The following is a 56,577-nucleotide window of genomic DNA, read 5'->3' on the forward strand; positions in this document are numbered from 1 at the left end:
TTCATTTATTCCAGTTATTCACATTAAAGTTCAGCCAGCTCAGGAATCGCAGGCATGCCGCGCGATTCAAGAAAATTAAGCAGACGCCGGGGCGTTACGTTAAGAATTCGCTCTTCCGGAAAACCGACGGCATCAAGAATTTTTCGGCATTCGCTAAATTCACCGAGCGTAAATGCCGTATGGGAATCCGAGCCCAGCGCCACCCAGCCACCGGCATCGCGGACGGCCGCCGCAACGGCGCGGCAGTTATCTTCGCTGCCGATACGCGACGAGACAAAAGAGGAGTTATTGATTTCCAACGCCACATGGTGCTTCGCCGCGGCGGCGGCAATGGCCGGGATGTCAACGGGAAATTTAGGGTTACCCGGATGGCTAATGATATGCACCGCGCCGCTCGCTATCGTGGCGATCATCGCTTCTGTATGCGTCGCTTTGTCCTGCGGAGGGAATACCGGCTCGTGAAAACCGGCGATAATCAGGTCCAGCGAGTTGAGCATCGGGCCGGTACAGTCGATTTCGCCCTGGGTATTTTTGATATTGGCTTCGATACCGCGCAGAATGCCAACGCCATCCACCAGCCGCGGCCAGATACGCATATTAATAAAATGCCAGTAATGCGGCGCATCGGCCATATCGGGCCCGTGGTCGGTAATAGCAAAGAGTTTGATCCCCTTGCGCTTTGCTTGCTCAATATAGTCGTGCAGGGTGCTGTAAGCGTGGGTACTGGCGACGGTATGCATGTGCAGGTCAACAGGATACATCACAATCTCCTTCTCTGTTTGTGGCAAGAATAGCAGGAATCTGCGCCCATGATCAGCAAAACCCCGCTCAGACGGGGCTATCGCTTAGTATCCCAGCTGGCGATTGACCTGCCCGCTGACCGTTTCGCCCCGTTCTAACTGAGCAATGGTTTTAGCGATATAAGCGATGGCTTCCAGAGGCCGGGTGACGGCAGCAATATGCGGCGTCATCGCCACTCGCGGGTGCCGCCAAAGCGGGCTCTCTTCCGGCAGCGGTTCGCGGCTGAACACATCCAGCATCGCCCCTTTTAACTTGCCGCTATCCAGCGCGACCAGCAGATCGTCTTCCACCACATGAACCCCGCGAGCGAGATTCAGCACATAGCTATTATCCGGCAGCTGCGCCAGGCGCGCGCTATTAATAATGCCAACGGTTTCCGCCGTGTTGGGTAGCAGATTAATCAGCACTCGCGTACCGTTCAGGAAATCCCCCAGCTCGGCTTTCCCCGCAAAGCTCGTTACCTGAGGCCAGGATTTGCGGCTACGGCTCCAGACGCGTAGCGGAAAACCCCAGCTTTGCAGGCTTTCTGCCACTTTCGCGCCCAGTACTCCCGCCCCCATAATGCCGATGGTGAAGTCCTCGCGCTGATACTCCTCCAGCGGCTGCCACCGCGCCTCCTGTTTTAAGGCCTGATAGTCATCAAAACGACGGAACCAGTGCAGCACCTGGCTCACCGCATACTCTTGCATCTGCAGACCCATGCCGGTGTCTTCCAGACGGAACAGCGGCGTAGACAGCGGCAGCATTTCCGGGTTTTCCCGCAGTTTACTTAGAATTGAATCAACGCCGGCGCCAAGGGCAAAGACGGCTTTAAGTTCGCGGCCTTGCAGCATTTCAACCGGCGGATGCCAGACCAGCGCATAGTCCGCGGGTTGATTATCACCGGATTTCCATTCGCGGACTCGCGAGCCGGGGAGCTGTTTTTCCAGCTCCGCAATCCAGAAAGGGGTGTCGAACGTCGGGTGGTAAAAGATGATATCCATAAGGGCTCCTGACAGCTGACGCTATCGGCAGGTTAGGCTAGCGTCGCGTTTTACTCGTTGTTTTCTATTGGTTTGCCAGCATAGCAAATTTCGTCAGGCGAGCGTGTGAAAAAGGGAATGGCGACAAAAAAATCGATTCTCGCGCATTTAGAGAGCAAGTTGCTTGAAGTTTGGCTAAACGGGCGATTTTTTTAAAAAGTTGATTGACGGGAGATACGTATTTCCCTAAATTAGCGCCCGTTCCCGGCAGCAACGGGAAAAACAATATGGTGAGGTGTCCGAGTGGCTGAAGGAGCACGCCTGGAAAGTGTGTATACGGCAACGTATCGGGGGTTCGAATCCCCCCCTCACCGCCATATTTAAAGAAGAGCTCGTACGCAAGTACGGGCTTTTTTTTCGCCTGTTGCACTCCCCCCGGTAGCCCGGACAGGTGCGCAGCACCGCCTCCGGGAAATGATGCCATCCTGCGCTCTGCTCCCGGGGGCGGCGCAGAGCGCCTTGCCCGGGCTACGGGTACGTGCGGCCTGCGTTTGGGTAGCCCGGACAGGCGCATCGCGCCGCCTCCGGGAACCGTCGCCATCCCCCCCGGCTTCAGACTTTCTTCGATAGCGCAGCGCCGCCGGGATTGTGGCAAATGCTAATCCTCCTCCATCCGCTGATACTCTTCGCTGAGGAAATCAACCAGCGCCCTGACCGAGGGCAGCAGCCCGCGGCGCGAGGCAAACACCGCATGGATCACCTCCCGGCGCGGTTGCCACTCATCAAGGACAACCACCAGCTCTCCGGCGGCCAACTGATCGCGCACCATTAATAAAGGAAGCTGTACCACCCCAACGCCGGCGATAGCCGCTTCACGGAGCGCCAGCATATCCGTGGTCACCAATCGGGGAGTGAAGTAGATCTCCGCCCTTGCACCCTCGGGACCGGTCAACTGCCACTTATGCTGATGTTTACCTGCTCCCAGGCTCAACCCCGGCCAATCGCTTAATTCTGACGGAACCCGGGGCTGCCCTTGCCGCTCAACCAACCCGGGGCTGGCGACCAGACGGTGCCCGCGGTCGGCCAGGACACGCATCACCAGGTCGCTGTCTTCTATCGGTCTTGGGCGCACGCGAATCGCCACGTCGACGCCCTCGCCAACAACATCCACTCGACGATTAGTGGCTTCCAGCTGAAGATTGACGCCCGGATAGCGCACCATAAACCGTGCCAGCATCGGCCCGACATGCGCATGCAATAACGTTACCGGACAGGTCAGCTTCACGCTGCCGCGCGGCTCGGAGCGCAGGGTTTCCACCGCCTGTTCTGCCGCTTCCGCCTCGATCAGCATCGCCTTGCAGTGTTGATAAAAAGTAAGCCCAACTTCCGTTACCGCAAACTGGCGGGTTGTACGTTGAATCAAACGTACGCCGAGGCGTTCTTCTAACTGGGCGATTCGACGGCTCAATTTTGATTTGGGTTGATCGAGCGCCCTTCCCGCCGCAGCAAATCCACCGTGATCGACCACCTGTACAAACCAGGCTAAATCATTGAGATCCTGCATCCTTCCTCCATCGTTCCATTTTTAGAACAGTATAGGTCGTTTTTGCTATCTAGCGGACTATTAGTGGCGAATATATGCTTATTCACATCAGAAACAGACATTCAGGAGACTGCCATGAAACAAATCACTGGTATCTACACCGCACCTTCGCAGCACTGGGTCGGCGATGGTTTCCCGGTTCGCTCAATGTTCTCTTATCAGACGCACGGCGAACAGCTAAGCCCCTTCCTGCTGCTTGACTATGCAGGCCCGCATCACTTCCCGGCGGGAACGGAGAAACGCGGCGTCGGCGAACATCCGCATCGCGGATTTGAGACCGTTACCGTCGTCTACTCCGGCGAAGTTGAACACCGTGACTCTACCGGTAGAGGCGGCGTTATTGGGCCGGGTGATGTGCAGTGGATGACCGCGGGCGCCGGGATCCTGCACGAAGAGTTCCACTCGGCGGAGTTCACCCGTACCGGCGGCGAGCTGAAGATGATCCAGCTCTGGGTCAACCTTCCGGCTAAAGACAAAATGACGCATCCGGGATACCAGAGCATTACGGCAGATGTGATTCCTGACGTTGACCTGCCGAACAATGCCGGCCGCATGCGGGTGATTGCCGGGCGCTACGAGGATACGGTTGGCCCCGCGCACACCTTTTCTCCGCTGAACGTCTGGGACCTGCAGCTCAACCAGAGTCAGGAGATCACCCTGCACCAGCCCGCTGGCTGGAGTACGGCGCTGGTCGTCCTGGAAGGTGAGATTGTGGTGAACGGCGAGGGCAACGCCCGCGAGGGTCAGCTGGTTGTGCTCAGCCAGAAAGGAGAAGCGCTCCACCTCGCGGCCGGTACCAACGCAAAAGTACTGCTGATGGCCGGTGAACCGCTGCAGGAGCCGATCGTGGGCTACGGCCCGTTTGTGATGAATACCAAAGCACAAATCGCAGAAGCGGTTCGTGATTTTAATAGCGGCCGCTTCGGCCAAATCTGATATTGAATGAGGTGAAGAATATGTCTACCCCAGCTAACTTTAATGGTTCTCGTCCGGTTATTGATGTCAATGATGCCGCCATGCTGCTGATTGACCACCAGAGCGGTCTGTTCCAGACCGTGGGTGATATGCCGATGCCGGAGCTGCGGGCGCGCGCCGCCGCGCTGGCGAAGATGGCTTCATTAGCCGGGATCCCGGTAATCACCACGGCGTCAGTGCCGCAGGGACCGAACGGCCCGCTGATCCCTGAGATTCATGCGAACGCGCCCCATGCGCAATATATTGCGCGTAAAGGAGAGATTAACGCGTGGGATAACCTGGAATTTGTTGCCGCGGTAAAAGCGACCGGGCGTAAAACGCTGATTATCGCCGGTACGATTACCAGCGTCTGCATGGCGTTCCCGTCCATTGCCGCCGTTGCCGATGGGTATAAGGTTTTTGCCGTCATTGATGCTTCCGGTACCTATAGCAAGATGGCGCAGGAAATCACCCTCGCCCGCGTCGTCCAGGCTGGCGTCGTACCGATGGATACCGCGGCGGTCGCTTCCGAGCTGCAGCGCACCTGGAATCGACCGGATGCCGCGGAGTGGGCTGAGGTGTATACCAAGGTCTTCCCGGCATACCAGCTGCTGATCGAGAGCTATGCCAAAGCTCAGGACGTGGTCAAGAACAATGAACAGCTTGATTCACAGCGTTAAAATGCCTGCCCCGCCGCGCTACGGCGGGGCAGTGTTCATTGCTTAACCGAACGATAGCAAAAGAATAAATACTGCTTGACCGTTTTAGCGCAACTCCCTATAGTAGCGCCCCGTTGCCCACCCAAGGTGAGCAGCAAAACAATATGGTGAGGTGTCCGAGTGGCTGAAGGAGCACGCCTGGAAAGTGTGTATACGGCAACGTATCGGGGGTTCGAATCCCCCCCTCACCGCCATATTTGAAGAAGAGCTCGTACGCAAGTACGGGCTTTTTTTCGCCTGTTGCACTCCCCCGGGGGGATGAGATGCCCCGACCGGGGTTCGACAACTGGCGCCAGCCAGTTGGACAGATGACGAGCCTGCGAGGAATCTGCCCGGAGGGCGAGCGCAGCGAGTCAATCCCCCCCTCACCGCCATATTTGAAGAAGAGCTCGTACGCAAGTACGGGCTTTTTTTTCGCCTGTTGCACTCCCCCGGGGGGATGAGATGCCCCGACCGGGGTTACCCCCGGCGCTCCTGTTTTATCAAGCCGCGTGACGCCTTTTCCAGTATCTCCCCATCCCCAGCAACATGCTAAAAGACGCCGGCAGTACGGTTAACGTGACGAGCGTGGCGACGATCAGCCCGCCAATGATGGCATACGCCATTGGCCCCCAGAAGACCTGGTGAGAGATGGGGATCATGCCCAGGATCGCGGCGCAGGCGGTCAGAAATATTGGCCTGGCCCGGTGTTCCGAGGCGGCAATAATGGCGGCGTCGCTTTCCATGCCCTGAGCGAGATTATTGTCGACCTCACTGATCAGTATCACGGCATTGCGGATAATCATCCCCGCCAGCGCGATCGCGCCGAGCAGAGCCACAAATCCCATTGGCGTATCGCTCGGCAGCATGGCCATGACGATCCCCGGTAAGCCGAACGGGGCCATGAACAGAGCCAGCAGCATACGAGAATAGCGCCGCAGCTGGAGCATCAGCAGTAACAGCATCACCCCGAGGGTGACGGGTAAAATATCAAATACCGAGCTGTTGCCTTTTTCGGACTCCGCGACCACCCCGCCTTCAACAATGCTGTAACCGCTGGGTAGACCCGCGCGCAGTTTATCCACCGTCGGGCGCAAACCGTCCGATACGCCTTCTGCCCGCATCCCCGGCGCGAGGTCGGTTTGTACGGTGATAAACGGTAACCTTTGCCGACGCCAGAGTACCGGATCGTCCACTCCCCAGACCGGCGTGGCTACCGCGCCAAGGGAAATTTTTTGTCCATCGCGTCCCTCCACCGTCAGCGATGACAAGGTGGCAAGATTCAACCGCTCGCTGTCATTCGCCCGCAGCACCACGTCAACCAGCCGATCGTCATCCCTTATCGACGTCACCGTCGTGCCGGACCAGACGGTATTAAGCGTCTGCGCCAGACTCTGCGACGACACCCCCGCCGCCCGCGCGGCGGTCTGGTTCACCTGCAGAACGAGGGTTCTCTCCGGCTCGCCCGCGGTCTGATTCACCTCCCGGGTTAGCGGCGAGCGCCCTATCGCCTCGGCCAGTCGCCCGGCATACTCTCTGACTTTGAGATAATCCGGCCCGCTGACCCGGTATTTGATCGGCCAGCCCACCGGCGGCCCCAGCTCCAGCGGCGAAACGCGCGAGGTTAGATCGCTGAATTGCGTGGCCAGCAGCGCATTTAACTGTTCCCGCAGGCGGTCCCGGGCGGCCAGATCCTTCGCCACCACGACCAGCTGCGCCGTATTTTCATTATCCAGCAGAACATCCATCGGTAAGTAAAAGCGGATAGCGCCCGAACCCACATAGGTCGAGTAATGGTCAATATTGCGATTCCCGGCAAGCGCCCGTTCCAGCCTTTCCGTTTGTTTCTCCGTTGCAGACTGCGAAGCATTGGCCGGCAGCGTCAGGCTGACCAGCAGCTCCGGACGATCGGATGAGGGGAAAAACTCCCCCTGCATAAACGTTGTGCCATACACCGATAGCCCCAGCGCGGCCAGCGCAATTCCCAGGGTGGCGAGCCGGTGGCGCAGCGCCGTTCGCAGAAGCCGTCCATATCCCCGCGCCATTCGACCCGGGCCTGCGGCATGATGTTTAAGCTTTTCCGGCAGCAGCCATGCTCCGGTCAAAGGAGAGAACAGAATCGCCACGATCCATGAGCTCAGCAGCGCCATCAGCACCACGGCAAACAGCGAAAAGCAGTATTCGCCAGCGCTGGATGAGGCAAAACCGACGGGAATAAACCCGGCAATCATAACCAGCGTACCGGTCAGCATCGGAAATGCCGTGGTTTTGAAAGCATAGGTCGCCGCCCGCCGTCGCGTATCCCCGGCCTCCAGCCGGGATACCATGGTTTCCACGGCGATCATGGCATCATCCACCAGCAGCCCAAGCGCAATAATCAGGGCCCCGAGAGAGATACGCTGCAGGCCGATGCCTGCCAGCATCATTCCGGCAAAGGTCATCGCCAGCACCAGCGGGATCGCCGCGGCCACCACCAGCCCGGCCCTTAATCCCAGGGAGACAAAAGAAACCGCCAGCACAATCAGCACGGCTTCCACCAGCACCCGGACAAACCCGCTTACCGCGCCGCTGACCACCGCCGACTGGTCAGCCACTTTCACCATCTCAATACCGTGCGGCAGCCCGGCACCGATGGCGCTCATTCTGTCGTTCAACGTCGCGCCAAAGCGCAGCATATTTCCCGTTGGCGCCATGGAAATCGCCAGACCAATGGCAGGACGCCCGTTAACGCGATACGCCGCAGAAGGCGGTTCAGCCGCTCTTCTCTCGATGGTGGCAATGTCGGTCAGGGGAAGATAGCGATCGTTAATGCGCAGGGTGACGGCGCGTAAGCTCTCTTCGCTCCTGAGCGCCCCGCTGACGTTTATCGTCATCTTCTCCTGCCCGGTGCGCAGAACGCCGGCCGGAACTACCGCATTCTGGGCCCGCAGAGCATCCGTAACCTGCTGAATGCTGAGCCCCATACCGGCCAGTCGGGCGGGTGAAAAAGCGATCGCAATCTGCTCCTGCTGTTCGCCAAGCAGAACCGTTTTGCCGATATCCGGCACGGACATCAGTTCACGGCGGATCGTCTCCACCTGCTGGCGCACCTCCCGGAGGGTATATCCGTCAGGAATAAAGGCATAAATCGTGCCGTACGTGTCGTCAAACTCATCGTTCACGTTCGGCCCCTGCGCGCCTTCGGGCAGCGATGGCGCAATATCCTGCATTTTTTTGCGGATCTGATACCAGATCGCCGGGACTTTTTGCGCCGGCGTGTCATCACGCAGATTAATATAGATAACCGTTTGTCCGGCCCGGGTTTCACTTTCGATATAATCGAGCCAGGGCGTTTCCTGCAATTTTTTTTCCAGGACGTCCGTCACCAGATGGGTCGTGTCCGTTACCGATGCGCCCGGCCACTGCGCAGAGACTACCGCCGTTTTGATGGTGAACGCCGGATCTTCATTACGCGGCAGCAGCGTATAGCTGAGCGAACCGATAACCATCATCAGCAGCATAAAAAAGCTGACCATTTGCGGGTTTTCCAGCGCCCAGGCGGAGAGATTAAAGGTATTTTTTGACGGCGCTTTTTTCACGGCTGCTTCTCTCCGGCGACGACTTTTTCCCCCGGCCGAAGTTTACTTACGCCCGCGGTAATAACCCGGTCGCCGGGCATAAGTCCGGAGGCGATGATAACGGAAGAAGCCGTGTAGCTGGCGGGAACGACAACGCGCAGCTGCGCCTGCATCTGCGGGGTAATCACAAAGACGGCCGGTTTTTCTCCGCAACGGCTCAGCGCCGAAGCCGGTACCGCGTAACCCGCCGAGCCTGATGACGGCAGCCTTACTGTGACGCTGGAACCCAGCGCCATCGCGGCGGGCGGTTTCTTGAGGGTCGCCCTGACGCGCCATGTCCGGGTCTGGGGATCGGCCTGCGGGCTAATATCACGCAAAATGGCGAAAGCGTTCACCCCGGCATCGCTGAGCAAAGCAACCTGAAATTCCTCCGCCCTTTGCGCCTCAACCTTAGCGGGATCCGGGATATCAAACACCACGTCGCGCGCCTGCCCGGCCGCCAGCGTCACCACCGTCTCACCGGCGTTGACGACCTGACCGGGAGAGGCGCTGACCGCCGTAATGATCCCCTCACCCGGCGAGGTCAGGCGAGTCCAGCCAAGGCTTTCCCTGGCGTTGCGCAAAGCGGCCTCGCTGCTCTTCACCCGGGCGCTGGCGACCAGCCAGTCCGCCCGCGCGCTGTCGAGCTGGGAGCGGGCGATTGCCCCTGTCGCGATGAGCTTTTGCATCCGGCTAATGTTCAGCGCGGCCACCCGGGCGGTCGCTCTGGCGCTCTCTTCGTCAGCCGTCGCGCTATCCAGCTGGTTTTGTGCGCTGGTATCGTCAAGCGTGGCCAGCAGCTGCCCATAATTGACCCGATCGCCAATATCCACCGCGCGCGTCATCATCCTGCCCGCCGTACGAAAGCTCAGGGCCGTCTCATCGTGCACATGGATCTCGCCGGTTCTTTCCAGAGAGGGAAGCGTTGCCGGGGAGCCGATGACCACGTAGCGCACCGGGCGGGCCGGCGCCGGCTTATCGCCGCTTTTATCGCCGCAGCCCACCAGCGGTACGATCATCAGGGCCAGTACGATCGGCGGCAGCAGCGCAAACCAGGGTAGCGATCGCTCGGCGCCGAGCAAAGCGTACACGCACTGACGAAGGGAAAGAACTAACTCATATAACATAACGCCACTCCGTTCGGGAAATGGCGCCATTACATGACACATTAATCGAGAATGGCTCGACGTTCTGTCAAGGGATTATCAAGATGCGCTCTTTTCTTCCGCGCCGGGGTCGTACGGCAGATGAACGCGAATCAGCAGACCGCCGCTCGCCGGTAGCGCCGCGCTAATACGCCCCCCGTGCGCCGCGCAGATAGCGCGCGCAATGGATAATCCCAGGCCGCTGCCGCCGGAGTGTCTGGCGCGGGACGCCTCCTCGCGGGTGAAACGCTGGAACATTTCCGGTAAAAAATGCCGCGCCACGCCGGGCCCGTCATCAACAAAATCGATGAGGTAAGCCCCCTCTTCGCGGCGCAGTTTAATAGAAAGATGGCCCCCCTTGCGCCCATAGCGAACGGCATTTTCCATCACGATGGTAAAGACCTGCCCCATGCGGAAGGCGTCGCCGCGAAAGGGGCATGCCGGCGAAGGCTGAATGGCGATCGTGACGCGCTGAGCGTCCGCCTGCGGCGTTAACCATGCGGCTCGCTCCTGCAGGAGCTCATCCAGAGCGAATGGCTGGTCATCCAGGACCAGATTGCCGGCATCCGCGAGGGAAAGGAGATGCAGTTCATCCGTCAGCCGATTCAGATGCTGGAGCTGTTTCATCACCATCTCCAGCTGCTGCGGCTGGGTATCAAAAACGCCATCCAGCATGCCCTGCAGACGGCCAATCGCCGCCGTTAGCGGAGAGCGAAGCTCATGCGCCATCGCCACATGCGAGGCGCGGAGTTCTTTATCGTAGCGGGCCAGCTGGCCAGTCATTTTGTTAAAGTCGGCGGCAAAGCGGATCATTTCCGCCGGCGCGTCCTCAATCAGCTCCGCCTGGCGGCCAAATTGCCCTCCGGTCACGTCCTTCGCCGCATCACGAAGACGGCTGAACTGCAGCGAGAGCGGACGGGCGTAGCGCAGCCCCATCACAACAATGAAGGGGATCATGACCAGCACCAGCACCGCGACGGTCACCCAGTCCGCCGAGGCGATAGAGGGCGTGGAATAGCTCAATCCCCACCAGCTATCGACAATCTGATGAAAACGCGCCGGATTGGCCTCGGGATGGCGGCTGAGCGCGATAAATTCCTCGCGCAAGGCGGGCGGCATTTTATGCATGATCCAGTAGTTCTGCACGGCGAAGCGCAGCCACATACAGGTGGCGATAACAATCACGCTGCCGATAGCCAGCGCCAGAATGCGCCCGCAAATCCAGCGCCAGAGAGAAGAGTGACGGGTCTTGATCATGGTTGTCTGAACCGGTAGCCCACGCCGCGAACGTTGACCAACGCGCCGGATACTCCCGCAGCCTCCAGTTTTTTACGCAGGTTATAAATATGCGTATCCACCACGCGCTCCAGCGCTTCGCTCTCGGGAAGGCAGCGCTCCAGCAGATACTGTCGCGAGAAGGGGCGTACGGGGGCGCGCATCAGCGTGGCCAGAAGCGAAAACTCGGTCGGGGTCAGGTCGAGAATAGACGCAGGTTCCCCCGAGTGACTGACGGTCGCGACAATGGCCGCGACATCAACCTCCAGCCCCTGCCAACGCAGAATGTCTTCCCGGGCGTCGTCTTTGCGACTACGCCGGAGCACGGCCTGAACGCGCGCCACCACTTCGCCAGGGTGGTAGGGTTTGACCACATAATCGTCGGCGCCGTAGCGCAGCGCGCCAATACGATCGGGCATGTCTCCCATTGCGGTCACCATAATCACCGGCACATCGCTTTTCCGCCGCAGGCTGGCCAACACCTCGGTTCCGTTTAGCCCGGGCAGCATCACATCCAGCAGGATCAGGTCAGGCTTCCAGCGCTGCGCCATATCCAGCCCGGAGAGTCCGTCCATGGTCACCGCCACGTCATAGTTTTCCCGGCGTAAATAGGCCTCAAGCACGCCGGCCGCGTCGGCGTCATCTTCAATTATCAGCACTCTTCTGGACAACATCTGTTCACCTTGACCGTTTCTTAACACTATCCCGACCGTTTATTGATTTAGCAAAACCATACTGCAGCGGCATTCTGCGGCGTCCCCGATCGGACGGCGCCCGTTTCCATATGGAGAACAGTATGATAGCCAGAAAAATTTCGCCGTATATGGTCGTGCCGTTTTTAATGGCGATAACGCCCGGCGCGCGCGCCGATGAAGCCGCCGCGCCTTCCGATGGGCTGACTATCGGGGTAGGGGGAAAGTACGCGCCTCGTTACAGCGGTTCTGACAAGCAGATTTGGCAGGTGGTTCCCGTACTACAGGGGCGGAAAGGCGCTTTCTTTATTGATAGCCAAAAAGGCATAGGCTACGACCTGTCAGGCGACAGCGGCCTCTACTTCGAGCACACGCTCGGTTACGACCTCGGGCGAGCGGAAAAAAACTCGAGCTGGCGCGATGGGGCTAATACGCTGAAGGGGATGGGTAATATTAAAGCCACCATGAATACCGCCTTCGCCGTCGGCTGGTCGGTCACGCCGTGGCTCACCGTTGAAGGCAAGGCTACGCTTCCGCTCACCGACGCCCAGGGCGCGCATTATCAAACTTCCGTCACCCTCCTGCTGGTTCAAAACCCGCAGGATATCGTTGCTTTACAGTCCGCCGCGCTGTTTGGCGACAGCCGGTACGTCAATACGTTTTACGGGGTTGATCGCCGGCAGAGCATCCGTTCCGGCTATCGACCCTATCGCGCAGCCGGCGGATTTTACGGCATCGACAGCGCGCTGACCTGGAGCCATCAATATAACGAGCATTGGGGCTCCATACTCAGCGCCGGCTATAGCTGGCTCGGGGAACACGCTGCTGAGAGCCCGCTCGTCTCACGGCGCAATGAAGGTACCGTGACGGCGGCAATCACCTGGACATTTTGAGCTACAGGTCAGCGACAATAATTCCCTTATATAGCAGTAAACTACCGTTATTTTCGTTTATAGCGGCCTGGATAGCGTGATGAAAAAAACCAGAAACCCCGACCACGCTAATGATAAACTTCTGCAGCGTTACCTTTAAATGTTAAGGAAAGAAAATGAGCACCATTGCCGTTGTTGTTCTGACTTACATTAAACCGCTTGAGGAAGTAGACGCCCAGCTTGCTGCGCACGTGGAGTGGCTGAAGCAAGGGTACGCTGACGGAATATTTCTCGCTTCGGGGCGTAAAATCCCCAGGTCCGGCGGCGTGATTCTGGCTAAAGGCGATGATCTGGATGCGCTGCAAAACCGGCTGAGCCAGGATCCGTTCCAGCAATCGGGCGTAGCGAAAGTCGATATCATTCCTTTTGAAGCAACGATGGCCAGCCCCTCACTGCAGGCTCTCCTGTAGTGCGCTAAAAACAAAGCCCGGTCACCCGGGCTTTGCAGACTCAAAAGGACTCAGTAGTAGGCTTTCAGCGCGCGCTGGCAAAGCGTTGAGCGCACGCAATCGTCGGTCGTAAAGCGCACAATACCGACCATCTCATCTTCCTCAAAACGCGCCAGAGCATCGCTCAGGCCCGAGCGGACCCCAGAAGGCAGGTCGCACTGGGTAATGTCGCCGTTGACGATAACCGTCACGTTCTCCCCGAGGCGGGTCAAAAACATCTTCATTTGCGCAGCGGTCACGTTCTGGGCCTCGTCCAGAATCACCACCGCATTTTCAAATGTACGTCCGCGCATATAGGCGAACGGCGCGATTTCCACCTTGCCGATTTCCGGGCGCAGGCAGTACTGCATAAAGGAAGCCCCTAGTCTTCTCACCAGCACGTCATAAACCGGGCGGAAATAGGGAGCGAACTTCTCGGCGATATCTCCCGGTAAGAAGCCGAGATCTTCATCGGCCTGCAGAACGGGACGGGTAACAATAATTCTGTCCACATCCTTATGGATCAGCGCTTCAGCTGCTTTTGCCGCGCTAATCCAGGTCTTACCGCACCCGGCCTCGCCCGTCGCGAAGATCAGCTGTTTATTGTCGATGGCATTCAAATAATGCGCCTGAGCGTCATTGCGCGCTTCGATTGGCGAGGCGTCGCGGCTATCCCGCGCCATGCCAATGGCTTCTACGCCACTCATTTGCACAAGCGATGTGACCGATTCTTCTTCGCGCTGCTTATGGCTTCGCGAATCCTGTCTCAGCACACGTTTGGCCTCACGACGAGCTCTGGTCACTGCTTTTTGTCTTCCCATGGATAGCACCTTGCGTTGTTGGTTTACATCACACGCGTCACGATCGACGCGATTATGCGCACTAACGATTGAAGTTTGGCTTCCTTGTAAGCCATTGCTTGCCTGACGAATTGGCAGAGGGTCACGGCTACGCGCACCGGTAACCTTGCCTGGGTTCGGGTTTTCTTTACTAGAAGAGGAGGATTTTACGGTGTGAAAATCGCGGCCGGAAGTTGGGCTCCCGTGCTGATGAGTACGGTCTGGGGTTTGACGTTTTCCGTTACAGCAATCGGGCATTCGCGATCTCCATAATGAAACGAGACTACTGCCGAGAACTACCGCGCCTGTAATAAGTACATCAGAAATAATTCTAAGCGCAACTTATTTTTCACATACAGACAACAAATAATTCTCATCACAGCTGAGGAGAGTTTCCGACTATAAGATTACAGAAAAATGAAACAAGGCAGGAAATACAAAAAATGAATGGAAAAACAGCAGAAAACGCCCTGCCCTCGCGGGCAGGAACGTCAGGCTTCGAGCAGCGATTGCCCGAGATAATGCCGATCGTCGATAACCCCCGGCAGAACAAAGAAATAGCCGCCGCCAATGGGCTTCACGTACTCTTCCAGCGCTTCACCGTTCAGGCGCTTTTGCACCGTCAGAAAGCCTTTTTCCAGATCGTGCTGGTAGCAGACAAACAGCAGCCCCATATCCAGTTGCCCGGAATTGGTCACCCCCAGCGAATAGCTGTAGCCCCGGCGCATCATCAGGCTGGATTGCGTTTCCGGGGTGCGCGGGTTGGCAAGACGAATATGGCTATCGAGCGCAATGGTATCGCCGTCAGGGTCTTTGCTGTAATCCGGCACGTCGTGCTCGTGCTGCATCCCAAGCGGCGCACCGCTCAGCTTATCGCGACCAAAAATGGTCTGCTGCTCTTTCAGCGGCGTACGATCCCAGAACTCAACGTGGAACTGAATAATCCGCGCCGCCTGATAGCTGCCGCCCGTCGCCCACGCGGGCTCTCCCTGGTCGGCGGTTACCCACACCACCTTATCCATTAGCGCCTTATCGGTGCTGACCGGATTCGCGGTGCCGTCTTTGAAGCCCAGCAGGTTAACCGGCGTCTCTTTACCCTTGCTGCGCGCGGCGCTGTCGGAGATAAACCCTTCCCGCTTCCAGCGCACGCTAAGCAAATCCGGGGTGTGCTTAATCACGTCGCGCAGGGCGTGAATCACCGTATCCTGGGTGTTGGCGCAAATTTGCAGCAGCAGATCGCCGTGGCACAGCGCTGCATCCAGCGAATCGTTCGGAAAACGCGTCATCTTCTGCAGCGTCTTCGGCGCCTGATTAGCCAGGCCGAAACGCTCGTCAAACAGCGAATGCCCTACCGAGACGGTGATCGTCAGGTTATCCGGCGCGATCCACGGTCCGAGAATGCCTGAGTCCATCGGCGGCAGGCGCGGGTTCGGCGTCTCCGCCGCGGGACCGCCTTTGGTCAGAAAGGCGATACGCCCGGTCAGCAGGCGAAACAGGCGCTCAAGGTCCGCTTTATCGCTGGCGAGCACGTCAAAAGCGACAAGCATCATCGACGCCTGCTGCGGCGTCAGCACGCCGGCCTGATGTGGACCATAAAACGGCTGCGCTTCCATACGCGCGTTTGGCGACAGCGTGCCCGGAGAGCTGTTGTCTTTAGCCGCGTGCGCCACCGGGCAGCCGCCGGTTATCGCCAGCGCGCCGCCAAGCGCGCCGATCCCTTTTAACAACCGCCGCCGGGACGGTTCATTAACATCATATTTTTGCTCAGCCATCGACTTAGTCCAGACCCAGGATCCCGCGCAGCTGGGCCAAATCTTCCGCCAGCGTGGTGATCGGGCCTTTCAGCGCGTTGCGATCGGCATCCGTCAGCTTGTCATAGGTCTCGAAGCCGTCTTTGGTGCGGTATTTGCTGAGAATGGTATCCACTTTTTTGAAGTTGGCGTCCACCTTCGCCAGCAGCGCGCTGTTCTCTTTCTGCAGCTGCGGACGCAGCAGGTCGACGATTTTCTGCGCGCCGTCAATGTTGGCCTGGAAATCCCACAGGTCGGTATGGCTGTAGCGATCTTCTTCGCCGCTGATTTTGCTGGCGGCCACTTCTTCAATCAGCCCGGCAGCGCCGCCGACCACTTTTGACGGCGGGAACGCCAGTTCGCTAATGCGTTTTTGCAGCTCGAGAACGTCGGCGTTCAATTGATCGGCATAGTTATCCATTCCCTTGACGCTGTTATCGCCAAACAGCGCTTTTTCCAGCCGGTGGAAACCGGTGAATTTCGGATCTTCGGCTTTTTTCTCGTAGTCATCCTCGCGGGCGTCAATGCTGCCATCGAGGTCGGAGAACAGCTCGGCAATCGGTTCAATACGTTCGTAGTGCTGGCGCGTCGGCGCGTACAGCGCTTTCGCCTTCTCGATATCGCCCGCTTTCACCGCATCGGTAAAGGCTTTGGTGCCGCTAACCAGCTCCGCGGTCTCGGCGGTAACGTAGGCTTTATAGGCGGTAATGGCTTCACCCAGGCTGAGCAGCGCATCGGCTTTGGCGGCATCTTTGGTCGCCTCGCCGGTCACCGTCAGTTTGCCTTTCGGGTTGGTCAGCAGACCGCAGGTCATATCATATTCGCCCGGCTGCAGGTTGGCCGTCAGCTTTTGCGTAAAGCCGGGAGCGATATTCTCCCGCTCTTCCACCACCATCACCCCTTTCAGAATCTCCCACTCCAGCGCTTTCTGGCTGTGGTTCTGAATGATGAACTGGGTTTTACCCGCCTTCACGGTGACGTTCATCGGCTCGCACTGTTTGTCGGTGACGGTCACTTTGACCTGCGGAATATCGGCCGCCTGGGCGTAAAAAGCCGAGCTGAACAGCGCAGCGAGCGTAAGCTGCAGCGCATTACGACGAAAATGATTCATCATGACCATCCCTTTCGATAAGTATGTTGTCACTATTGCAATCCGCGATGCCCGACTACGCTGCCCGGGATGCGGTGGTTTTTTTTCCCGGCGGCGAGACGTACAGCGCCAGCGCCGGGATCAAATAGATAAAGTAGACCGCCACTTCGCTGACGGTCGGCGTTTCCTGATAGCCAAAGATCCCCTCCAGCAGCGTGCCGAATAGCGTGTGCGTCGAAATGACGTTGCTCAGGTCGAAGGCGACCTCCTGAAAATGGTTCCACAATCCGGCCTCATGGAAGGCGCGGATAGCTCCTGCGGCGAGGCCTGCGGCCACCAGTAAAATAAACAGGCTGGTCCATTTGAAGAAGACGCCGAGATTCATGCGGATACCGCCCCAGTAGATCAGGAATCCTAAAACGATGGCCGTCGCCAGGCCGAGCATCGCCCCAATGGGCGGCCAGATCCCGACATCCTGCTGGAAGGCGGCGAGCAGGAAAAAGACCGATTCCAGGCCTTCACGCGCGACGGCGAAAAAGACCATCATCACCAGCGCCCAGCCGTGATTGTTCCCGCGCTGGAGGGCATTATCGACCGCCTGCTCAAGCTGCTGTTTGACGTTGCGCGACACTTTACGCATCCAGAACACCATCCACGTCAGAATGCACACTGCCACCACTGCCACGATGCCCTCAAACAGCTCCTGCTCGCGCTGCGGAAACTCGCCGGTGGTTTCGTTGATGAAGATGCCCAGCCCCAGGCACAGCGCCGCCGCAAGCAGCACCCCAATCCACATTACGCCAATCCAGCTGCCGCGCTGGGTGCGTTTCAGATAGCTGGCAATCAGGCTGACAATCAGCGCAGCTTCCAGGCCTTCACGTAACATGATGAGAAATGGGACAAACATGCCAACACCCTTAAATGTGAACCGCAGTCAACTGATGCAAAGATAGGTAAATATTTCTGATAGTGATTATCATTACAATAATCAGAAACACAAGTGAAATGTGGAGTGAATGATGACGATTTGTAAATTAATCGCGAACAAATAATGACTTGCGCGATTATCTCGCAGCCCTGGCCCCACGGGGCAGGAGAAGGGGATTTTTTGCGGTGGATATTTACCCGGCTGCGCAGCTGTGGCTAAATGGCGGCCTTATTGACCTGCGAAATAAACGACATGACTCAATTCTTGCACTTCCTGCTGGCGCTGGTGGTTATCCTCGCCCTTGCCTGGCTCGCCAGCTATGACCGTAAAAAAATCCGCATTCGCTATATTATCCAGCTAATTGTTATTGAAGTTGCCCTGGCTTTCTTTTTTCTCCACGCCGAAAGCGGCCTGTGGCTAGTGAAAAATATTGCTTCCTTTTTTGAATCCCTGCTCGGTTTTGCCGCCGAAGGCACCAATTTTGTATTTGGCGGCATGAGTGAAAAAGGGCTGGCGTTTATTTTCCTTGGCGTGCTGTGCCCCATCGTCTTTATCTCCGCGCTCATCGGTATTCTTCAGCACTGGCGTATTCTGCCGATTTTCATTCGCCTGATTGGCACCCTGCTGTCAAAGGTTAACGGTATGGGCAAGCTGGAGTCCTTCAACGCGGTCAGTTCGCTGATCCTCGGACAATCAGAGAACTTTATTGCCTATAAAGGCGTGCTCGGCGACCTCTCTTCACGCCGCCTGTTCACCATGTCGGCCACCGCGATGTCGACGGTTTCGCTCTCCATCGTCGGCGCTTATATGAGCATGCTCGACGCGAAATACGTCGTCGCCGCGCTGATCCTGAATATGTTCAGCACCTTTATTGTGCTGTCGATCATTAACCCGACGCGTCCGGGCAGCGAGGAGGAGATCAAGCTTGAAAAGCTGCATGAGTCCCAGAGTTTCTTTGAAATGCTCGGTGAATATATTCTGGCCGGTTTTAAAGTCGCGATGATTATTCTGGCGATGCTGATCGGTTTTATCGCCTTAATTAGCGCGATTAATGCCCTCTTCGCCACGATATTTGGCCTGAGCTTCCAGCAGATCCTCGGCTACGTCTTTTATCCGCTGGCGTGGCTAATTGGCATTCCGCTTAGCGATGCGCTGAACGCCGGGAGTATTATGGCGACGAAACTGGTGGCCAATGAATTTGTCGCCATGATTGAGCTGCAAAAAATAGCCGCCAGCATGACGCCGCGCGGGCTGGGAATTTTATCCGTGTTTCTGGTTTCCTTCGCCAACTTTGCCTCTATCGGCATTATCGCCGGGGCGATTAAAGGCCTGAACGAGCAGCAGGGGAATATCGTTTCCCGCTTCGGCCTGCGCCTGGTGTATGGCGCAACGCTGGTCAGCCTGCTCTCCGCCAGCTTCGCGGGGCTGGTGCTGTAAATACAGCGCGTTGGCCTGTTATCCCGGGTAAGGCGTTAGCCGCAACCCGGGAATGTCATCGGATTCAAGTTAAAAATGTACGCACACCGGCTGGTCAACGCGCATCACCGACTCCTGCGCAAAGCGTGATTTATAGGTAGTGCGCAGCGCCTCAATCCCCTCTTCGCTCTTCGCATCTTTACCGTGAATCAGCATCAGCGCTTTGCTCTGCTCGCGCGCCACGGTACCGTCATTGCCCAGCCACTGCCCGCGCGCGTCAAAGACCGTCAGGCCATCGCGAAAGCGCGGCGTCACGTCGCGGTCAACGAACTGCTGCCACTCCTGAGCGGTGATATCCTTCCCGGCCGGACGGCTTAAGCCGAAATAGAGCGTGGTTTGCACCATCGCGTTATCCGCCGGGCAGGCGCTAGCATCAACCGCCGGGGTGGTCTTCGCGGCAGGCGCTACGCAGCCGCTCAATAATCCTGCCAGCACCAGCGCCACTGCACCCTGTCTGAAACTCATTTCGCTACCCTCATTGTTATTTGTGCTGAGATATCAGCGTATTTTCAAACGATTAGCAAGAGGCATAAATAACAAAGCCCGCAGAGCGCGGGCTTGATGAGGCTGCAGAGGCTTACTCGGCGGTCGCGCGTACCGGCGGCGCGGAGTGATAATGGGCGTCCGCTTCGGCGAAGCGTCGCTGCATCTCGGAGGAAGGCGCTTTACCCAGCAGGCTGAAGACCACAATCCCCAGGCTACCAAAGATAAAGCCTGGGATGATTTCATACAGGCCCAGCCAGCCGAACTGCTTCCAGACGATGACCGTGACCGCGCCGATGATCATCCCGGCCAGCGCGCCGTTCCGGGTCATTCGTGACCACATCACCGAGAACAGCACCACCGGGCCAAACGCCGCGCCAAAGCCTGCCCATGCGTAGCTCACCAGACCCAGCACGCGGTTCTCCGGGTTGGCTGCCAGGGCGATAGACACCAGCGCCACAACCAGCACCATAAAGCGTCCTACCCATACCAGCTCTTTCTGACCGGCATTTTTACGCAGAAACGCTTTATACAGATCTTCGGTAATCGCGCTGGAGCACACCAGCAGCTGGCAGCTCAGGGTCGACATCACCGCCGCCAGAATCGCCGACAGCAGGATCCCGGCAATCCACGGATTGAACAGAATCTGCGCCAGCTCGATAAATACGCGTTCGGCGTTCTGGTTGACCGCCCCGGCAACGCCCGGGTTGTTATTGAAGTAGGCAATACCAAAGAAACCGACGGCAACGGCGCCCGCCAGGCAGAGGATCATCCAGGTCATGCTGATACGACGAGCGTGAACGATGCTGTGGTGCGAGTCCGCCGCCATAAAGCGCGCCAGAATATGCGGCTGACCAAAATAACCCAGCCCCCAGCCCATCAGCGAAATAATCGCAACAAAGTTCAGGCCCTTGAGCATATCGACGTTCTCAATACTCTTTTGCTTAATCACTTCCAGAGAATCGCCAAAACCGCCGACGGAAATGACCACCATCACCGGCGTCAGGATCAGGGCGAATATCATCAGGCTGGCCTGGACGGTATCGGTCCAGCTCACCGCGAGGAAGCCGCCGACGAAGGTATAAATAATGGTTGCCGCCGCGCCGGCCCACAGCGCGGTTTCATAACTCATGCCAAAGGTGCTTTCAAACAGACGTGCGCCGGCCACAATCCCGGAAGCGCAATAGATGGTGAAAAATAACAAAATCACCAGCGCCGAGATAATTCGCAGCACGCGGCTTTGATCTTCAAAGCGGCCGGTAAAATAATCCGGCAGCGTCAGGGCGTTATTATTGACTTCGGTATGCACCCGCAAACGCCCCGCCACCAGCTTCCAGTTAATCCATGCACCTAACGTCAGGCCAATGGCAATCCAGCTTTCGGAAATACCGGAAATAAATATCGCCCCTGGCAGCCCCATCAGCAGCCAGCCGCTCATATCGGAGGCCCCGGCGGAGAGCGCCGTGACGAATGGGCCAAGGCTGCGGCCGCCGAGAATATAATCATCAAAGTTCTTCGTCGAACGCCAGGCAATAAAACCGATGAGTACCATGCCAAAAATATAAACAATAAAAGTCACCAACATGGGTGTGCTAATAGCCATGTAAAAATCTCCAGAATTTTTGTCGACAGCGTCCAAATTTGTCGTTTTATCCACTACCGGAACGGGGCAATGGCCTATTGGTTGTATTGGGCGACCGTATCCTGACGGAAGCTTTGTTTTTTCACAAACGATTTAACACAGCATTTACACGAAATGCTTCCGGGACCAAACTTCATTTTGTTATAGGTTGCACTCTCTCACGTTTTTAGCGGTTGCACCACGCAAAAGTGTTAAGTGACGCATAGAAATACCTTATTAGACAGGGGATAAATATCTGCTATTTTCGTCATTATTTTTAACAATCCCGGCGTTTTACTACCTGCCACACAATTCTCAATTAACAAGGTTGCACAAAGTTGCAACATGGTAGATATTTCTACGCAACCTCATCTTGGCACGAAGACGTTCTATTACAGGAGTTCCTGACATGGGCACCACCACCATGGGTGTAAAACTTGACGACGCGACGCGTGAACGTATTAAATCCGCGGCGAGCCGTATTGACCGCACGCCGCACTGGCTGATTAAACAGGCCATTTTCAACTATCTGGAAAAGCTGGAAAACGACGAGACGCTGCCGGAGCTGCCGGCGCTGCTGTCCGGCGCGGCCAACGAAAGCGATGAGGCCGGTAACCCGGCTGACGAACCTTATCAGCCCTTCCTCGATTTCGCCGAGCAGATCCTGCCGCAGTCCGTTTCCCGCGCGTCAATCACCGCCGCCTGGCGCTGGGCCGAAACCGACGCCGTACCGATGCTGCTGGAGCAGGCTCGCCTGCCGCAGACTCTCGGCGAACAGGCGCACAAGCTCGCGTATCAGCTGGCGGAAAAGCTGCGCAATCAGAAAACCGCCAGCGGCCGCGCCGGAATGGTGCAAAGCCTGCTGCAGGAGTTCTCGCTCTCCTCACAGGAGGGCGTGGCGCTGATGTGCCTGGCGGAAGCGCTGCTGCGCATTCCGGACAAAGCCACCCGCGACGCCCTGATCCGCGACAAAATCAGCAACGGCAACTGGCAGTCGCATATCGGCCGCAGCCCGTCGCTGTTCGTCAACGCCGCCACCTGGGGGCTGCTGTTTACCGGCAAGCTGGTCTCGACCCATAACGAAACCAGCCTGTCGCGTTCGCTGAACCGCATTATCGGCAAGAGCGGCGAGCCGCTGATTCGTAAAGGCGTCGATATGGCGATGCGCCTGATGGGCGAGCAGTTCGTCACCGGCGAAACCATCGCCGAAGCGCTGGCCAACGCCCGCAAGCTGGAAGACAAAGGCTTCCGCTACTCCTACGATATGCTCGGCGAAGCGGCGCTGACCGCCGACGATGCCCAGGCCTATATGGTCTCCTACCAGCAGGCGATCCACGCCATCGGCAAAGCCTCCAACGGACGGGGTATTTATGAAGGACCGGGCATTTCGATTAAGCTCTCCGCGCTGCACCCGCGCTACAGCCGCGCCCAGTACGACCGCGCGATGGAAGAGCTTTACCCGCGCCTCAAGTCGCTGACCCTGCTGGCGCGCCAGTACGATATCGGCATCAACATTGACGCCGAAGAGGCCGATCGGCTGGAGATCTCTCTCGATCTGCTGGAAAAACTCTGCTTTGAGCCGGAGCTGGCGGGCTGGAACGGGATTGGCTTTGTCATTCAGGCCTACCAGAAACGCTGCCCGTTCGTGATTGACTACCTGATCGACCTCGCCACCCGCAGCCGCCGTCGCCTGATGATTCGTCTGGTAAAAGGCGCCTACTGGGACAGCGAAATCAAACGCGCGCAGATGGACGGCCTCGAAGGCTATCCGGTCTATACCCGCAAGGTCTACACCGACGTCTCCTATCTGGCCTGCGCGAAAAAGCTGCTGGCGGTGCCGAACCTGATCTACCCGCAGTTCGCAACCCATAACGCCCATACCCTGGCGGCAATTTATCAGCTGGCCGGGCAGAACTACTACCCTGGACAGTACGAATTCCAGTGCTTGCACGGCATGGGCGAGCCGCTGTACGAGCAGGTCACCGGTAAGATCGCCGATGGCAAACTCAACCGCCCGTGTCGTATTTACGCGCCGGTTGGCACCCACGAAACGCTGCTGGCGTATCTGGTGCGCCGTCTGCTGGAAAACGGCGCCAACACCTCGTTTGTTAACCGGATCGCCGACAGCACCCTGCCGCTGGATGAGCTGGTTGCCGACCCGGTCGCCGCGGTGGAAAAACTGGCCCAGCAGGAAGGTCAGGTGGGCCTGCCACACCCGAAAATCCCGCTGCCGCGCGATCTCTACGGCAAGGGGCGCAGTAACTCAGCTGGCCTGGATCTGGCCAATGAGCATCGTCTGGCCTCCCTCTCCTCCTCGTTATTAAACAGCGCGCTGCACAAATGGCAGGCGCTGCCGATGCTGGAGCACCCGGTGGCCGAAGGCGAAATGCAGCCAGTCATCAACCCGGCGGAGCCAAAAGATATCGTCGGCTACGTGCGCGAAGCCAGCGATGACGAAGTTCAGCAGGCGCTGACCAGCGCGGTTAACAACGCGCCAATCTGGTTCGCCACCCCGCCGCAGGAGCGCGCGGCGATCCTCGAACGCGCCGCGGTGCTGATGGAAGGCCAGATGCCGACCCTGATGGGCATCCTGGTACGCGAAGCGGGGAAAACCTTCAGCAACGCGATTGCCGAAGTGCGCGAAGCGGTGGATTTCCTCCACTATTATGCCGGCCAGGTGCGCAACGATTTTGACAACGAAACCCATCGCCCGCTGGGCCCGGTCGTCTGTATCAGCCCGTGGAACTTCCCGCTGGCGATCTTTAGCGGACAAATTGCCGCCGCGCTGGCGGCAGGCAATACCGTGCTGGCAAAACCGGCCGAGCAGACGCCGCTGATCGCCGCTCAGGGCGTGGCGATCCTGCTGGAAGCGGGCGTGCCGCCGGGCGTTATTCAACTGCTGCCGGGCCGCGGGGAAACCGTCGGCGCCGCGCTGACTTCCGACGAGCGCGTACGCGGCGTGATGTTCACCGGCTCAACCGAAGTCGCCACCCTATTGCAGCGCAATATCGCCAGCCGCCTGGACGCTCAGGGCCGCCCGACGCCGCTGATCGCCGAAACTGGCGGCATGAACGCGATGATCGTTGACTCTTCAGCATTAACCGAACAGGTGGTGATCGACGTTCTCGCCTCGGCGTTCGACAGCGCCGGACAGCGTTGCTCCGCCCTGCGCGTACTCTGCCTGCAGGATGATATCGCCGACCATACGCTGACCATGTTGCGCGGCGCGATGGCCGAGTGCCGGATGGGCAACCCTGGGCGTCTGACCACCGATATCGGGCCGGTGATTGACGCCGAAGCCAAAGAGAATATCGAGCGCCACATCCAGACGCTGCGCGCCAAAGGGCGCAAAGTCTTCCAGGCGGTGCGCGAAAACGGCGAAGATTCCCGCGAGTGGGCCAGCGGTACTTTCGTTCCGCCGACGCTCATTGAGCTCGACAGCTTCGACGAGCTGAAAAAAGAGGTCTTCGGCCCGGTGCTGCACGTGGTGCGCTATAACCGCAACGAGCTGGAGGGGCTGGTCGAACAGATCAACGCCTCTGGCTACGGCCTGACCCTCGGCGTACATACCCGTATTGACGAAACCATCGCTCAGGTTACCGGCAGCGCCAACGTCGGCAACCTGTACGTCAACCGCAATATGGTCGGCGCCGTGGTCGGCGTGCAGCCGTTCGGCGGCGAGGGCCTGTCGGGTACCGGTCCAAAAGCCGGCGGCCCGTTGTATCTGTACCGACTGCTTTCCAGCCGCCCGCAGAACGCCGTCGGGATCACCCTCGCCCGTCAGGACGCGGAGTACCCGCTGGACGCGCAGCTGAAGACGCTACTGGAAAAACCGCTGGTCGCTTTACAGCAGTGGGCGGCGGATCGCCCGGAACTGCAGGCCCTGTGCCAGCAGTTCAGCGAGCAGGCACAGGCCGGAACCCAGCGTCTGCTGCCCGGGCCAACCGGCGAGCGCAACACCCTGACCTTTATGCCGCGCGACCGGGTGCTGTGCGTGGCCGATAACGAGCAGGACGCGCTCACCCAGCTGGCGGGCGTGACCGCCGTTGGCTGCGAAGTGCTGTGGCCGGACGCCCCTCTGCAGCGCGAGCTGGCGAAAAAGCTGCCGCGCGAGGTCAGCGAGCGGATCCACTTCGCCAAAGCGGAAACCCTGACGACCGAGCCTTTCGATGCGGTTATCTACCACGGCGATTCCGATCAGCTGCGGGAGCTGTGCGAACAGGTGGCGGCGCGCGATGGCGCGATCGTTTCGGTGCAGGGCTTCGCCCGCGGCGAGAGCAATCTGCTGCTGGAGCGCCTCTATATTGAACGTTCGCTCAGCGTCAATACCGCCGCGGCCGGCGGCAACGCCAGCCTGATGACGATTGGCTAAGACCGCTCCCCGGGTCGCGGCTAACGCCTTACCCGGGCTACCCCAACGCAGGCCGCACGTACCCGTAGCCCGGGCAAGGCGCTCTGCGCCGCCCCCGGGAAAACGGACGGCACAACGTCAGCTAATGACACCAGGCGCAGGCTGTGGTTAATTAAGGCTCCCGGACGGGAGCTTTTTTTATGGGAGTTGACCAATGAAACGCACTTTACTCGCTTTTGCCGCGCTGCTGGCAAGCACCCATGCGCTGGCGGACGAATGCAGCAACGCCAGCAATCAAACGGAAATGAACCAGTGCACCGCCGAGCAGTACCAGGCTGACGACAAAAAATTAAATGAAACGTATCAGGAAGCGCTGAAGCGCGCCTCCGGCAAGCAGCAGGAATTGCTGAAAAAAGCGCAGCTGTCGTGGATTGCCCTGCGCGACGCCGACTGTCAGTTCCTCGCCTCCGGCGCTGAGGGCGGCAGCGTACAGCCGATGCTGATCAACCAGTGCATGTCCGATAAAACCGTCGAGCGCGAGTCGTTCCTCGCCTCGCTGCTGCAGTGCGAGGATGGCGATCAGAGCTGCCCGCTGCCGCCCGCCAATTAACGCACGCGGATCCCTTCAATAATCATCCGCTGGACGTTATCAACGGTTTGCTGAAAAAACGCCTCATCGCGCAGCGTCGCGCCGGTTACCGCCTCAACCTGAGTGGCGAAATCGGCGTAATGCTGTGTGGTCGCCCAGATCATAAAGATCAGGTGCTGCGGGTCAACCGGCGCCAGCCTGCCGCTCTCGACCCAGCCGGAAATAATCGCCGACTTTTCATCCACCAGCGCTTTCAGATCGCCGGTCAGTTCACCCATCAGCAGCGGCGCGCCCTGCAGCATCTCCAGGCAGAACAGCCTTGACGCCTGCGGGTGATCGCGGGACACCTCCAGCTTGAGGCGAATATATTCGCCGATAGCCACCAGCGGGCTGATATCTTCGCGAAAGGCCTTCAGCGGCGCCAGCCAGATAGCCAGAATCTGCTGCAGCACGGCAATATACAGCGCCTCTTTCGACGGGTAGTAGTAGAGCAGGTTCGTTTTTGATACCCCGGCCAGCTCGGCGACCTGCTCAAGCCGCGTACCGTGGATACCAAACTGCGAGAACGCGTCCAGCGCGGCGGCCAGGATCGCCTCTTTTTTCGCGCTCACCGCCAGTGAACGTTTGCCGATCTTTTTCACGCTGCCCTGTGCCATTCATCATCTCCTTCTTTTCACGCCATCAGCATAGCAAAAGCCCAGCGCCGACACGACTCTCTGCACCCTGATTGCGCACGACTGCGGTTTTTTCGTGCACCGATTTTGACCATTCAGTCCACTTTTATTGCTGCTATTTTCGGCAACCATCCAGTAACACCCTAATAACATTAACCTTTGTAAAACTGGCATCGCCTTTGCTTTATCTTTCAGGCGAGGTGATTGAGGGAGATGCAGGATGCAGCGCCGCGCGCCTTCTTGTTCAACGACATGCAGAGAGGTAGGTATGAAAATTGGTGTCTTCGTTCCGATTGGTAATAACGGCTGGCTGATTTCCACCCATGCTCCCCAGTACATGCCAACGTTTGAGCTGAATAAGGCCATCGTGCAAAAAGCCGAACACTACGGCTTCGATTTCGCGCTGTCGATGATTAAACTGCGCGGCTTCGGCGGCAAGACCGAATTCTGGGATCATAATCTGGAGTCCTTCACCCTGATGGCCGGACTGGCGGCCGTCACTTCGCGCATTCAGATCTACGCCACCGCCGCTACGCTGACGCTGCCCCCGGCGATCGTCGCCCGCATGGCCTCGACCATCGACTCCATTTCCGGCGGCCGCTTTGGCGTCAATCTGGTGACCGGTTGGCAAAAACCGGAATACGAGCAGATGGGCATGTGGCCGGGCGACGACTACTTCGCCAGCCGCTACGACTATCTCACCGAATATGTCCAGGTGCTGCGCGACCTGTGGGGAACCGGACGCAGCGACTTTAAAGGCGACTACTTCACCATGAACGACTGTCGCGTCAGCCCGCAGCCGTCGCAGCCGATGAAAGTGATCTGCGCCGGGCAAAGCGACGCCGGTATAGCGTTCTCCGCCCAGCACGCGGACTACAACTTCTGCTTCGGCAAAGGGGTCAATACCCCTGCCGCCTTCGCCCCCACCGCCGCGCGCATGATGCAGGCGGCGGAAAAAACCGGCCGCGACGTCGGCTCCTACGTCCTGTTTATGGTGATCGCCGACGAGACCGACGAGGCGGCCCGCGCCAAATGGGAACATTACAAAGCCGGCGCCGATGACGAGGCGCTGGCGTGGCTTACCGAACAGAGCCAGAAAGACACCCGCTCCGGCAGCGATACCAACGTGCGCCAGATGGCCGACCCCACCTCGGCTGTCAACATCAATATGGGTACCCTTGTCGGCTCTTACGCCAGCGTCGCCCGCATGCTCGACGAAGTGGCGGCGGTTCCCGGCACCGACGGCGTGCTGCTGACGTTTGATGATTTCCTGATCGGAATCGAAGCCTTTGGTCAGCGTATTCAGCCGCTGATGCGCTGCCGCGACCATATCGCCACCATGACTCAAGAGGTTGCCTGATGATTACCCTACCCGCTCGCCCGGAATCCCTGACCTTCGCGCCGCAGCAGAGCGCGCTGATCGTCGTCGATATGCAGAACGCCTACGCCAGCCAGGGCGGCTATCTCGACCTCGCCGGATTTGACGTTTCCGCCACCCGACCGGTTATCGACAATATCAACCTCGCCGTGGCCGCCGCGCGCGCCGCCGGGATGCTGATTATCTGGTTCCAGAACGGCTGGGACGACCAGTACGTAGAAGCAGGCGGCCCCGGCTCGCCGAATTTTCATAAATCCAACGCGCTGAAAACCATGCGTAAGAACCCGGAGCTGCAGGGCAAGCTGCTGGCGAAAGGCGGCTGGGACTACCAGCTGGTCGATCAGCTGAAACCGCTGCCCGGCGATATCGTGTTGCCAAAACCGCGTTACAGCGGCTTCTTTAACACCGCGCTCGACAGCATCCTGCGCAGCCGCGGCATCCGCCATCTGGTGTTTACCGGTATCGCCACCAACGTCTGCGTGGAATCAACCCTGCGCGACGGCTTCTTCCTCGAATATTTCGGCATCGTACTGGAGGACGCCACCCATCAGGCCGGTCCAGCGTTTGCCCAGCAGGCGGCGCTGTTCAATATTGAAACCTTCTTTGGCTGGGTCAGCGATGTCGCCAGCTTCTGTACCGCCCTTGAGCCCGTCGCGCCGCACGCCTTTACCGAGGAGAAACGTTATGCCTAAACAGGTGATTATTCCGCCAGGCACCACCACGCCTATCGCGCCGTTTGTCCCCGGTACGCTGGCCGACGGCGTGGTTTACGTCTCCGGCACCCTGCCGTTCGATAAGCAAAACAACGTGGTGTATATCGGCGACCCAAAGGCGCAAACCCGCCACGTGCTGGAAACCATCAAGAGCGTTATCGAGACGGCGGGGGGCAGTATGGAGGATGTGACCTTCAACAGCATTTTTATCACCGACTGGAAAAACTACGCCGCGATTAATGAGGTCTACGCGGAGTTCTTCCCCGGCGACAAACCGGCGCGTTTCTGCATACAGTGCGGGCTGGTGAAGCCCGATGCGCTGGTGGAGATCGCCACCGTCGCGCATATCGGGAAACCGGCATGATGAAGCTGAACATCTCCCCGGCGCCTTATCCGGGCGCGCCGGCGGTGGTTCTGAGCGCCGGGCTCGGCGGCGCGGGCGGCTACTGGCTACCGCAGCGGGCGGCGCTCGAACCGCACTATCAGCTGGTGAGCTATGACCATAACGGCACCGGCGAAAACGGCGGCCCGCTGCCGACAGGCTACAGCATGGCCGCCATGGCGCAGGAGCTTTACGCGGCGCTGCAGGCGGCGGGGATTGAGCGTTTTGCGCTGGTCGGCCACGCCTTGGGCGCGCTGATTGGCCTACAGCTGGCCCTGGACTATCCCGCAGCGGTAAGCGCCCTGGTGCTGGTAAACGGCTGGCTGACGCTCTCCCCGCATACCCGCCGCTGCTTCCTGGTGCGCGAACGCCTGCTGCACGCGGGCGGCGCGCAGGCATGGGTGGAGGCGCAGCCGCTGTTCCTCTACCCGGCGGAGTGGATGGCCTCGCGCCTGCCGCGGCTGGAGGCCGAAGACGCGCTCGCCATCAGTCATTTCCAGGGCAAAGAGAATCTATTGAAAAGGCTGAACGCCCTCAAGCAGGCCGACTTTTCACGCCGGGCGGCAGCGATAACCTGTCCGACGCTGATCATCAGCGCCGCTGACGATCTGCTGGTCCCGGCCTCCTGCTCCCGGGTGCTGCAGGCGGCAATCCCCGGCAGCCAGCTGGCGGAAATGGCCTGGGGCGGCCACGCCTGCAACGTCACCGATACCGCCGCCTTTAACCCTATTTTATGCGACGGGCTTGCCGCGATGCTGCCCGTCCCCCAGGAGAACCTATGAGCGAAGCCATTAGCCCGGCCGCCTGCGCCGCGCTGTTTACCGAGGCCCGAACCCACAACGGCTGGCTGGATAAGCCGGTCAGCGACGAGCAGCTGCGTGAAATCTACGACTTGCTGAAAATGGGGCCGACCTCCGCCAACTGCTCCCCGGCGCGCATCGTCTTCGTGCGCACGGCGGAAGGCAAAACGAAGCTGCGCCCGGCTCTGTCGAGCGGCAATGTCGAGAAAACCATGCAGGCGCCGGCCACCGCTATCGTCGCCTGGGACCGCGCATTTTACGATCGGCTGCCGGAGCTGTTCCCCCACGGCGACGCCCGCAGCTGGTTTACCTCCAGCCCGCAGATGGCGGAGGAGACCGCTTTTCGCAATAGCTCACTGCAGGCGGCATACCTGATTTTCGCCTGCCGCGCGCTGGGCCTGGACACCGGCCCGATGTCGGGCTTTGACCGCGAAATGGTCGATGCGGCGTTTTTTGCCGACGGCGGCTGGAAAAGCAACCTGCTGATCAATATCGGCTACGGCGATCCCGGCAAGCTGTACGGCCGCCTGCCGCGTCTGCCTTTTGATGATGCCTGCCAGCTGGCATAAGGAGCCCGTATGTCTATTGCCGATAAACAAAGCTTTCGCGACGCCATGGCCCACGTCGGGGCGGCGGTGAACATTATCACCACCGATGGTCCGGCAGGCCGCGCCGGCTTTACCGCCAGCGCCGTCTGCAGCGTCACCGACGCGCCGCCCACGCTGCTGGTCTGCCTGAATCGCTCCGCCTCGGTGTGGCCGATCTTCAGCCAGCACCAGGCGCTGTGCGTCAACACCCTGGCGGCCGGCCAGGAAGAACTCTCGAACGTTTTCGGCGGTAAAACGCCGATGGCGGAGCGCTTCGCCGCCGCCGACTGGCAAACCGGCGCGACCGGCTGCCCGCGTCTGGAAGCGGCGCTGGTCAGCTTCGACTGCCGTATCAGCCAGATCGTCAGCGTCGGGACTCACGATATTCTGTTTTGCGAAGTGGCGGCGATTGTACGCCATCCGGAACCGCGCGGACTGATGTGGTTCGACCGCGGCTACCACACGCTGATGCGTCCAGCCTGTTAACCTTAAACCCAGGATCTCATCATGGCTCTCTTCGATTTTCCTCGCTGGCAGTTAACCTCCCCCTCCGCCGCCTCCGACGTCGTGGCCCCCGATGAACGGCTGTCGGTCGGGCAAACCGTGGTGATGGGCGTTCAGCACGCGGTGGCGATGTTTGGCGCGACCGTTCTGATGCCAATCCTGATGGGGCTGGATCCCAATCTGTCGATCCTGATGTCCGGCGTCGGCACCCTGCTGTTCTTTTTGGTTACCGGCGGGCGCGTGCCGAGCTACCTGGGCTCCAGCGCCGCCTTCGTCGGCGTGGTGATCGCCGTCACCGGCTTCAACGGCCAGGGGCTTAACCCGCACCTCAGCGTCGCGCTGGGCGGGATTATTCTCTGCGGGCTGGTTTATACCCTGATTGGCCTGGTGGTGATGAAAATCGGCACCCGCTGGATCGAGCGGCTGATGCCGCCGGTAGTTACCGGCGCGGTGGTCATGGCGATCGGCCTTAACCTCGCGCCAATCGCGGTGCGCAGCGTATCAGCGACGCCGTTCGACGGCTGGATGGCGGTGCTGACGGTGCTGTGCATCGGTCTGGTGGCGGTGTTTACCCGCGGAATGCTGCAGCGCCTGCTGATCCTCGTCGGGCTGATTATCGCCTGCGCGCTGTACGCGCTGCTGGCCAACGGCCTCGGGCTGGGCAAACCGCTGGATTTTAGCCTGCTTGCGCAGGCGGCGTGGTTTGGCTTGCCGCAGATAACCGCCCCGACCTTTAACGGCCAGGCAATGATGCTGATCGCCCCCGTGGCGGTGATTCTGGTGGCGGAAAACCTCGGTCACCTGAAAGCGGTGGCCGGGATGACCGGTCGCAATATGGACCCGTACATGGGGCGGGCGTTCGTCGGCGACGGGCTGGCCACGATGCTCTCCGGCTCGGTCGGCGGCAGCGGGGTGACCACCTACGCGGAGAATATCGGCGTGATGGCGGTCACCAAAGTGTACTCAACGCTGGTGTTCGTCGCGGCGGCGCTGATTGCGATGCTGCTTGGATTTTCACCGAAATTCGGCGCGCTGATCCATACCATTCCGGGACCGGTGATCGGCGGCGCATCGATTGTGGTGTTCGGCCTGATTGCCGTCGCGGGCGCGCGGATTTGGGTGCAGAACCGCGTGGATTTGAGCCAGAACGCGAATCTGATTATGGTGGCGGTGACGCTGGTGCTGGGGGCGGGCGATTTCGCGCTTTCTCTCGGCGGCTTCACCCTCGGCGGGATCGGTACGGCCACCTTCGGCGCAATTCTGCTGCACGCTCTGCTTAACCGCCATCCGCGTGAAGCCGGGCAAACTAACGTCACCCCAGTATGAAAGCGTGCGCCGCTACGGAAGCTGCGTTGCTTCCCGGAGGCGGCGCTTAACGCGCCTTGTCCGGGCCGCCGGTCCGCAGGCAACGGTAAACCCGTAGCCGCGAGCCGGGAGTTCCTCCCGCTCAGCGGCAGCGGCAAAGAGACAAAAAAAACCGCCGACGTAACGTCGGCGGCGAGGGCGATGGGGTCGGGCCCGGGAGATTAACCCCCATCAGCAAACAATCAGGGGACGCTAGCTTTCGCGGCTACCATGACTGTTTTTACCCCCTTTCTTACCCGCTTCGGATGCGCGTTGAGGATCGTTTTTAAAGTTCCCCCCGCTGTGCTGGCCACCTTTACGACCTGCTTCTGATGCTCTTTCACGGTCTTCGGCAAAGTTGCCGGCGCCGCCACGATGGTTTGCCATTACTGACCTCCATTTAGGTTAGACATCATGCTGCATTAGGTGAAACACGAGGCTTTAGCCTCCGCGATACGGGTTGCGTATCACGTGCTTTTAAGGTTAGCGAAGGAAAGCCGTGCCGGGTGGATATCGTCACATCCTGAAATAGATTTTGTATAAGAACTGCCGCTATTACGCCGGACGCGCGCTAAGCGGCTCTTATGACAGCCTAAAATGGCGCCACTAAAGATGTATCTTTTTGCAACAGTCCTCGTTTTTTGCAATTTTGTTATAAATCAAATAAATGATTGTTGCATTTGCACTCTTCGCCACAGGTCTTATCTTTAAAGATAGCCAGTCGACTGGCTGGCTCATAACGCAACCGAGGAGTGATGCAAATGGCTAAGATTCTGGTGCTTTATTATTCTATGTACGGACACATCGAGACCATGGCGCATGCCGTCGCCGAAGGGGCAAACAAGGTAGATGGCGTTGAAGTGGTCGTGAAACGCGTGCCGGAAACCATGCAGGCAGAAGTTTTTGCCAAAGCAGGCGGGAAAACGCAAAACGCGCCCGTCGCCACGCCGCAGGAGCTGGCGGAGTACGACGCCATCATCTTTGGTACCCCTACCCGTTTCGGCAATATGTCCGGACAGATGCGCACCTTCCTCGATCAGACCGGCGGTCTGTGGGCATCCGGGGCGCTGTACGGCAAGCTGGCCAGCGTGTTTAGCTCGACCGGCACCGGCGGCGGCCAGGAACAAACCATTACCTCAACCTGGACCACCCTTGCCCACCACGGGATGATTATTGTGCCGATCGGCTACGGCGCCCAGGAGCTATTTGATGTCTCGCAGGTTCGCGGCGGTACGCCTTACGGCGCCACCACCATTGCCGGCGGCGACGGCTCGCGTCAGCCGAGCGAAGAGGAGCTGGCGATTGCCCGCTATCAGGGAGAGCACGTTGCGGGCCTGGCAGTAAAACTACACGGTTAATCTTCAGCAGGAGGAAAGCATGCCGAATCAAGAAGCAAAGGCCCACCGCGTCGGTGAATGGGCAAGTCTGCGCAATACGTCTCCTGAAATTGCCGAGGCGATTTTTGAATTAGCCCATTACGATGAAAAGCTGGCGGAGAAAATCTGGGAGGAAGGCAGCGATGAAGTTCTGCCCCTCGCCTTCGCCAAAACGGATAAAGACTCCCTGTTCTGGGGCGAACAAACTATCGAACGCAAAAACGTGTAGCCCGGACAGGTACGCAATACCGCCTCCGGGAGTTCTTGCATGAGCTTCCCGGGGGCGGCGCAGAGCGACTTGCCCGGGCTACATCAGCGGAGCGCCTGCGCCCGCCATAACCGAAAACCCGGATTGCTCCGGGTTTTTTATGCTCTGTTATTTTGTCGCCTCGGCCATCACTTTTTTGAAGGTGTCCATCGGGCAGAAGCCGTTATCATCGACCGGACAGCCGTTCAGCGCCAGCGTCACCCGCTGCGGCGGCGACTGCAGGGTTAACGCATCGGCATTGCGCAGCTGCTCGGTGCTTTGATAGACGTACTCAATCTTCATCAAATCACGATTGCCGCCGTTATCATGCCAGCGCTGGAACACCAGCTTGCCGCCGATAGGCGTGCGCTCATATTGGTTATGCAGCTGATAGGGTTTAAAATCCAGCGCCGTCAGCAGCGAAGCGATGTTGGAGTCGTGTCCCACCAGCAGCGTCACTTTCGCCGCCTTCGCTGCATCGCCCACCAGCGCGTTGTCAATATATTTCACCAGCGGCTTAGCCACGTTGCGCGCCACTTCAGGGGAAGTAAACAGGCTATCCTGATAGCCGTTTTTCAACTTCGACAGCACCTGCCACTGCTTATCGGTTTTGATTTCGCCCCAGGCGACCTGGTCTTTCGGGAACCCCTCGTAATACTGCAGCGTAAAGGCGTCAACCAGCGAGTTACCGACCTTAAGCGGCCCGGAAACGCCCGGCTCCTGCTGATATTTGGCGCTAAAGGTATCCTTCCCTTCGCTCAGCGAGCACTGCTGCTTCTCTTTACAGGACGGAGAATTGCGGTAGTCGGTTATCGCCTCCAGCAGCTTATAGCTTTCGCCCAGCTGCATCCCCTGCCGCTCTTTCTCCATCGCCTGTACCGCCTTTTCGCTGAAGGCGGCAGAATCGTCGACGATCACCGGATTAAACGTTGGGTCCATGGTGCCCATTTTTTCCTGATGGTGCACAGTCACCCCGCAGCCGGGAAACGCGCCGGTAATAAAGAACTGCGCGGTCGCGACGGTGCGCTGCAGGCTATTGGCATAGGCGTAGACCGCGTTCTCCGGCGGGCATTCGCCGCTGGTCACCAGCCCCTGCTGCGCCAGCCATTCACGCATATAGTGCCCCATATAGACTTCCAGCACCCCGCCCTTGGTCGTCAGCTGGCCGCCGGGAACATCCCACTCCGGCCAGGACTTCGGCGTGGATTGCTCCAGCACGCTGCCGTTGTTCGCCAGCGGCGCGCGCAGGTTATGGCGGCTCATGATCAGCACCTGCTGAAGCTGATACCCTTCCGGTGCGGCCTGTTCCTGCGCCTGGACGCCAGCGGACAGTAAGACAACGCCGGCCACGGCGGCGGCGAGTAGACTTTTTCTCATCCCTTAACCCTCAGTCAGTGATTATCATCGCCTTAATTGTGACAAATTTATGACATTTTTCCGGGCAATGGCTCGCAAAGTGCGGAAAGAAATACGCTTTCCGCCGTGACGCAGGAAGAGTGAAATCAGAGGGATGGCGTTACTCCGGCAGCGGCACCGCCGCGAGGGTGCAGATAGCTTCATGCTTGCCGCCGCGATGGTCGACGATCAGCACTTTATCGCCGGCTTTTTTACCTTCGCAGGGTTTTAAAACCTGATCGACAATACGTTCGCGAATTGACGGATTCCCGGGCTCGGCCAGGCTATTGAACGACGTCAGAACCAGCAGCGGCCCAACAACAGCGATGATTTGCTTATTAAACATTTGTGACTCTCACCCCTTATTTAGCGGGCCAAGGGTAGCAGCCCGTCGCGCTCTCGTCTGTAAATTCGCTTAAACGAGTGTTACTCGTTCATTTTTTCACCATCATCGCGCTTTACTCTTCACATTTATTCATGTAAATAATAATTTCAGTGCATTGCTGGCAGTCTATTCTCGTCTGATTCATCGGGTCATCTTTAAGAAATATCCCGATGCTATTATCCCGATATCACGGTATTTTTTCTTCATGTTAAACATAACATTAGGTTAATCTATGTCAGGTATCCTGCTCTTTATCGTCGCGGTGGTTTTGCTGGGAGTAGCCATCTACAGCCTGGTCTCCTATGTCAAGGATCGGCGCTCCGCACAGCTGCCAACTCATAAGAAAAAGAAATAATTCATCCTCACTATTCTTACCTTCTGCCCCTGCTATTTCTCCCCGACCGCCTGATTTCAAACGAGAATGACAAAAAGAAGGCAGGCTCGCCGGCCTGCCTTTATGTCTGAACTAAAAAATCGTTACGATTCCCAGGCCTGTTCCGCTTTAGCCCCGTCAAACTGCGGCGGCGGCTTACGGAAGCGGCGGGTCAGATAAGTCAGATACAGCAAACCCAGGCCCGCCCATATCAGACCGAGCGTCAGCGAGGTCGCCTCCAGGTTAATCCACAGAACGCCCACCGTCAGCGCGCCGACCATCGGCAGCAGCAGATAGTGAAAGCGATCTTTCCAGGTTTTGTTAAAGCCCTTCCGCCGCCAGAAGTGATTAAACACCGACAGGTTAACGAAGGTGAACGCCACCAGCGCGCCAAAGTTAATCAACGCCGTGGCGGTGACCAGGTCGAAGAACAGCGCCGACAGCGCGACGATGCCCACCATGATCACGTTCAGCGCCGGAGTCCGCCATTTTGGATGGACATAGCCGAAAATGCGCTCCGGGAAAACGTTATCGCGGCCCATGACGTACAGCAGGCGCGAAACGCTGGCGTGTGAGGCCAGGCCTGACGCCAGGGTATTCACAAAGGTGGTGCACAGGAAAATCGACTGGAACAGCTTGCCGCCGACGTAGAGGGCGATCTCCGGCAGCGCCGCATCCGGGTCTTTAAAACGGCTAATGTCGGGGAAAAAGAGCTGCATAAAGAACGAGGCGGCAATAAAAATCACCCCGCCGTAGACCGCGGTCAGGAAGATAGCTTTCGGGATCACCCGCGCGGCGTCCGGCGTCTCTTCGGAGAGGGTCGTCACCGCATCAAAGCCGAGGAACGAAAAGCAGACTATCGTCGCCCCGGTAATAATCGGGATCAGGTGCGCGTTCTGGCTAATAAACGGCTGGAGCGACCAGACGGTACCGACGCCCTCCCCTTTATGCAGCCCCTGCACCACCAGCACGATAAAGACCACCATGATTGAGATCTGCACCAGCACGAACAGGGTATTGAAGTTCGCCACCAGATTGACGCTTTTCAGGTTCGCCGCGGTCAGAATGGCCACAAACGTCACCACCCATACCCAGGGCGGCACGTCCGGAAACAGCGCGGAAAGATAAATCTTGGCCAGCAGAACGTTGATCATCGGCAGGAACAGATAATCCAGCAGCGAAGACCAGCCCACCATAAACCCGACGTGCGGGCTGATCGACTTCTGCGCGTAGGTATACGCCGATCCCGCCTGTGGAAACTGGCGTACCAGCTTACCGTAGCTAATGGCGGTAAACAGCACGCCGGCCAGCGCCAGCAGATAGGAGGCCGGAACGTGGCCGTTGCTGATGCCGGAAACGATGCCGAAAGTATCAAAAACCGTCATCGGGGTCAGATAGGCGAGGCCCATCATCACCACCTGCCACAGCTTGAGAGACTTGCGCAGCCGCGGTTTGCCCGCTTCAGAGGCGTTATCGAGAGAGGTGTTAATAGCCATGGCCATTTCCCCCGCTGCACATCCGGGTTTGCGGTCGTGGAGACCGGGAAACCAACCTGCTTCGCAACGGGGTTAATGGCAAATCAAAAGGTAAAAAGAACCGACGAGCGGTGGCGGCGCACTCCATGCGGCCATGACGGCCCCCTTCTCCCTGCGGATATTTAAACATCTGCATCATTTCCTACCTCGTTACACACTGTGTCGTTAACTGAAGCCCCGTTGCCGCCTGCGCTCCTTAACGCGGCATCCGGGAATGGCTGGGCTCCCAGCAAAAACGTCCGACCAGGCTCCGCTCAGGCCGTATGATGCTACTCGTGATAACGCTAAGCTGCCCCCTGCGGGGCGGCAATCAGGCGTTTTTCAACATCCACTCGATTTCGGTTTCCGTGATCAGCCGCTCAAACTGCAGTAATTCGTCGTTTTTACAGGCGTGATAAACGTGGCAGAAACGTTCGCCAAGCCGCTCGCGCAGGTGATCGTTTTGCATAAACTCCCACAGCGCATCGCTCTGGCGAATCGGGAACGGCAGCCCCTCCTGCTCAAGGCCGTTGCCTTCCACCTCTTCCTGTAGCGGCAGCGGATTATCCAGACCGTGGAGGATGCCGGCGAAAATCGCCGCCATCACCAGGTACGGGTTGGCGTCCGCCCCGGCCACGCGATACTCGACGCGGTGGTTGTGCCGATCGCCGCAGGGAATGCGCAGCGCCACCGTCCGGTTGTTGTGCCCCCACGACGCCTGGGTCGGCACGTACATTCCCGGCTGGAAACGACGATACGAGTTGACGTTCGGCGCCAGCAGCGCCATCGACGCCGGCATCAGGTCAATCATCCCGGCGAGCGCGCGTTTTAACATCGCGGAATCTTCGCCGTCCGCGTCCGCCAGCACGTTCTCGCCTTTGTTGTTCTGCATGCTGATATGGATATGCATCCCGCTACCGGCGTGCTCTTCATAGGGTTTGGCCATAAAAGTGGCGTGCATCTTATGCTTCTCTGCCATCAAACGCACGAGACGTTTTAACGCCAGCGCGTCATCGCAGGCGTCGAGCACGTTATCGGTATGGTGGAGGTTGATTTCAAACTGACCGGGAGAGGCTTCCGCCACCGCGCCGTCCGCCGGGATCAGCTGGAGCTGGGCGATCTCATCGATTTCGTTCAGCACGTCGGCAAAGTGGTTGAGGTTGTCGACGGAGTAAACCTGACTCTGGGTATTGCGATCGCCGGTTCCCGGCGCGCACGGCGGCTGCAGGTAGCCTTCCGCGTCGCGCTTGCGGTCAAGTAAATAGAACTCCAGCTCTACCGCTACCACGGGGAACAGCCCGCGCTGGCGCAGCTGCTGCCAGAGCCGGTTCAGAACGTTCCGCGGCTCAACGTCAAAGGGAGCGCCATCTTCATCAACCATGGTCAGCAGAACCTGACCGATGTATTCCGGGTCCGCCGCTGACGGCGTTAAGGTTCCCAGCACCGGTACGCAGGTGCGATCCGGTTCGCCCATCTCCTGGCCGAGTCCCGCCTCTTCCACCACGTTGCCGAGAATGTCCATCGCGAACACCGAAGCCGGGAAATAGCAGCCCTTCTCCAGTTTGCTCAGGCCGGACACCGGGATCCGCTTACCGCGGAAGCAGCCGTTCAGGTCGGTTAACAGTACATCTACGTATTGCGTATTGGGGTAACGCTCGAGGTAGCGCTTCACTTCCCAGGTGAATGCGCTGACCCGTCTCTCTTCCGACTGCTGAACAAAATTCTCAACTTCTACGATATTGGTTTCCATGATTCACCGCCGTTGTTTTAGTTTCGGACCCTGAATGGCACTGTTAAATATAATGTCCACTCTTCGAATGTGTATGCAAACAAATTGTTTGTCAAATGTTAAATTAAGTTTGCAAAGGGCTATATCCACTGCTAGATTGAGAAAATATTGAACGAAATGGCCGTTTTACCCGCTAATCCGGTCATAATTTAGTCCACTTTGTGAGGGCGATCATGGAAAATATAATGTACAAGCCAGTTATTGGCGTGGTGATGTGTCGAAACAGGCTTAAGGGTCACCAGACCCAGACTCTGCAAGAGAAGTATCTGAACGCGATTGTTAACGCCGGCGGCGTGCCGATTGCCCTGCCGCACGCGCTGGCGGAGCCGGAACTGCTTTCCGCGCTACTGCCAAAACTGGATGGCATTTATCTGCCCGGCAGCCCGAGCAACGTACAGCCGCACCTCTATGGTGAAAACGGCGATGAGCCTGACGCCGATCCCGGGCGTGATCTTCTGAGCATGGCGCTGATCGACGCCGCGCTCGAAAGGCGCATCCCCATTTTCGCCATCTGCCGTGGACTACAGGAACTGGTTGTCGCCACCGGCGGGACTCTGTATCGTCGTCTGTTCGAGCAGCCTGAGCTTCTTGAACACCGCGAGGACCCCGAACTTCCCGTCGAGCAGCAATATGCGCCCTCGCATGAAGTTCAGGTTCAGGAAGGAGGATTACTTTCTCAGTTAATACCGGGCTGCAACACGTTTTGGGTAAACTCGTTACATGGACAGGGAGCGAAAACCACGGGTCCACGGCTGCGCGTGGAGGCGCGTTCTCCGGACGGGCTGGCGGAAGCGGTCAGCGTTAACGACCATCCTTTCGCCCTCGGCGTGCAGTGGCATCCTGAATGGAACAGTAGCGAATACGCCCTGTCGCGAATGTTGTTTGAGGGTTTTATCACCGCCTGTCAGAACTATGTCGCCGAAAAACAGCGACTCTGACCACTACCGTTAAGGAAATGCAAATATGAGCGATGACGGACTGGCGCCAGGGAAACGTCTGTCAGAGATCCGCCAACAGCTGGGTCTCTCACAGCGTCGTGCCGCCGAACTGTCTGGGTTAACACATAGTGCCATCAGCACCATAGAACAGGACAAAGTCAGTCCTGCCATCAGTACGCTGCAAAAGCTGCTGAAAGTCTACGGGCTGTCGCTCTCGGAATTCTTTTCTGAACCAGAAAAACCGGCTGAACCCCAGGTGGTTATCAATCAGGACGATCTGATTGAAATCGGCAGTCAGGGGGTGTCGATGAAGCTGGTTCATAATGGCAATCCGAACCGCACGCTGGCGATGATTTTTGAAACGTACCAGCCTGGAACCACAACCGGGGAGAGGATCAAGCATCAGGGTGAGGAGATAGGCACCATACTGGAGGGTGAAGTCGTGCTGACCATTAACGGTCAGGCGTATCACCTGGTGGCTGGGCAAAGCTATGCCATTAACACCGGCATACCGCATAGCTTCAGCAACACCTCGGCGGGTATCTGCCGAATCATTAGCGCCCATACTCCCACCACATTCTGATTTTTCAGCCTGAGGTTTTCTCAGGCTTTCTTCAGGCCTGCGCCGCCGGAGATTCATTCCGGCGGCGCGAAGAAAACGCTAGTTCACCTTGCGCAATGCGGAAAAAGGTATTCCGCTGGCCCCGGATAATTCACGCCCGTTAACGGGCAATTTACACGGTAATCAACCCCGGGGACGCCCTGCGCCCTGAGGGTCAGAAATAGCCAATTTTTATCTTTTCCCGATTACGTTATTAAGGAGTCATGATGGATTTTCACAACCTGGCTTACTGGCAACAAAAAGCACGCGAACTGACGATTGAGACACGCTTATTTATTAACGGCGAATACAGCGCCGCCGCCGATAATAGCGTGTTTGCCACCATCGACCCGGCAGCGCAGCAGACCCTTGCCGAGGTCGCGCGCGGCAAAAAGGCCGACGTCGATCGCGCGGTCCAGGCCGCCCGCGGCGTTTTCGATCGCGGCGACTGGTCGCAGGCGTCTCCTGCCCAGCGCAAAGCGGTGCTGACAAAATTCGCCGACCTGATGGACGCCCATCGCGAAGAGCTGGCGCTGCTGGAAACCCTCGACACCGGCAAGCCGATTCGCCACAGCCTGCGCGACGATATCCCCGGCGCCGCCCGTGCGATCCGCTGGTATGCCGAAGCTATCGATAAAGTCTACGGCGAAGTCGCCCCCACCGGCGGCAACGAACTGGCCATGATCGTCCGCGAACCGATTGGCGTGATTGCGGCGGTGGTGCCGTGGAATTTCCCGCTGCTGCTGGCCTGCTGGAAGCTTGGCCCGGCGCTGGCGTCCGGCAACAGCGTGGTGCTCAAGCCGTCGGAAAAATCCCCGCTTACCGCCCTACGTCTGGCGGGCTTAGCAAAACAGGCCGGACTGCCGGACGGCGTATTTAACGTGGTGAGCGGTTTCGGCCATGAAGCCGGTCAGGCGCTGGCGCTGCATCCGGACGTCGAAGTGATTACCTTTACCGGCTCCACCCGCACCGCTAAACAACTACTGAAGGACGCGGGCGACAGTAATATGAAACGCGTCTGGCTGGAGGCGGGCGGCAAAAGCGCCAATATCGTCTTTGCCGACTGCCCGGATCTACAAAAAGCAGTCAACGCGACCGCCGGCGGTATTTTTTACAACCAGGGCCAGGTCTGTATCGCCGGTACCCGCCTGCTGCTGGAAGAGAGCATCGCCGACCGCTTTCTCGATCTCCTGAAAGAGCAGGCAAAGGGCTGGCAGCCGGGCAATCCACTCGACCCGAATACCACTATGGGCATGCTGATCGACAACACCCATGCCGATAGCGTCCACAGCTTTATTCGCGCCGGCGAAGCGCACAGCACGCTGCTGCTGGACGGGCGCAAAAATCCGTGGCCCGCGGCGGTCGGCCCGACCATCTTCGTCGACGTCGACCCCGCCTCCCCGCTCAGCCAGGAGGAGATCTTCGGCCCGGTGCTGGTGGTGACCCGCTTTAAAAACGAGGAGCAGGCGCTGGCGCTGGCCAACGATAGCCGCTACGGCCTCGGCGCGGCAGTCTGGACCCGCGATCTCTCCCGCGCTCACCGCGTCAGCCGCCGTCTGAAAGCCGGCTCCGTCTTCGTGAACAACTACAACGATGGCGATATGACCGTGCCCTTCGGCGGCTACAAGCAGAGCGGCAACGGACGCGATAAGTCCCTGCACGCGCTGGAAAAATTCACTGAACTGAAAACTATCTGGATTGCCCTGGAGTCTTAATCATGAGCGAACATACCACCAGCTATTACGCCGCCAGCGCCAACCGCTATGAGCCGTTCCCGACGCTGGACGAATCAATCAGCTGCGACGTCTGCGTCGTCGGCGGCGGCTATACCGGCCTCTCATCGGCGCTGCATCTGGCCGAAATGGGCTACGATGTGGTGCTGCTGGAAGGCGCGCGCATCGGCTTCGGCGCCAGCGGGCGTAACGGCGGCCAGCTGGTTAACTCCTATAGCCGCGATATCGACGTTATCGAAAAAACCTACGGTCCGGACGCGGCAAAAATGCTCGGCAGCATGATGTTTGAAGGCGGCGACATTATTCGCGAGCGCATCCAGCGCTATCAAATCCAGTGCGACTATCGCCCCGGCGGGCTATTTGTCGCGCTGAACCATAAACAGCTGGAGACGCTGGAAGAGCAGAAGGCGAACTGGGAGCGCTACGGCAATACCCAGCTGGAGCTGCTGGATGCCAGCGCCATTCGCCGCGAAGTGGACAGCGACCGCTACGCCGGCGCCCTGCTGGACCACAGCGGCGGCCATATTCATCCGCTGAACCTGGCGATTGGCGAGGCGGACGCCATTCGGCTGAACGGCGGTCGGGTTTACGAACAATCACCGGTCACCCGCATTCAGCACAGCAGCCCGGCGGTGGTGACCACCGAACGCGGGCAGGTTACCGCCCGCTACGTGATCGTCGCCGGTAACGCCTATCTCGGCGATAAGCTCGAGCCGGAGCTGGCGAAACGCAGCATGCCGTGCGGCACCCAGGTGGTCGCCACCGCGCCGCTGGCTGAGGATCTGGCGCGCTCGCTGATCCCGAAAAACTACTGCGTGGAGGATTGTAACTACCTGCTGGATTACTACCGTCTGACCGCCGATAACCGCCTGCTGTACGGCGGCGGCGTGGTGTACGGCGCGCGCGATCCGGACGACGTTGAGCGGCTGATTATGCCGAAGCTGCTGAAAACCTTCCCGCAGCTGCAGGGGGTGAAAATCGACTATCGCTGGACCGGCAACTTCCTGCTGACCCTCTCAAGGATGCCGCAGTTTGGCCGCCTCGATAACAATATCTATTATATGCAAGGCTACAGCGGCCACGGCGTCACCTGTACCCACCTCGCCGGACGGCTGATTTCGGAGCTGCTGCGCGGCGACGCCGAACGTTTCGACGCCTTTGCGAAGCTACCGCACTATCCGTTCCCCGGCGGGCGCAGCCTGCGCATTCCATTTACCGCCATGGGCGCGGCCTACTACAGCCTGCGCGACAGGCTCGGCGTTTAATCCCCCCGGCCGACGGCGCCTGCCGTCGGCAATGTTGCCTCGTCGTCCTGCTGCGGAAAGCGCTGGCGGAAGTAGCGGCGTAAAAACTCCACGGTGGTGCGAATTTTGGCCGAGGTCGCCAGCCGCGAGACGTATACCGCCCAAATATTGGCAGGCTGGTAATACTCCGGCAGCAGATGCACCAGGTTGCCGCTGGCGATATTTTCCCTGACGTCCCACCACGAGCGCAGCGCGATCCCCTGCCCCTCGAGGCACCACTGATGGACGATTTCGCCGTGGTTTGACGACAGCGGCCCGGTCACCTTGATGGCGTGCTCGCCCTCTTTATCGCGCAGCTGCCAGACGCCAAAGGGCCGGTCGCGCTCTTTGATCACCAGGCAGGGTAAGGCGGCAAGGTCGCTAAGCTGCTTTGGCACCGGGTGACGGGCGATAAATTCCGGCGAAGCACAGAGAATTCGATGGTTGGTAGCAAGCTGGCGGGCAATCAGGTTAGGAGCGATGTCGTCGCCGACGCGAATATCCAGATCGACGCCTTCATTGGCTAAATCCACCAGCCGGTCGGCGACGTCGAAACGGATCTCCAGCTGCGGGTAGCTACGGGCCAGCTCGGAGAGCGCCGGCGCGACTACCCGCCGGCCAAAGCCAAAGCTGCTGATAATCCGCAGCGTCCCCTGCGGCACCTGCCGCGCATCGGAGAGCTCATCCATCATCTGATCAACGTCCTGCAGGATGCGCAGCCCCCATTCGTAGATGCGCTCCCCCTCTTCGGTGATAGCGACGCGTCGGGTGGTGCGGTGCAGCAGCTGGACGTTGAGCGTTTGCTCCAGCAGCGACACGCGCTTGCTGACGAAAGCCGGAGAGACCCCCAGCTCTTCAGCGGCGGCGGCAAAACCGGCGCGGCGGGCAACCAGCATAAAGACGCGCAAATCGTTCAGCAGCGGCAGATTATTCATGATTCGTGTTTTATGTTTCACCAGTTGGCGGGATTAATTATGAATCAGTCAATTATAGGATAGAGATGAAGTCAATTTCCCTTACCTGAAACTGAGAACAATGATGAATAAAACCTTACGTATTGCCGCCATCCCCGGCGATGGCATCGGTAAAGAAGTGCTGCCGGAAGGCGTCCGCGTGCTGCAGGCCGCCGCCGAACGCTGGGGGCTGGCGTTAAGCTTCGAGCACTTTGAGTGGGCCAGCTGCGACTATTACGCGCAACACGGCGCCATGATGCCCGACGACTGGCGCGCACAGCTGCAAACGTTCGATGCGATCTACTTCGGCGCGGTCGGCTGGCCGGATATCGTGCCGGATCACATCTCCCTGTGGGGCTCGCTGCTGAAGTTCCGCCGCGAATTTGACCAGTACGTCAACCTGCGTCCGGTGCGCCTGTTTCCCGGCGTCCCCTGCCCGCTGGCGGGTAAGCAGCCCGGCGATATCGATTTTTACGTGGTGCGCGAGAATACCGAAGGGGAATACTCCGCCCTCGGCGGGCATGTGAATCCGGGGACCGAACATGAAGTGGTGATTCAGGAGTCGGTATTTACCCGCCGCGGCGTTGACCGCATTCTGCGCTACGCTTTTGAATTAGCGCAAAGCCGCCCGCGCAGAACGCTAACGTCGGCGACCAAATCCAACGGTCTGGCCATCAGCATGCCCTTCTGGGACCAGCGCGTCGAAGCGATGGCGCAGGAATACCCGGAGGTGAAATGGGATAAACAGCATATTGATATTCTGTGCGCCCGCTTCGTGCTACAGCCGGAGCGTTTTGACGTGGTGGTCGGCTCCAACCTGTTCGGCGATATTCTCTCCGACCTCGGTCCTGCCTGTACCGGCACTATCGGCATTGCTCCGTCGGCGAATCTCAACCCGGATCGCACCTTCCCGTCGCTGTTTGAAGCGGTGCACGGTTCCGCGCCGGATATCTACGGCAAAAATATCGCCAACCCGATTGCCACCATCTGGGCCGGCGCGATGATGCTCGACTACCTCGGCAACGGCGACGCGCGCTATCAGGCCGCCCATGACGGCATTCTGGCGGCGATTGAGCAAACCATCGCCAGCGGACCGAAGACGCCGGATATGCAAGGCACCGCCTCCACCCAGCAGGTGGGCGAAGCGATTTGTCAGGCGATTGCCGGACACCAGGTCGCCCGGCAGACGGCTGGAAACCCGTAGCCCCGGTAAGCGCAGCGCCACCGGGGAGATAACTACAGCTCCAGCTCGCGCTGCAGCAGCGCCGCGATCGCCTCGCTGCTCTGCGCCGTCACCAGCGATTGCCGGAACTCCGCATGCATAATGCGCCGCGCCAGCCGCGAGAAAATACGCATATGCTGATCGCCCGCCGAATGTTTGTTCAGCGTCAGCATAATCACAAACTGCGCCTCGTCGTCGCCCCACGCTACCGGCTGCGCCAGGCGGGCGACGCTGATGGTCGACTGCTCGATATGCTCCGATTTACTGTGCGGAATGGCGAAGCTAAAGCCCAGCCCGGTGGAGAACACCGCTTCGCGGGCCCACAGATCGGCTTCCAGCTTACGCGGGTAGCGGCAGCGCCCGGCCAGCAGCAGATTGTCGGTCATACCCTTAATCACCTCCTCTTTACTGCGCCAGTCGCTGTTCAGCGTAATGCACTGAGGGGTAATCAGCGGCGCGTCCTGCTGGGTCATGCGGAACTGGGCCAGCAGGTGCTCGACCTCCAGCGAAGTACGGCACTGCATCGCCTGATTCAGCAGCTGACGGCAGGCGCGGCTATCGAGCTGCGCCAGACGCGCTTTGGTCGCCGGGATCGACGGCGCGCTCATGCTTAGCTCATCGAGCCCCAGCCCTACCAGCAGCGGCAGCACCGAGCCTTTGGCCCCCAGCTCGCCGCACAGGCCGATCCATTTCCCCTGGCGATGCACCGCCTGAACCGCATAATCCAGCGCACGCAAAAAGGCCGGGTTAAGGCTGTTGTAGTGGCGCGTCACCTTGGCGTTATCGCGATCGACCGCCAGCAGATACTGGGTCAGGTCGTTACTGCCGATACTAAAGAAATCAATCTCTTCGCAGCACTGATCGATGATAAACATCACCGACGGCACTTCGAGCATAATGCCCAGCGGGATCTTCTCATCAAACGGAATATGTTCGCTGCGCAGCGACTGTTTGGCATCCGCCAGCTGCTCCTTCACCCACAGAATCTCCTCCATCGAGGAAATCATCGGGATCATGATTTTCAGCGCGCCGTGCGCCGAGGCGCGCAAAATCGCCCGCAGCTGGGTGCGGAACAGCGCCTGATACTCTGCGTAAATACGCACCGCCCGGTAGCCGAGAAACGGGTTGTTCTCCGCCGGAATGTTGAGGTAGGCCACCGGCTTGTCGCCGCCGATATCCATAGTGCGGATGATAATGCTGCGCCCGTTGGCCGGCTCCAGCGCCTGGCAAAATATGTTGTAGAGCTCGTTTTCCGAGGGCGCACTGGGCCTGTCCATATAGAGCATTTCGGTGCGGAACAGGCCTACCGACTGCGCGCCGTTGTTGACGGCCGCCGTCGCCTCTACCGAATGGGCGATATTGGCCGCCACTTCCAGACGAATCCCGTCTTCCGTACGCCCCTCTTTATCCAGCCAGGTCTGCTGCTGGCGACGGATCTGCACCTGCACCCAGGCCTCCTGCTGATAGTAGCGCGCCACCGCTTCATCGGGATTGACCACCACCAGCCCGGCGTTACCGTCAATCTGCACTCGCCGATCGACCCACGGCAGCAGCGCTTCCATATCGACACCTACCAGAGTGGGAATATTGAACGAACGCGCGAGGATCACCGTATGTGAAGTGGTGCCGCCGCTGCGCAGCAGCAGGCCTTTAAGCAGGGTTTTATCCAGCTCAAGAAACTGGCTGGGAGTGAGTTCATCGGCGAGGCAGATGGCCTCTTCCGTCAGCTTACCCAGCGCCGGGAAGCGCGCTTCGCCGTAGATATGCTGCAGCAGCTGGAAGCAGACGTCGCGAACGTCCAGCACGCGCTCCTGCAAATAGCTGTTGCCGGATGCGCTGAACTGGGCGCAAAAATGTTCGCCGCTAGCCACGACTGCTTCGGCGCAGCTCAGGCCGCTCAGCAGCCCGTCCAGCAGGTGCTGGCGCAGCGAAGCGTCGGTCGCCAGGGAGCGATGCGCTTCAAGGATCGCGCTGGCGGTGCCGTCGTTATCCAGCAGGCGAAACTCAATGTTTTTCACCAGCAGAGTCAGCCCTTTATCCAGCGCCGCCTGCTCCTGTTCGATGGCGCCCGCCGCCGGTAGCGCGCCTAAATCGCGCAGATCGAGGGACTTAAGATGGGTGAGCCTGCCGCCCGCGCTGCCGGCGCAGACCGGTAAGGCGTGAAACAGCGTGGGATTGAGGCGCGAGAGGGATTCAGGAACCGGCTGAACATCCATCTGCTCCGCCGTCGGCAGCGGCGCATCGCAGTGCGGAAATTCGTCGCGGATAAACGCCGATAGCGCGGCGAACGCCTGTTCTTCGTCCTCTCCGCTGACGATCAGCTCACAGCGGTCCCCCTTCAAGGTATTGGTGCCGATAATCGCCAGCGCGCTTTTCGCGTTCCCGCGCCCTTCCGTGCGGATATTTAACCATTCGACCGAAGACGAAAAAGTATTGCACAGCGTTTCGACCAGGCTTGCCGGGCGCGCATGTACGCCGTTGGGCAAATCACATATGAATTCAATTACCAGAGCCATCGCCTTCCTCCTGAATAATACGTATTAGCCAAAAGGTAAAGAAAGAAGCCGCCCGCCACTACGTGATAAAAGTGGTAATTACTGGATAATTGTATGCCACACTCTTTTTTATGCTCGTGGTCACAAATCGCCCTATTAACGGCGTCAAAAACCCGCCAGAACTAAGATTTGAGGTGGATCGCAATTTTCTTCTCGTCTTACAAATATCCAGTAAATGCACTTTTTCTCTACTATTTTATGCGCCGCCCTTTTTCTAAGGTTGAGACATCAACTCAGTCACGGGCCACGCAGCGCTCAGGAGAAAAACAATGAATGAACTGGTGCAAATATTAAAAAATACACGCCAGCACCTCATGACCGGGGTGTCACATATGATCCCGTTTGTCGTGTCCGGTGGGATCTTGCTGGCAGTCTCCGTCATGTTGTACGGCAAGGGCGCGGTGCCCGATGCCGCCACCGACCCTAACCTGAAAAAACTGTTTGATATCGGCGTGGCCGGGCTGACGCTGATGGTGCCGTTTCTGGCAGCCTATATCGGCTACTCCATCTCCGACCGCGCGGCGCTGGCTCCCTGCGCCATCGGCGCCTGGGTCGGCAACAGCTTCGGCGCCGGCTTCTTCGGCGCGCTGATTGCCGGGATCATCGGCGGGCTGGTGGTCTACTACCTGAAGAAGATCCCGGTGCACAAAGTGCTGCGCTCGGTGATGCCCATCTTCGTTATCCCGATTATCGGCACCTTTATAACCGCCGGGATCATGATGTGGGGTCTCGGCGAGCCGATTGGCGCGCTGACCGCCAGTCTGACCGGCTGGCTGCAGGGCATGCGCGAAGGCAGCATCGTGATTCTCGCCATCATTATGGGCCTGATGCTGGCCTTCGATATGGGCGGCCCGGTGAATAAAGTCGCCTACGCCTTTATGCTGATTTGCGTCTCGCAGGGCGTTTACAGCGTGGTCGCTATCGCCGCCGTCGGCATCGCCGTGCCGCCGCTGGGCATGGGCCTGGCAACGCTGATTGGGCGCAAATACTTCTCCGCGGAAGAGCGAGAAACCGGTAAAGCCGCGCTGGTGATGGGGTGCGTTGGCGTCACCGAAGGGGCGATTCCCTTCGCCGCCGCCGACCCGCTGCGCGTTATCCCGGCCAACATGATTGGCGCAGCCGCCGGTTGCGTCACCGCCGCGTTGCTCGGCGCCCAGTGCTACGCCGGTTGGGGCGGGCTGATCGTGCTGCCGGTGGTTGAAGGTAAAGGCGGATTTATTGCCGGCCTCGCGGTGGGCGCCATCGTCAGCGCCGCCTGCGTCATCCTGCTCAAAGCCCTGGCGAAAAAGAAAACGTCAGACGCCAAAGCCGATGACGAGATGGATCTTGATTTCGAAATTAACTGAAACAGTGGAAGGAATATTGTATGACCAAAATTATCGCCGTTACCGCTTGCCCATCTGGCGTCGCCCACACCTATATGGCCGCCGAGTCGCTGGAGAGCGCCGCTAAAGCCAAAGGCTGGCAGGTCAAAGTCGAGACTCAGGGCTCCATCGGTATTGAGAATGAACTGACGGCGGAAGACGTCGCCAGCGCAGATATGGTGATTCTGACTAAAGATATCGGCATCAAGTTCGAAGAGCGTTTTGCCGGTAAAACCATCGTGCGCGTCAACATCAGCGATGCCGTGAAGCGCGCCGAAGCTATTATGAACAAAATCGACAGCCACCTTTCACAGAATGCCTGACCGAAAGCACGGGGCGCGACCTGCGCCCCGCAAAATAACATGGAGTTTGTCATGACTAATCGCACTCAACGCTTAAAAGACCGTCTATTCGCCAACCCGCGCGAAATCTCCCTCGAGCGGGCCCTGCTCTACACCGCCAGCCATAAACAGACCGAGGGCGAGCCGGTGATGATCCGCCGGGCGAAAGCGACCGCATGGGTTCTCGACCATGTGCAGATTTCGATTCGTGATGATGAACTGATTGCCGGTAACCGCACGATCAAGCCGCGCGCCGGGATTATGTCGCCGGAGATGGACCCCTACTGGCTGCTTAAGGAGCTGGACCAGTTCCCGACCCGCCCGCAGGACCGCTTCACCATCAGCGAAGAAGATAAGCGCATCTACCGCGAAGAGCTGTTCCCCTACTGGGAGAATCGCTCAATGAAGGACTTCATCAACAGCCAGATGACCGATGAAGTGAAGACCGCCGTCAGCACGCAGATTTTTAGCGTTAACCAGACCGATAAAGGCCAGGGGCATATCATTATCGACTATCCCCGCCTGCTGGAAAACGGCCTCGCCGCGCTGGTGGCGGAGCTTAAGGCGTTAAATAAGCAGCACCCGCAGAACAGTTTTTATCAGGCGGTGCTGATCCTGCTGGAAGCCTCCCAGCGCCATATTCTGCGCTATGCGGCGCTGGCCGATGAGATGGCCGCCGGCTGCGTTGACCCGCAGCGGCGCAAAGAGCTGGAAACCATCGGCGAAATTTCCCGCCATAACGCATTGCACCGGCCGGAAGATTTCTGGCAGGCCTGCCAGCTCTTCTGGTATATGAACATCATTTTGCAGTATGAATCCAACGCCAGCTCCATTTCACTGGGGCGCTTTGACCAGTACATGCTGCCGTACTATCAGGCGTCGTTGAATCGCGGCCAGGATCCGCAGTTTCTTCAGGAGCTGCTGGAGTCGCTGTGGGTGAAGTGCAACGATATCGTCCTGCTGCGCTCCACCAGCAGCGCGCGCTACTTCGCGGGCTTCCCGACCGGCTATACCGCCCTGCTCGGCGGCCTGACCGAGACCGGACGCAGCGCGGTCAATATCCTGTCGTTTTTATCCCTTGACGCCTACCAGAACGTGCGCCTGCCGCAGCCGAACCTCGGCGTGCGGGTCAACGAGCTGATCGACCGTCCGTTCCTGCGCAAAACCGCCGAAACCATTCGCCTCGGCACCGGCATTCCGCAAATCTTTAATGATGAAGTGGTGATCCCGGCGTTTCTCAACCGCGGCGTCTCGCTGGAAGACGCGCGGGATTACTCGGTGGTCGGCTGCGTTGAGCTGTCGATCCCGGGGCGCACCTACGGCCTGCACGATATCGCCATGTTTAACCTGCTGAAGGTGATGGAAATCGTGATGCTGGAAAACGAAAGCAATCCTGATATCACCTGGGATGGGTTGATTAATCAAATCCGCGACAAGATTCGCTATTACATTAAGCTGATGGTCGAAGGCAGCAATATTTGCGATATCGGCCACCGCGACTGGGCGCCGGTGCCCCTGCTTTCCTCATTTATTGAAGACTGCGTGCAGCACGGCCAGGATATTACCGAAGGCGGCGCGCGCTATAACTTCTCTGGGGTGCAGGGTATCGGCATCGCCAACCTCAGCGACTCGCTGCACGCGCTCAAAGGGATGGTGTTTGAGCAAAAACGCCTGAGCTTCGCCGAGCTGATCGCGGTGCTGAAAGCCAACTTCCAGACGCCGGAAGGCGAAAAGATCCGCGCGCGCCTGATCAACCGCTTCGAGAAATACGGCAACGATATCGACGAAGTGGACAACATCAGCGCCGATCTGCTGCGCTTCTACTGCAAAGAGGTTGAGCGGTATCAGAACCCGCGCGGCGGTCATTTCACGCCGGGCTCCTATACCGTCTCCGCCCACGTGCCGCTGGGGTCGGTGGTTGGCGCGACGCCGGACGGACGTCTGGCCGGGGAGCAGCTGGCGGACGGCGGGCTGTCGCCGATGCTCGGCCAGGACCTGCAGGGGCCGACCGCGGTGCTCAAGTCGGTCAGCAAGCTGGATAACTTTCTGCTCTCCAACGGGACGCTGCTGAACGTCAAATTCACCCCGGCGACCCTTGCCGGCGACAGCGGCCTCAACAAGCTGGCCGACTTTCTGCAGGCCTTCACCAAGCTGAAGCTACAGCATATTCAGTTCAACGTGGTCAACGCCGACACCCTGCGCGAAGCCCAGCAGCGGCCGCAGGACTTCGCCGGTCTGGTGGTGCGCGTCGCCGGCTATAGCGCCTTTTTTGTCGAGCTGTCGCAGGAGATTCAGGATGACATTATCCGCCGCACCGCGCATCAGCTGTGAGGTGATGGAAACGCGCGCCGATAAGGCGCGCATTTTTAACATCCAGCGCTACTCTTTGAATGACGGTCAGGGGATCCGCACCGTCGTGTTTTTTAAAGGCTGCCCGCACACCTGCCCGTGGTGCGCCAATCCGGAATCGATCTCGCCGAAAATTCAGACCGTACGCCGTGAGAGCAAGTGCCTGCGCTGTTCCCGCTGCCAGCAGGACGTGGTCGAGTGCCCCTCCGGCGCGTGGGAGCAGATTGGCCGCGACGTCACCCTGGATAATCTGCTTAAAGAGGTGCTGAAGGATGAGGTCTTCTTCCGCGCCTCCGGCGGCGGCGTCACCCTGTCGGGCGGCGAGGTGCTGATGCAGGCCGAGTTTGCCGCGCGTTTTCTGCGCCGCCTGCGCGAATGGGGAGTGAGAACGGCGATTGAAACGGCGGGCGATAGCGCCTTCAGCCGTTTTTTTCCGCTGGCGCAGGCGTGCGACGAAGTGCTGTTCGATCTGAAAATCATGGATGAAGCGCTGGCCCGCGAGCAGCTGCGGATGAATATGCCGCGGGTGCTGGATAACTTCGCCCGTCTGGTGGACGCGCATATTCACGTGATCCCCCGGGTGCCGCTGATTCCGGGGTTCACGCTTAACGAAGAGAATTTCCGCCAGATTCTGGCTTTTTTGGCCCCCTTTAAGCTGCCCGAAATTCATCTTCTGCCGTTCCATCAGTACGGCGAACCCAAATATCACTTACTGGGAAAAACATGGTCGATGTCGATGATTAAAGCGCCCGCGGAATCTGAGATTCAACCATTCAAGACGCTGGCCGAACGGGCCGGTTTTAGCGTGACCGTCGGCGGATAACGCCTGGAGGATGCTATGGATTTCACTATCGTTGCCGTCACGGCCTGCGTCAGCGGCGTCGCTCACACCTATATGGCGGCCGAGCGGCTGGAAAAAGTCGGCCACCAGGAGAAATGGAATATCAAAATAGAAACCCAGGGCGCGTTGGGGGTGGAGAACAAAATCACCGCTGAGGATATTGCCCACGTCGATGTCGTTCTGCTGGTGACGGATATTGAAATTGACGATGCCCAACGTTTTCACGGCATCCGCACCATTAAGACCAGCATTAAAACCTTTCTGCTGCAGCCGCAGCAGATTGTCGAGGCGGTGAAATGCATTATGAAAAAACCGGTGGTGTATATTGAGATCCCGTGAGCGCACCTGTGATTTTGTAGCCCGGGCAAGGCGCTTGCGCCGCGGCCCGGGGAAATAACACTTCGGCAGTTTCAGGTTTTCCCCGGTCACGCTGCGCTTACCGGGGCTACAATTCCACGCGATTCTTACTCCACGTCCAGCAGCCATTTCTGCGCGGGCGTCAAGCGACTGGCGGTTTCCGGCGTCAGCCAGCGCTGCTGATCCTGCTGTGCGGTATCCGCCCTGTCGATATATAAACCGTGCAGCACGCGCCTTCTGCTGCCGACGCGGTTGCGCGTCCCGCCGTGCCAGGCGTGGGCGTTATAAATCATCACGCTGCCCGCCGGCGCGGCGAACACCACCTCATCAGGATGCGCCAGCTCCGGGTCGTCCAGCACTTCTTCCGGCAGCTCCGGGCGAAGATGCGTGCCGGGAATAATGCGCGGCGCGCCGTTTTCCGCGCTCAGGTCATCAATGGCCCAAATGGTATTCACCAGATGCACTTTCGGAAAATCGGGACGCGGCTTTTTCCAGTCCGCATGCAGCGGCTGATGGCCGCCGTTAAACAACGCTTCCCGCGCGTTCAGGCTGGAGACTTTAAAATCGCCCTGAAAAACATGCCGACAGGCGGAGAGAATCAGCGGGTGGGACCAGACCTTTTCCCAAATCGCGCCTTTATTAATCAGGTTGGCGATGCGGGTTGCCGTCGCTTCCTGGTGGTGCTCCATCGCCAGATTATCGCCCTCTCTCTCGACGATGGCGTCGATAAGCGCGCGCATCGCCGCCAGCCACTCCGCGTCCGCCACGTTATGCACGACGGTGTAGCCCAGGGTATCCAGCTCCTGTTTCATTGTCGGGCTCAGCGCAACGTTCGCCCCCAGCGCATCCAGATAAACCGCAGATTGTTGTTCCATATTTATATTCCTTAACTTATCGATAACACAAAACAAACTCTAATCTGCGGCGGGCGGGAATACATGAGGCCAAAACTACGAAAAACTGGACAAGCGTACGCGGCAGAAAAAAGTGTGATGGCCATCAAAATCCAGCTTTTCCCCCTTCCTGCAGGGCCATCATTCGCGAAGTCGCCTGATACAGAACAAACCTGTGCAGATAAAATAGATTATAATCAACAGGATAATTGCTCTCTTCTAAGGCGTACGGAATGATTGACGATCTGGCGGATATTTTAAATCGTTTAGTAAATCAGAAAGATAATCTGCACGTCAGGTTCCCCGACCCGGATATCTCCGAGCCCGCGCTGGCGTTTAAGGTGCCCTTTCCACGGCTGGAAATTGTGCTCGAGGGTGAGCTTAAGGAGAGCGGGCTGCCGCTGTCGGAGACGATGCTCTCCGCCTCGCAGGTACTCTACGTTCAGGCGGGTAAATGGACGCTGCCGGAATGGACCGCGCCGGCATCGACGTTAAGCATTCTGTTTGGCCGCCAGAAGCTGGGGTTTTGCGTTCAGCACTGGGACGGCAGGCAGCTGCGCACGGAAAAGCAGAACGTCGCCCGTCTGGGGCCGCGCGTGGGCTCCTACCTGCTGCTGTCGCTCAATGAAATCTGCCTGCAGCCGGACCCGGTGACCGCCCGGCTGGTCGTCTCTGCGCTGTTAAGCCACTGCCTTGAGCAGCTGGTCGGGCTGGAGATGCGCGTCAGCCGCAGCCGCGATCTTTTTCTGGCGGTACAGGATTATCTCGAAGAGCATCTCAGCCAGCCGCTGACCCGCGAGTCGGTGGCGAAACGCTTTCACATTACGCCCAACTATCTTTCGCATATATTCCAGAAATCCGGCTCCGTCGGTTTTAACGAGTTTCTCACCAGCGTCCGCCTGGAAAAGGCGAAAAAACTACTCCGCGGCTACGACCTTAAGGTCAAAGAGATCGCCCACAACTGCGGGTTTGTCGACAGCAACTATTTCTGCCGGGTGTTTAAACGCTATACCGAGCGCTCGCCGTCCGAATATCGCCGCCACTGCCGCAGCGCGCAGCAGGGATAGTTCACACGGCCCATTCCACTCGCCCGCGGCCGTTATTTTTTGCCTTATAGAGCGCGTCATCGACCTTTTTAATAAACTGATTCTGCGGCTCGTCTTTATGCCGCAGGCCAACGCCAATGCTAATCGACAGCGGGTTGTCGTGGTTGATCAGGATTGCCCGGGCGTTTTGCAGAATAGACTGCGCCAGTTCATCCACTTCCTGCGCCGACAGGCCATCAACGATAATGGCAAACTCTTCGCCGCCAATCCTCGACGGCAGTACCTTATCGCTGGTGAGTTTCGCCAGCTGTTTGCCGAGGGCAAACAGCACTTCGTCCCCCACCAGATGACCGTAGGTGTCATTAATTTTCTTAAAGTAGTCGATAT

General features: G+C 58.7%; 52 protein-coding genes and 2 tRNA genes (2 of these 54 running past the window's edge). 30 read left to right on the forward strand and 24 right to left on the reverse strand.

Features of this window, described 5'->3' with window-relative positions; all coding sequences use genetic code 11:
- The 3 genes from GUC22_RS16375 to ghrA form a co-directional block, all read right to left on the reverse strand.
- Position 1, reverse strand: a 1-nt sliver of a protein-coding gene (locus GUC22_RS16375) for a molecular chaperone (protein ID WP_024359562.1). It extends 554 nt beyond the left edge of the window; just 1 of its 555 coding nucleotides falls inside the window; the start codon is cut by the window's left edge — 1 of its three bases falls inside, at position 1; its stop codon lies beyond the left edge, outside the window.
- A gap of 22 nt (positions 2-23) precedes the next feature.
- Positions 24-761, reverse strand: a complete 738-nt coding sequence (locus GUC22_RS16380) for a phosphatase (protein WP_024359563.1) — start codon at positions 759-761, stop codon at positions 24-26.
- Between the two features lie 84 nt (positions 762-845).
- Positions 846-1,784: a glyoxylate/hydroxypyruvate reductase GhrA gene (ghrA, locus tag GUC22_RS16385; RefSeq protein ID WP_024359564.1), complete on the reverse strand. Its 939-nt coding sequence runs from the start codon at positions 1,782-1,784 to the stop codon at positions 846-848.
- Between the two features lie 268 nt (positions 1,785-2,052).
- Here ghrA and GUC22_RS16390 point away from each other — a divergent pair.
- Positions 2,053-2,140, forward strand: a tRNA-Ser gene (locus tag GUC22_RS16390).
- A 281-nt stretch (positions 2,141-2,421) separates the two neighbouring features.
- Here the strand turns inward: GUC22_RS16390 and GUC22_RS16395 are convergent.
- The gene (locus GUC22_RS16395) at positions 2,422-3,327 is read right to left on the reverse strand and encodes a LysR family transcriptional regulator (protein WP_024359565.1); all 906 of its coding nucleotides are present in this window, start codon (positions 3,325-3,327) and stop codon (positions 2,422-2,424) included.
- A 114-nt stretch (positions 3,328-3,441) separates the two neighbouring features.
- Between GUC22_RS16395 and GUC22_RS16400 the strand changes: the two genes are divergently transcribed.
- From GUC22_RS16400 to GUC22_RS16410, 3 genes are all read left to right on the forward strand, one after another.
- Positions 3,442-4,302 carry a pirin family protein gene (locus tag GUC22_RS16400; RefSeq protein ID WP_024359566.1) on the forward strand — a complete coding sequence of 287 codons (861 nt, stop codon included), beginning with the start codon at positions 3,442-3,444 and terminating at the stop codon, positions 4,300-4,302.
- Positions 4,303-4,322: 20 nt separating this feature from the next.
- Positions 4,323-5,000 carry an isochorismatase family protein gene (locus GUC22_RS16405; protein WP_024359567.1) on the forward strand — a complete coding sequence of 226 codons (678 nt, stop codon included), beginning with the start codon at positions 4,323-4,325 and terminating at the stop codon, positions 4,998-5,000.
- A 145-nt stretch (positions 5,001-5,145) separates the two neighbouring features.
- Positions 5,146-5,233 (forward strand) — tRNA-Ser (locus GUC22_RS16410).
- Between the two features lie 288 nt (positions 5,234-5,521).
- Here the strand turns inward: GUC22_RS16410 and GUC22_RS16415 are convergent.
- From GUC22_RS16415 to GUC22_RS16430, 4 genes are all read right to left on the reverse strand, one after another.
- Positions 5,522-8,596 (reverse strand): efflux RND transporter permease subunit, encoded by a 3,075-nt coding sequence (locus GUC22_RS16415; RefSeq protein WP_024359568.1) that lies wholly within the window; start codon positions 8,594-8,596, stop codon positions 5,522-5,524.
- Positions 8,593-9,741, reverse strand: a complete 1,149-nt coding sequence (locus GUC22_RS16420; RefSeq protein WP_024359569.1) for an efflux RND transporter periplasmic adaptor subunit — start codon at positions 9,739-9,741, stop codon at positions 8,593-8,595. Before GUC22_RS16420 ends, GUC22_RS16415 begins: the two co-directional genes overlap by 4 nt.
- Before the next feature lie 78 nt (positions 9,742-9,819).
- On the reverse strand, positions 9,820-11,016 hold the full coding sequence (locus GUC22_RS16425; RefSeq protein ID WP_024359570.1) for a sensor histidine kinase: 1,197 nt from the start codon (positions 11,014-11,016) through the stop codon (positions 9,820-9,822).
- Positions 11,013-11,708, reverse strand: a complete 696-nt coding sequence (locus GUC22_RS16430) for a response regulator (RefSeq protein WP_004871257.1) — start codon at positions 11,706-11,708, stop codon at positions 11,013-11,015. The genes GUC22_RS16425 and GUC22_RS16430 overlap by 4 nt, the downstream gene beginning before the upstream one ends.
- Before the next feature lie 122 nt (positions 11,709-11,830).
- Between GUC22_RS16430 and GUC22_RS16435 the strand changes: the two genes are divergently transcribed.
- Entirely contained in the window at positions 11,831-12,619 is a 789-nt protein-coding gene (locus tag GUC22_RS16435) for a MipA/OmpV family protein (protein ID WP_024359571.1), read from the forward strand.
- 155 nt (positions 12,620-12,774) lie between these two features.
- Positions 12,775-13,068: a YciI family protein gene (locus GUC22_RS16440; RefSeq protein ID WP_024359572.1), complete on the forward strand. Its 294-nt coding sequence runs from the start codon at positions 12,775-12,777 to the stop codon at positions 13,066-13,068.
- A 50-nt stretch (positions 13,069-13,118) separates the two neighbouring features.
- Here GUC22_RS16440 and phoH read toward each other — a convergent pair whose 3' ends face one another.
- From phoH to efeU, 4 genes are all read right to left on the reverse strand, one after another.
- A complete protein-coding gene (gene phoH / locus GUC22_RS16445) occupies positions 13,119-13,907 on the reverse strand; it encodes a phosphate starvation-inducible protein PhoH (protein WP_004871266.1) in 789 nt (262 codons plus the stop codon).
- A 509-nt stretch (positions 13,908-14,416) separates the two neighbouring features.
- Positions 14,417-15,697: an iron uptake transporter deferrochelatase/peroxidase subunit gene (efeB, locus tag GUC22_RS16450; protein WP_024359573.1), complete on the reverse strand. Its 1,281-nt coding sequence runs from the start codon at positions 15,695-15,697 to the stop codon at positions 14,417-14,419.
- A 4-nt stretch (positions 15,698-15,701) separates the two neighbouring features.
- Complete coding sequence (gene efeO / locus GUC22_RS16455) at positions 15,702-16,829, reverse strand: iron uptake system protein EfeO (RefSeq protein WP_024359574.1); 1,128 nt, start codon at positions 16,827-16,829, stop codon at positions 15,702-15,704.
- A gap of 52 nt (positions 16,830-16,881) precedes the next feature.
- Positions 16,882-17,712, reverse strand: coding sequence for an iron uptake transporter permease EfeU (gene efeU, locus GUC22_RS16460; RefSeq protein WP_004131307.1), 831 nt, complete (start codon positions 17,710-17,712; stop codon positions 16,882-16,884).
- Positions 17,713-17,985: 273 nt separating this feature from the next.
- Here efeU and GUC22_RS16465 point away from each other — a divergent pair, with 273 nt between their 5' ends.
- Positions 17,986-19,170, forward strand: coding sequence for a NupC/NupG family nucleoside CNT transporter (locus GUC22_RS16465; protein WP_024359575.1), 1,185 nt, complete (start codon positions 17,986-17,988; stop codon positions 19,168-19,170).
- Positions 19,171-19,239: 69 nt separating this feature from the next.
- Here the strand turns inward: GUC22_RS16465 and GUC22_RS16470 are convergent, their stop codons facing one another.
- Entirely contained in the window at positions 19,240-19,674 is a 435-nt protein-coding gene (locus GUC22_RS16470) for a DUF3574 domain-containing protein (RefSeq protein WP_024359576.1), read from the reverse strand.
- Positions 19,675-19,786: 112 nt separating this feature from the next.
- Complete coding sequence (gene putP, locus GUC22_RS16475) at positions 19,787-21,295, reverse strand: sodium/proline symporter PutP (protein WP_004871280.1); 1,509 nt, start codon at positions 21,293-21,295, stop codon at positions 19,787-19,789.
- A gap of 427 nt (positions 21,296-21,722) precedes the next feature.
- Here putP and putA point away from each other — a divergent pair, with 427 nt between their 5' ends.
- Positions 21,723-25,685: a trifunctional transcriptional regulator/proline dehydrogenase/L-glutamate gamma-semialdehyde dehydrogenase gene (gene putA / locus GUC22_RS16480; RefSeq protein WP_024359577.1), complete on the forward strand. Its 3,963-nt coding sequence runs from the start codon at positions 21,723-21,725 to the stop codon at positions 25,683-25,685.
- Positions 25,686-25,878: 193 nt separating this feature from the next.
- A complete protein-coding gene (locus GUC22_RS16485; protein WP_004849815.1) occupies positions 25,879-26,274 on the forward strand; it encodes a lysozyme inhibitor LprI family protein in 396 nt (131 codons plus the stop codon).
- On the opposite strand, the gene rutR is transcribed toward GUC22_RS16485, so the two are convergent.
- Positions 26,271-26,909 carry an HTH-type transcriptional regulator RutR gene (rutR, locus tag GUC22_RS16490; RefSeq protein WP_004871292.1) on the reverse strand — a complete coding sequence of 213 codons (639 nt, stop codon included), beginning with the start codon at positions 26,907-26,909 and terminating at the stop codon, positions 26,271-26,273. The genes GUC22_RS16485 and rutR overlap by 4 nt on opposite strands.
- Positions 26,910-27,195: 286 nt before the next feature.
- Here rutR and rutA point away from each other — a divergent pair, with 286 nt between their 5' ends.
- From rutA to rutG, 7 genes are read left to right on the forward strand one after another with little or no spacing between them, the layout of a single operon-like run.
- Positions 27,196-28,287 carry a pyrimidine utilization protein A gene (gene rutA, locus GUC22_RS16495; protein WP_024359578.1) on the forward strand — a complete coding sequence of 364 codons (1,092 nt, stop codon included), beginning with the start codon at positions 27,196-27,198 and terminating at the stop codon, positions 28,285-28,287.
- On the forward strand, positions 28,287-28,997 hold the full coding sequence (gene rutB / locus GUC22_RS16500) for a pyrimidine utilization protein B (protein ID WP_024359579.1): 711 nt from the start codon (positions 28,287-28,289) through the stop codon (positions 28,995-28,997). The genes rutA and rutB overlap by 1 nt, the downstream gene beginning before the upstream one ends.
- A complete protein-coding gene (gene rutC, locus GUC22_RS16505) occupies positions 28,990-29,382 on the forward strand; it encodes a pyrimidine utilization protein C (RefSeq protein WP_004871301.1) in 393 nt (130 codons plus the stop codon). Before rutB ends, rutC begins: the two co-directional genes overlap by 8 nt.
- Complete coding sequence (gene rutD, locus GUC22_RS16510) at positions 29,379-30,182, forward strand: pyrimidine utilization protein D (RefSeq protein ID WP_024359580.1); 804 nt, start codon at positions 29,379-29,381, stop codon at positions 30,180-30,182. The genes rutC and rutD overlap by 4 nt, the downstream gene beginning before the upstream one ends.
- Positions 30,179-30,769 carry a malonic semialdehyde reductase gene (locus GUC22_RS16515; protein ID WP_024359581.1) on the forward strand — a complete coding sequence of 197 codons (591 nt, stop codon included), beginning with the start codon at positions 30,179-30,181 and terminating at the stop codon, positions 30,767-30,769. The genes rutD and GUC22_RS16515 overlap by 4 nt, the downstream gene beginning before the upstream one ends.
- A 9-nt stretch (positions 30,770-30,778) precedes the next feature.
- Positions 30,779-31,273 (forward strand): NADH-dependent FMN reductase RutF, encoded by a 495-nt coding sequence (rutF, locus tag GUC22_RS16520; RefSeq protein ID WP_024359582.1) that lies wholly within the window; start codon positions 30,779-30,781, stop codon positions 31,271-31,273.
- A 21-nt stretch (positions 31,274-31,294) separates the two neighbouring features.
- Positions 31,295-32,617 carry a pyrimidine utilization transport protein G gene (rutG, locus tag GUC22_RS16525; RefSeq protein WP_024359583.1) on the forward strand — a complete coding sequence of 441 codons (1,323 nt, stop codon included), beginning with the start codon at positions 31,295-31,297 and terminating at the stop codon, positions 32,615-32,617.
- A gap of 231 nt (positions 32,618-32,848) precedes the next feature.
- Here the strand turns inward: rutG and GUC22_RS16530 are convergent, their stop codons facing one another.
- Positions 32,849-33,022, reverse strand: coding sequence for a general stress protein (locus GUC22_RS16530; protein WP_004131287.1), 174 nt, complete (start codon positions 33,020-33,022; stop codon positions 32,849-32,851).
- Positions 33,023-33,396: 374 nt separating this feature from the next.
- Here GUC22_RS16530 and wrbA point away from each other — a divergent pair, with 374 nt between their 5' ends.
- Positions 33,397-33,993, forward strand: a complete 597-nt coding sequence (gene wrbA, locus GUC22_RS16535) for an NAD(P)H:quinone oxidoreductase (RefSeq protein ID WP_004131278.1) — start codon at positions 33,397-33,399, stop codon at positions 33,991-33,993.
- A 19-nt stretch (positions 33,994-34,012) separates the two neighbouring features.
- On the forward strand, positions 34,013-34,240 hold the full coding sequence (locus tag GUC22_RS16540) for a YccJ family protein (RefSeq protein WP_004131277.1): 228 nt from the start codon (positions 34,013-34,015) through the stop codon (positions 34,238-34,240).
- 147 nt (positions 34,241-34,387) lie between these two features.
- Here the strand turns inward: GUC22_RS16540 and agp are convergent, their stop codons facing one another.
- A complete protein-coding gene (agp, locus tag GUC22_RS16545) occupies positions 34,388-35,635 on the reverse strand; it encodes a bifunctional glucose-1-phosphatase/inositol phosphatase (protein WP_004131275.1) in 1,248 nt (415 codons plus the stop codon).
- 139 nt (positions 35,636-35,774) lie between these two features.
- The gene (locus GUC22_RS16550) at positions 35,775-35,999 is read right to left on the reverse strand and encodes a hypothetical protein (protein WP_049131429.1); all 225 of its coding nucleotides are present in this window, start codon (positions 35,997-35,999) and stop codon (positions 35,775-35,777) included.
- A 271-nt stretch (positions 36,000-36,270) separates the two neighbouring features.
- Here GUC22_RS16550 and GUC22_RS16555 point away from each other — a divergent pair, with 271 nt between their 5' ends.
- On the forward strand, positions 36,271-36,393 hold the full coding sequence (locus GUC22_RS16555) for a small membrane protein (protein WP_004131271.1): 123 nt from the start codon (positions 36,271-36,273) through the stop codon (positions 36,391-36,393).
- A 122-nt stretch (positions 36,394-36,515) separates the two neighbouring features.
- Here the strand turns inward: GUC22_RS16555 and GUC22_RS16560 are convergent, their stop codons facing one another.
- Complete coding sequence (locus tag GUC22_RS16560; RefSeq protein WP_004131269.1) at positions 36,516-37,907, reverse strand: APC family permease; 1,392 nt, start codon at positions 37,905-37,907, stop codon at positions 36,516-36,518.
- Between the two features lie 349 nt (positions 37,908-38,256).
- Positions 38,257-39,675: a glutamate-putrescine ligase gene (gene puuA, locus GUC22_RS16565; protein WP_004131267.1), complete on the reverse strand. Its 1,419-nt coding sequence runs from the start codon at positions 39,673-39,675 to the stop codon at positions 38,257-38,259.
- A gap of 224 nt (positions 39,676-39,899) precedes the next feature.
- Here puuA and puuD point away from each other — a divergent pair, with 224 nt between their 5' ends.
- From puuD to GUC22_RS16585, 4 genes are all read left to right on the forward strand, one after another.
- Complete coding sequence (gene puuD, locus GUC22_RS16570; RefSeq protein ID WP_162685309.1) at positions 39,900-40,652, forward strand: gamma-glutamyl-gamma-aminobutyrate hydrolase; 753 nt, start codon at positions 39,900-39,902, stop codon at positions 40,650-40,652.
- 25 nt (positions 40,653-40,677) lie between these two features.
- Complete coding sequence (puuR, locus tag GUC22_RS16575; RefSeq protein WP_004849766.1) at positions 40,678-41,235, forward strand: HTH-type transcriptional regulator PuuR; 558 nt, start codon at positions 40,678-40,680, stop codon at positions 41,233-41,235.
- 245 nt (positions 41,236-41,480) lie between these two features.
- Positions 41,481-42,968, forward strand: coding sequence for an aldehyde dehydrogenase PuuC (gene puuC, locus GUC22_RS16580; protein ID WP_024359584.1), 1,488 nt, complete (start codon positions 41,481-41,483; stop codon positions 42,966-42,968).
- Positions 42,969-42,970: 2 nt separating this feature from the next.
- Positions 42,971-44,251 carry an NAD(P)/FAD-dependent oxidoreductase gene (locus tag GUC22_RS16585; RefSeq protein WP_024359585.1) on the forward strand — a complete coding sequence of 427 codons (1,281 nt, stop codon included), beginning with the start codon at positions 42,971-42,973 and terminating at the stop codon, positions 44,249-44,251.
- Here GUC22_RS16585 and GUC22_RS16590 read toward each other — a convergent pair.
- Positions 44,248-45,225 carry a LysR substrate-binding domain-containing protein gene (locus tag GUC22_RS16590; protein WP_171820861.1) on the reverse strand — a complete coding sequence of 326 codons (978 nt, stop codon included), beginning with the start codon at positions 45,223-45,225 and terminating at the stop codon, positions 44,248-44,250. The two genes, GUC22_RS16585 and GUC22_RS16590, sit on opposite strands and share 4 nt — an antisense overlap.
- A gap of 82 nt (positions 45,226-45,307) precedes the next feature.
- On the opposite strand from GUC22_RS16590, the gene GUC22_RS16595 reads away from it, so the two are divergent.
- Positions 45,308-46,426 (forward strand): tartrate dehydrogenase, encoded by a 1,119-nt coding sequence (locus GUC22_RS16595; protein WP_024359587.1) that lies wholly within the window; start codon positions 45,308-45,310, stop codon positions 46,424-46,426.
- Between the two features lie 32 nt (positions 46,427-46,458).
- Here GUC22_RS16595 and ptsP read toward each other — a convergent pair whose 3' ends face one another.
- Entirely contained in the window at positions 46,459-48,960 is a 2,502-nt protein-coding gene (ptsP, locus tag GUC22_RS16600; RefSeq protein WP_160183645.1) for a phosphoenolpyruvate--protein phosphotransferase, read from the reverse strand.
- Between the two features lie 308 nt (positions 48,961-49,268).
- On the opposite strand from ptsP, the gene GUC22_RS16605 reads away from it, so the two are divergent.
- The 5 genes from GUC22_RS16605 to GUC22_RS16625 are packed head-to-tail and all read left to right on the forward strand — an operon-like array spanning position 49,269 to position 54,233.
- Positions 49,269-50,345, forward strand: coding sequence for a PTS fructose transporter subunit EIIC (locus GUC22_RS16605; protein ID WP_004131253.1), 1,077 nt, complete (start codon positions 49,269-49,271; stop codon positions 50,343-50,345).
- A gap of 20 nt (positions 50,346-50,365) precedes the next feature.
- The gene (locus GUC22_RS16610; RefSeq protein WP_004100938.1) at positions 50,366-50,686 is read left to right on the forward strand and encodes a PTS fructose-like transporter subunit IIB; all 321 of its coding nucleotides are present in this window, start codon (positions 50,366-50,368) and stop codon (positions 50,684-50,686) included.
- Positions 50,687-50,737: 51 nt separating this feature from the next.
- The gene (locus GUC22_RS16615; RefSeq protein ID WP_160183646.1) at positions 50,738-53,035 is read left to right on the forward strand and encodes a formate C-acetyltransferase; all 2,298 of its coding nucleotides are present in this window, start codon (positions 50,738-50,740) and stop codon (positions 53,033-53,035) included.
- A complete protein-coding gene (locus tag GUC22_RS16620) occupies positions 53,001-53,876 on the forward strand; it encodes a [formate-C-acetyltransferase]-activating enzyme (protein WP_024359590.1) in 876 nt (291 codons plus the stop codon). Before GUC22_RS16615 ends, GUC22_RS16620 begins: the two co-directional genes overlap by 35 nt.
- 15 nt (positions 53,877-53,891) lie before the next feature.
- Positions 53,892-54,233 (forward strand): PTS fructose-like transporter subunit IIB, encoded by a 342-nt coding sequence (locus GUC22_RS16625; RefSeq protein ID WP_004871359.1) that lies wholly within the window; start codon positions 53,892-53,894, stop codon positions 54,231-54,233.
- A 125-nt stretch (positions 54,234-54,358) separates the two neighbouring features.
- Here GUC22_RS16625 and GUC22_RS16630 read toward each other — a convergent pair whose 3' ends face one another.
- On the reverse strand, positions 54,359-55,126 hold the full coding sequence (locus tag GUC22_RS16630) for a phytanoyl-CoA dioxygenase family protein (RefSeq protein ID WP_049130919.1): 768 nt from the start codon (positions 55,124-55,126) through the stop codon (positions 54,359-54,361).
- Between the two features lie 251 nt (positions 55,127-55,377).
- On the opposite strand from GUC22_RS16630, the gene GUC22_RS16635 reads away from it, so the two are divergent.
- Positions 55,378-56,211, forward strand: coding sequence for a helix-turn-helix transcriptional regulator (locus GUC22_RS16635; RefSeq protein WP_004871363.1), 834 nt, complete (start codon positions 55,378-55,380; stop codon positions 56,209-56,211).
- A 1-nt stretch (position 56,212) separates the two neighbouring features.
- Here GUC22_RS16635 and GUC22_RS16640 read toward each other — a convergent pair whose 3' ends face one another.
- Positions 56,213-56,577, reverse strand: the 3' end of a protein-coding gene (locus GUC22_RS16640) for a GGDEF domain-containing protein (RefSeq protein ID WP_004871366.1). 538 nt of this gene lie beyond the right edge of the window; only the last 365 of its 903 coding nucleotides appear in the window; its start codon lies beyond the right edge, outside the window; its stop codon occupies positions 56,213-56,215.

It is taken from the genome of Klebsiella sp. MPUS7 (assembly GCF_009905335.1).
Lineage (GTDB): Bacteria > Pseudomonadota > Gammaproteobacteria > Enterobacterales > Enterobacteriaceae > Klebsiella > Klebsiella grimontii.

What these genes read in the sequence shown, in the direction of transcription:
- GUC22_RS16430 (WP_004871257.1), bottom strand. Translation starts at nt 11,708, where the DNA reads ATGTTGTCCAGAAGAGTGCTGATAATTGAAGATGACGCCGACGCGGCC.
- rutR (WP_004871292.1), bottom strand. Translation starts at nt 26,909, where the DNA reads ATGGCACAGGGCAGCGTGAAAAAGATCGGCAAACGTTCACTGGCGGTG.
- puuD (WP_162685309.1), top strand. Translation starts at nt 39,900, where the DNA reads ATGTACAAGCCAGTTATTGGCGTGGTGATGTGTCGAAACAGGCTTAAG.
- GUC22_RS16605 (WP_004131253.1), top strand. Translation starts at nt 49,269, where the DNA reads ATGAATGAACTGGTGCAAATATTAAAAAATACACGCCAGCACCTCATG.
- rutD (WP_024359580.1), top strand. Translation starts at nt 29,379, where the DNA reads ATGATGAAGCTGAACATCTCCCCGGCGCCTTATCCGGGCGCGCCGGCG.
- efeB (WP_024359573.1), bottom strand. Translation starts at nt 15,697, where the DNA reads ATGGCTGAGCAAAAATATGATGTTAATGAACCGTCCCGGCGGCGGTTG.
- rutB (WP_024359579.1), top strand. Translation starts at nt 28,287, where the DNA reads ATGATTACCCTACCCGCTCGCCCGGAATCCCTGACCTTCGCGCCGCAG.
- GUC22_RS16515 (WP_024359581.1), top strand. Translation starts at nt 30,179, where the DNA reads ATGAGCGAAGCCATTAGCCCGGCCGCCTGCGCCGCGCTGTTTACCGAG.
- efeU (WP_004131307.1), bottom strand. Translation starts at nt 17,712, where the DNA reads ATGTTTGTCCCATTTCTCATCATGTTACGTGAAGGCCTGGAAGCTGCG.
- GUC22_RS16400 (WP_024359566.1), top strand. Translation starts at nt 3,442, where the DNA reads ATGAAACAAATCACTGGTATCTACACCGCACCTTCGCAGCACTGGGTC.
- GUC22_RS16470 (WP_024359576.1), bottom strand. Translation starts at nt 19,674, where the DNA reads ATGAGTTTCAGACAGGGTGCAGTGGCGCTGGTGCTGGCAGGATTATTG.
- GUC22_RS16615 (WP_160183646.1), top strand. Translation starts at nt 50,738, where the DNA reads ATGACTAATCGCACTCAACGCTTAAAAGACCGTCTATTCGCCAACCCG.
- efeO (WP_024359574.1), bottom strand. Translation starts at nt 16,829, where the DNA reads ATGATGAATCATTTTCGTCGTAATGCGCTGCAGCTTACGCTCGCTGCG.
- GUC22_RS16635 (WP_004871363.1), top strand. Translation starts at nt 55,378, where the DNA reads ATGATTGACGATCTGGCGGATATTTTAAATCGTTTAGTAAATCAGAAA.
- rutG (WP_024359583.1), top strand. Translation starts at nt 31,295, where the DNA reads ATGGCTCTCTTCGATTTTCCTCGCTGGCAGTTAACCTCCCCCTCCGCC.
- GUC22_RS16465 (WP_024359575.1), top strand. Translation starts at nt 17,986, where the DNA reads ATGACTCAATTCTTGCACTTCCTGCTGGCGCTGGTGGTTATCCTCGCC.
- GUC22_RS16630 (WP_049130919.1), bottom strand. Translation starts at nt 55,126, where the DNA reads ATGGAACAACAATCTGCGGTTTATCTGGATGCGCTGGGGGCGAACGTT.
- GUC22_RS16485 (WP_004849815.1), top strand. Translation starts at nt 25,879, where the DNA reads ATGAAACGCACTTTACTCGCTTTTGCCGCGCTGCTGGCAAGCACCCAT.
- GUC22_RS16380 (WP_024359563.1), bottom strand. Translation starts at nt 761, where the DNA reads ATGTATCCTGTTGACCTGCACATGCATACCGTCGCCAGTACCCACGCT.
- GUC22_RS16585 (WP_024359585.1), top strand. Translation starts at nt 42,971, where the DNA reads ATGAGCGAACATACCACCAGCTATTACGCCGCCAGCGCCAACCGCTAT.
- agp (WP_004131275.1), bottom strand. Translation starts at nt 35,635, where the DNA reads ATGAGAAAAAGTCTACTCGCCGCCGCCGTGGCCGGCGTTGTCTTACTG.
- GUC22_RS16560 (WP_004131269.1), bottom strand. Translation starts at nt 37,907, where the DNA reads ATGGCTATTAACACCTCTCTCGATAACGCCTCTGAAGCGGGCAAACCG.
- GUC22_RS16405 (WP_024359567.1), top strand. Translation starts at nt 4,323, where the DNA reads ATGTCTACCCCAGCTAACTTTAATGGTTCTCGTCCGGTTATTGATGTC.
- wrbA (WP_004131278.1), top strand. Translation starts at nt 33,397, where the DNA reads ATGGCTAAGATTCTGGTGCTTTATTATTCTATGTACGGACACATCGAG.
- GUC22_RS16395 (WP_024359565.1), bottom strand. Translation starts at nt 3,327, where the DNA reads ATGCAGGATCTCAATGATTTAGCCTGGTTTGTACAGGTGGTCGATCAC.
- GUC22_RS16595 (WP_024359587.1), top strand. Translation starts at nt 45,308, where the DNA reads ATGAATAAAACCTTACGTATTGCCGCCATCCCCGGCGATGGCATCGGT.
- GUC22_RS16550 (WP_049131429.1), bottom strand. Translation starts at nt 35,999, where the DNA reads ATGTTTAATAAGCAAATCATCGCTGTTGTTGGGCCGCTGCTGGTTCTG.
- GUC22_RS16530 (WP_004131287.1), bottom strand. Translation starts at nt 33,022, where the DNA reads ATGGCAAACCATCGTGGCGGCGCCGGCAACTTTGCCGAAGACCGTGAA.
- GUC22_RS16555 (WP_004131271.1), top strand. Translation starts at nt 36,271, where the DNA reads ATGTCAGGTATCCTGCTCTTTATCGTCGCGGTGGTTTTGCTGGGAGTA.
- puuR (WP_004849766.1), top strand. Translation starts at nt 40,678, where the DNA reads ATGAGCGATGACGGACTGGCGCCAGGGAAACGTCTGTCAGAGATCCGC.
- rutF (WP_024359582.1), top strand. Translation starts at nt 30,779, where the DNA reads ATGTCTATTGCCGATAAACAAAGCTTTCGCGACGCCATGGCCCACGTC.
- putP (WP_004871280.1), bottom strand. Translation starts at nt 21,295, where the DNA reads ATGGCTATTAGCACACCCATGTTGGTGACTTTTATTGTTTATATTTTT.
- GUC22_RS16440 (WP_024359572.1), top strand. Translation starts at nt 12,775, where the DNA reads ATGAGCACCATTGCCGTTGTTGTTCTGACTTACATTAAACCGCTTGAG.
- rutC (WP_004871301.1), top strand. Translation starts at nt 28,990, where the DNA reads ATGCCTAAACAGGTGATTATTCCGCCAGGCACCACCACGCCTATCGCG.
- GUC22_RS16420 (WP_024359569.1), bottom strand. Translation starts at nt 9,741, where the DNA reads ATGTTATATGAGTTAGTTCTTTCCCTTCGTCAGTGCGTGTACGCTTTG.
- puuC (WP_024359584.1), top strand. Translation starts at nt 41,481, where the DNA reads ATGGATTTTCACAACCTGGCTTACTGGCAACAAAAAGCACGCGAACTG.
- GUC22_RS16540 (WP_004131277.1), top strand. Translation starts at nt 34,013, where the DNA reads ATGCCGAATCAAGAAGCAAAGGCCCACCGCGTCGGTGAATGGGCAAGT.
- puuA (WP_004131267.1), bottom strand. Translation starts at nt 39,675, where the DNA reads ATGGAAACCAATATCGTAGAAGTTGAGAATTTTGTTCAGCAGTCGGAA.
- GUC22_RS16425 (WP_024359570.1), bottom strand. Translation starts at nt 11,016, where the DNA reads ATGATCAAGACCCGTCACTCTTCTCTCTGGCGCTGGATTTGCGGGCGC.
- ptsP (WP_160183645.1), bottom strand. Translation starts at nt 48,960, where the DNA reads ATGGCTCTGGTAATTGAATTCATATGTGATTTGCCCAACGGCGTACAT.
- GUC22_RS16435 (WP_024359571.1), top strand. Translation starts at nt 11,831, where the DNA reads ATGATAGCCAGAAAAATTTCGCCGTATATGGTCGTGCCGTTTTTAATG.
- GUC22_RS16610 (WP_004100938.1), top strand. Translation starts at nt 50,366, where the DNA reads ATGACCAAAATTATCGCCGTTACCGCTTGCCCATCTGGCGTCGCCCAC.
- ghrA (WP_024359564.1), bottom strand. Translation starts at nt 1,784, where the DNA reads ATGGATATCATCTTTTACCACCCGACGTTCGACACCCCTTTCTGGATT.
- putA (WP_024359577.1), top strand. Translation starts at nt 21,723, where the DNA reads ATGGGCACCACCACCATGGGTGTAAAACTTGACGACGCGACGCGTGAA.
- GUC22_RS16625 (WP_004871359.1), top strand. Translation starts at nt 53,892, where the DNA reads ATGGATTTCACTATCGTTGCCGTCACGGCCTGCGTCAGCGGCGTCGCT.
- GUC22_RS16620 (WP_024359590.1), top strand. Translation starts at nt 53,001, where the DNA reads ATGACATTATCCGCCGCACCGCGCATCAGCTGTGAGGTGATGGAAACG.
- rutA (WP_024359578.1), top strand. Translation starts at nt 27,196, where the DNA reads ATGAAAATTGGTGTCTTCGTTCCGATTGGTAATAACGGCTGGCTGATT.
- phoH (WP_004871266.1), bottom strand. Translation starts at nt 13,907, where the DNA reads ATGGGAAGACAAAAAGCAGTGACCAGAGCTCGTCGTGAGGCCAAACGT.